The sequence below is a fragment of the uncultured Thermanaerothrix sp. genome, from assembly GCF_938028735.1.
Lineage (GTDB): Bacteria > Chloroflexota > Anaerolineae > Anaerolineales > Anaerolineaceae > Thermanaerothrix.
This window is the reverse complement of record NZ_CALIMF010000006.1, coordinates 57,672-114,223: the sequence shown is the minus strand read 5'-3', so window position 1 is coordinate 114,223 and position 56,552 is coordinate 57,672. Positions and strand designations below refer to the sequence as shown.

The following is a 56,552-nucleotide window of genomic DNA, read 5'->3' as shown; positions in this document are numbered from 1 at the left end:
CATGTGGCGGAAGTCCTGGAGAAAAATCACTATGGTCTGGGCAAAGCCAAGGACCGTATCTTGGAATACATTGCGGTGCGCAGTCTAAAGCCCAAGCGGTTGCGTCAGCCTATTTTGTGCTTTGTGGGGGCACCTGGGACTGGAAAGACCTCGTTAGGGCGTTCAATTGCTGAGGCCTTGGGACGCAAGTTTGTTCGTGTCTCTTTAGGGGGAGTGCGCGATGAAGCGGAGATTCGAGGGCATCGTCGCACTTACATTGGCGCTCTACCTGGACGTATTATCCAGACCATGCGACGCGCTGGTACCATCAACCCACTATTCATGCTGGATGAGATTGATAAGTTGGGTGCTGACTTCCGGGGTGATCCGTCGGCCGCCTTGCTGGAGGTGTTGGATCCGGAGCAAAACTTTGCCTTCTCAGATCACTATCTGGAAGTGCCATATGATCTCTCCAAGGTGATGTTTATCACCACCGCCAATACTCTGGTCACCATTCCACCGGCCCTTCTGGATCGTATGGAGATCATCGAGTTCCCAGGGTACATTGAAGAGGAGAAGGTGGAAATTGCTCGGCGTTTCCTCATTCCCCGTCAACTGGATGAAAGTGGCTTGGAGGCGAATGAAATTATCTTTCAGGAGAAAGCCCTACGCAAGATCATTCGCGAATACACCTATGAGGCGGGGGTGCGCAATTTGGAGCGCGAGATAGGGCAAATTTGTCGCAAAATTGCCCGTCTCAAATCCCAAAAGCGAGCCTATCCTCACCGGATCACTCCCAATCTGGTTGAAACCTATTTGGGCCCGCCCCAGGTTTTGATGACCGAAGCGGAAAAAGAGGATGAGATTGGTGTGGCTACCGCGATAGCCTGGACGGAAAATGGCGGTGAGATCATGCCGGTGGAAGTGTTGATCCTGGAAGGTAAGGGCAATCTTCAGATAACGGGGCAGGTAGGGGAAATCATGCAGGAATCAGCCCAGGCTGCGCTTTCATATGCAAAATCACGCGCGCGAGATTTTAACCTGGACCCTGAGATCTTTGAACGATTAGATGTTCACATTCATATTCCGGAAGGGGCGGTGCCAAAAGATGGTCCAAGCGCTGGTGTCACCATTGCCACGGCGTTGATCTCTGCATTTACCGACCGTGGTGTTGCTAAAGAGATTGGGATGACGGGCGAGATCACCTTGCGCGGGCGCATTTTACCGGTTGGTGGAGTCCGCGAGAAACTCCTTGCGGCTCATCGAGCCGGCTTGAAGAAAGTCCTGTTGCCAGAACGCAACTTAAAGGATCTGGTGGATATTCCTAAAAAGGTGCGCTCGGACTTAGAAATTATCCCGGTTTCGCATATGGATCAGGTGATTGAGATTGCCTTGCGTCCTCCTGAGAAGAGCCATGCGCGGCGTAGGTCAGTAGTCAGGCTGGTCTCCCAGGCACTGGCGCGTGAGAAACGGCGCGAACGGGACGAGGAGCGCTCTGGGGCAGAGGGCGGAGAAGCCTGAAGTTGTTACTGGGTCGGCGGTGCGGTGGGGGGTGTGGGATAACGGTCGCTCTGCAGGGTGCGAATGCCGTTACGCACCTGATTAAGTAATCGTTCGAGTTCGTTTTCAAGGCGAGTGAGTGTTTCTAGCACGTATTCGTCCGCTTCACGCCGGGTCATATCAGCTTCCAGGCGAGCCTGATGAATGATCTGTTCGGCGCGTGCCTGCGCAGCCTGGGTGATGGCATCGCGCTCGACCATTTGCTCTGCCTTTTCCCGTGCCAGTTGGACGATTCGATTGGCTTCTTCCTGGGCCTGGGCAAGGATGCGGTCGCGCTGCGCCAGCAACTGCTGCGCCTTACGGATTTCCTCTGGGATGGTAGCGCGCATCTGATCGATAATATCAATCAGACGATCCTCATCTACCAGAACACTGTGGGTGAACCAGACTTGTCGGCTTTGGTTGAAAAGTTCTTCAAGGCGATCTACTAGATGCAAGATGTCCATGTCCTCCTCCTTACCCTTTGCCCTACCCTGATGCAATTTTCAGACCAGTTTGTTCCATCCCCCGCGATCAATCGCGCAGCGAATCAAGGCTCACCGGGTAATTACCCATCTGAGGTGCATGGGCACTGAACTTGCTGCGCAGGGCTTCTGCTACGTGCAATGGCACCATAGTGGAGACATCCCCGCCTAGTGAAGCGATTTCACGAACGGTTGAGGATGAGAGAAAGGAGTGCTCTTCACTGGTGATAAGTGCGACAACCTCAATCTCGCGATCCAACCGGTGGTTAGCTAACGCCATGCGAAACTCATGCTCGAAATCTGAGAATACGCGCAGTCCACGCACAATGACTTGGGCATTCACCTGTCGACAGAACTTGACCGTTAAGCCGCTATAGCCGGTCACGCGGATTTTGCGTTCGTCTGCAAAGGCTTGACGCACCAGGTTAATACGCTCTTCTGGACTAAACAGCGCATTTTTCAGGGGGCGGTCATATACGGCTACAATCACCTCATCAAAAAGGCGGGCTGCACGGCGGGCAATATCAATGTGCCCGAAGTGAATGGGATCAAAGGTGCCGGGGAACACAGCACGTACCATGATTTTCTCCTTTCAACTGATATCTCCCCGGCCTCCCTGCCAGAAGTGCTCAAGGTTTAGCCGCAATGGCTGATGTTCTGGATGGGATAAATCCGGATCATTCTCAAATAGGTTTTGGGCGAGGCGCCGAGCCTTTTCAATAAGATGAACATTGGCAAGACTGGCCATGCGCAATTCGGAGTAACCCGCCTGACGCGTGCCTAGAAATTCACCCGGCCCGCGTTGTTGTAAGTCGCGCTCGGCCAATACAAAACCGTCATTGGTCTCAACCATGGCTAACAGGCGTTCATTTTCAATGTCGTCGTTAGTTTCGGGGATAAGCAGGCAGTAGGACTGCGCATTGCCTCGTCCAACCCGCCCGCGGAACTGATGGAGTTGGGCTAGCCCAAATCGGTTAGCGCCCTCAATTAGCATGACTGTAGCGTTGGGCACATCTACGCCCACCTCAACCACCGAGGTTGAAACCAAGATGTGGAACTCGCCGTTGCGAAAGGCCCGCATGATACGGTCTTTTTCGGTGGGTGGTAGGCGCCCGTGCAAAAGCCCCAGTTTGAGGTCGGGGAAAACTTCCCGTTGCAATCGCTCGTATTCCTCAACAGCTGAGCGGGTTTCATCATTTGGCCCCTTTTCGATCAGGGGGTAGATAATAAAGGCTTGGTGGCCTTTTTCAATCTGTGAACGAATCAGAGAATACGCCCGTTCGCGTTCGAGAGGGGATAAGAGGTAGGTTTCTACTGGCTGGCGCCCACGTGGCATTTCATCCATGACGGATAGGTCTAGATCCCCATAGATGGTAAGAGCCAGTGAGCGTGGAATGGGGGTGGCGGTCATTACCAGCAGGTGTGGGTTACGGCCCTTAAGACGTAGCGCGGCGCGTTGTTCTACCCCAAAGCGGTGTTGTTCGTCAATGATGACCAGCTGGAGATTAGCAAATGTGACCGGATCCTCAATTAGCGCATGGGTTCCAACCACAAGTTGGATAGAGCCATCTGCTAAACCGGCTCGGATTTCTTCTTTTTCGGCATCGGGCGTATCCCCTACCAACAAGCGAATGGACTCAGGGGGAAGCAAGCGGGTGCCTCGCTCTGAATCCGCAAGTAATTTCATAAGGTTACGATAGTGCTGTTCAGCCAGGATGCTGGTGGGAGCCATAAAAGCAGCCTGTGCGCCTGCATGGGTCACGATGGCTATTGCAAGCGCGGCTACAATAGTTTTCCCAGAGCCCACATCCCCTTGAAGGAGGCGATTCATTGGGCGACCCGCGCGGAGGTCCTGACGAATTTCCTCTAAGACGCGGCGCTGTGCGTTGGTGAGTTCGAACGGAAGGTTTGCAATAATTTCTTCTATCCAGGCATCTGGAACTTCGAAAATATCCGCGGTGTTGGCTTGCCAGGCGCGCTTTTGTTGGAGAACGCCTAATTGCAACAGGAACAATTCATCAAAAGCTAAGCGCTCCTGGGCGGCTTTTAGATCCTCGTGACTTTCAGGAAAGTGTACATTGAGCAGCGCACGAGATAGAGGAACCAGTTCGCCTGCCTGGCGTACCCATTCGGGGAGATAGTCCTGGATGCGAGGTGCCCAGAAGGAAACCGTCCGGTACATGATGCGGCGTAGCATTTTCTGAGAGACTTTGGCCGTTAGGGGGTACACCGGCACAATCCGATTGGTGTGCAAGTGTTCCTGCTCTAGAGGCTCCCACTCGGGGCTGTTCATGACCAGCCGCCCGAGGTACATATCCACTTTTCCCGCAAGTACGATCTGCATACCAGGTGTGATGGTTTTGGCCAGCCATGGCTGGTTAAACCAGTTGACCCGCAGGGCTGCGGTACCATCACTGATGATGACCTCGGTCAGGTTGAGGCGTCCACCGCGAGTATCGCGGTTGTTGACGCTTTGCACTGTTCCAATGACGGTTACTTCTTCCCTATAGCGCAAGCGGTTGATGGGTTTGAGACGGCTATAATCGTCATATCGGCGAGGAAAGTAATAGAGCAGGTCTTCGAGAGTCTCTAACCCAAGTTGGCGTAGAATCTGAGCATAACGCGGACCGATCCCGGGAAGGACGGTGAGGGGGGCCTTAAGGCCGTGGGCCGGCAAAGTATCGGTGAGAACTGTATAAGGGTTAGGTGCAGACCGTCGAGAACCTCGTTTGCGTCCTCCATTAGTGGTTGGAGACGGGGCGTAACCGATCGTTTGGGCTGGATGGACTGATTTTTCTGTGATTTCCGTAGACTCAAGCGCATTAATTTTTTCGAGGAGATGCCTCAGAGAGTCGGCACGCATTTCAGGAGATAGAGCCGCGTAACTTTCTAAGCAGCGAGTGACTTCCTGGATAAGGGACTCTGGAACGCCGTTTTCATGCGCTTCTTGTTGCCACAGAGGGATTATCTTATCCAAGCCACCCAGAACTGCCCGGTTGTCATAGCCGCGTTCGGCTTCCAATTTGATGACCTTTTGGAGTTTCTGCAATGCGGGTAGCATGATTTTATTTTACCCTAAACTCGGGGATCGAAGGCTTCAATGGCAATCAGGCAGACAAAACGAGGACCAAACAGGACACTCATTGGTGGATTGGCTTTGTGTTCGGTGAATGTTGTGCTGGGAAATGACTCACTGATATACTGACGCAGCAGGTACGTTTCACTAAGGGGGGGACTGGCCGTCTGAATCAGGGCCACGTGGGATAACTCTTCGAATTCGCTCAGGAACTCAATAAAAAATTCTGCCGCATGTCGATAGTTGCGCACTTTTTCCACGGGGACCAGATGGTCCTCTTCTAGTGAGAACACTTGCAAAAGATTGAGCATTTCTCCCACAATGGCCTGGGGATGGGTAAGTAACCCATTATGGGATAGATAGGAGAGGCTGGGTGTGCAAATCAGCGTATATATTTTGGGAACATTACGCCGTACAATGGCTTCGATTTGATCGAACAACAATCCACGGACGATGTGCTGGGCGGTTGCCTGAACCAGTAAGCCCAATCCTGCAGAGATAGTCTGGGCGTTGATCACAGCGATTTGCGATGTGCCGTGCAAGATCTCGGCCGCTTGAAGGGCGTTTTCATAGGTAGGACTCAGCCGGGCTGAATGGGTGATGACTAGTAACCTAGAGAAACGCTGGTGGAGGAGGATGTAGCGCTGGTAAAAATCTTCTACCGATGGAGGGATTAACCTAGGGGCCTTGTTGGCTTCCCAGCCAATCAGGGAAGGGGGCAGATCAAGGGTTTTGTTGTTGCGAGACTCTCCGAGGTGATTACCCCGGAAGGCAAGGGTAAAGTCAATCAGGGTGATGTGTTCTTGCCCTGAGAACTTAGGATAGGGAAAATGAGCTGTGGTGTCGGTGAGGATCCCAATGGATGTCATAGAGCCGGGCTTACTCGATGGACAGGATCAGTTGATAATGGGGTTGTCCCCCCTCGTGGATTTCGATTTCGTGGCGTGGATAAAGCTCGCGGATCTTATCCGCTATTTTATTGACCTCGGCTTTGGCGATATTTTGACCATAGAAAATGGTAATACGCTCTCGCTCACGAGCATCGGCTTTTTCCAAGAGGGTTTGGCAGGCTTCCAAAATGCTGGGAGAAGCCCCTACGAGATCGCCATTTAACAGGGCAATGACTTCTCCTTGGGAGACTTTAACACCGTTGATTTCAACCGACCGGGTGGCTGTTGTGATTTCGCCGGTAATCACATCATGAATGGCTTCCTCCATCTCCCTCACTACGGTCTCAAAATCGCCATCGGGGTCATAGCGCAGCAAAGCGCTCAGTCCTTGAGGCACTGACTTAGACGGGACCACAGCTACCTTTTTGACGGTCATACTGGCAGCGTTCCGGGCAGCCAGGATAATGTTTTTGTTATTAGGAAGGATGATGATTTTGTCGGTGGGTAAATTCTCGAAAGCCTTGAGAATCTCTTCGGTGCTAGGATTCATGGTTTGCCCCCCTTCTACAATGGCTGCAACTCCCAGGCTAGCAAAAATGCGGCTCAGTCCCAGTCCGGGAGATACGGCTACTACCGCAATCTGTCCGGGTTCGATCTTAGCCAGGTTGAGGCGGGTAGCGCCAGCCTGTTCCTGCCTGCGCTCCTCGATTTGGGCGATTAGGTTTTCAATTGAGACTTTGGTGATCGTGCCGAGTCCCATGACGTAATCAATGGGACGATAGCGATTCTCGGTAGGAACATGGATGTGCATCCGGTACATCCCATCGCCCTCGCCCACTTGGATAGAAGTTCCCATTTCCGCGAGGTCAGAATAAAACTTTTCCAGATCAATGGGTGCACTAGGTCGAAAATCAACCACCACTTCGTAATCTTGTCCAGGTTCGATTTCTTCCATGGTCTCTTCCATTCTCATTGAGGCGAGGGGTTGAACCACCGTGGTGAGGGGCGTCTCTAGAGATTGGCCTCTGACAAATCGGAGCATCCCCTCCAGAATTAAGTACAGGCCTTTTCCTCCCGCATCGACAACCCCTGCCTGTTTGAGGATCGGTAGCAGTTCAGGGGTCTTTTGCACTGAGCGGTCGGCAGCCTCAACCAGAGCCTCGAGCATTTCCACTTTTAGTTCCTTTCCAGTGAAGCCCTCGGCGGCTTGTGCAATGTCTTTAGCCACCGTCAGGATAGTCCCCTCGACCGGGCGAACTACCCCTTTATAAGCCGTATTGCGTGCTTCGGCTAGGGCTTTGACCAGAAGGGGGGCGTCCATAACCTCCAAGTTATCCAGTGCGCGCGCGAATCCGCGCCACAGTTGCGAGAGAATGACCCCGGAATTGCCGCGGGCGCCGAGGAGAGCGCCTTGGGCAATAGCGTGGGCAATCTTTCCAATATTGCGATCTCCCATCCCCGCAATTTCGTTGTAGGCTGCTTGAAGGGTCAAGACCATGTTCGTCCCAGTGTCCCCATCAGGGACGGGGAAAACATTTAAGGCATTTACCGATTGTTGATTATTGCGCAACCAGGTTAATCCTGCTTCGAGCAGGGCTTTCAGCCCTTGACCATCTAGAACAGGGGAATTCAATAATTGACGTCCATCTGGAACAGTTGAAAACTGAATTTGGTTACCCATGTGTTTACAACCTTACCTCTAGCCTGAGATTGGGATTCAGTCGGTATTGCTAACGCGCAAGCCGCGGATGTGCACATTTACTTCCTTAACGGGTAAACCTGTGCTTTTTTCAATCTGGTAACGCACATTATCGGCTACACTGGAGGCAACCGTTTGGATGCGGGTGCCATATTCCACGATGATGTAGAGGTCTATCACCACCGAATCATCTGAGAAGCGGACATCTACCCCATGCATAGGTTCTTTGACCAGTGCCTGGACAATTCCTTCGGCAATGTTCTTGGGCGCCAGACCGACAACCCCGTAGGATTCCAGTGCAGCGTGGTAGGCTATAGTTGCAATTGCCTTGGGTGAAAGATAGATGTTCCCATATGGATTAGCCGACTGTTTCATCTTTGCCCACCCTTCCTTTTTGTCTTTATCAATTTAACAGGGGAGGTTGAAAATAGATGCGGAATGTGATAGAATTCGCTTTTGCTGATACCATCTGGACGCGGAAAGGACTGTGAACCATGGCGAAGTGTGAGCACTGCGGTAAGACGACCACCTTTGGACACCGGCGCTCTTTTTCCATGCGCGCAACGAATCGGGCGTTTAAGCCCAATCTTCAGCGGGTGACCCTTTTTATTAATGGCCGCAAGGTGCGCAAAACTCTGTGCGCTAAATGCATCAAAACCCTTGCGAAAACTCAGTAAATCGTCCAAATTTTCTTCTCTCTCGAATAAAAATTGCGGCGCGAGCCGCATTTTTATTTTATTATAATCGCCTCACGGAGTGATTTTACTCCCTCTTGGATACCGCGGGGATGCTTAAAAATGGCGGTAGCCGCTACAAAGACACGCGCCCCTGCTGCATAAGCCAAGGGAAGGGTTTGGGAATTAATGCCCCCATCTACCTGTATCAGGGCTTGACTGCGGTGTTGCTCAAGCAATGTTTTTATTTCTGAGATTTTGCCCAGAGTTTCGGGTAAGAAGGTTTGGCCTGAGTAGCCAGGATTAACCGTCATCACCAGGATAAAATCCACTGCCGGGATAAGCGCGCTAATTGCACAGGCAGGAGTACCGGGATTGAGGACAATCCCAGCCTTAGCGCCAAGGGAGCGAATAGTTTGCAGAGTGCGATGAATGTTTGGGTTGCCCTCTACATGGACGCTTACATAGTTCGCGCCGGCATGAATGAAGGCGTCTATATAGCGCTCGGGTTTTTCGATCATCAAATGCACATCCAAAGGCAAAGAGGAGATCCGGCGACAGGTCTCAACGATCAAGGGACCCATGGTGATATTGGGAACAAAATGCCCATCCATGACATCAACGTGGAGCCAATCCACACCGGCAGCTTCTGCCTGGTTAATTTCATCGGCTAAACGCGCAAAATCAGCAGAGAGAATTGAGGCGGAGAGAATGATCTCGTTCATGGCGTTAGCGCGGTGGGTTGAAGGTCAGCCAAATCCATAGCCAGAAGGGGATTAACCCGCCTACGGCAAGAACGGCTAGAAGCCCGAGCAGAATGGTGATCCAATCCACTTCCAGAGCATCTTCGGAGTCTGGGGTAACGGGTAGGGGCTCAATGGGCGGCGGGGGGGATGAGGGGATCGTCCATGGTTGGGGGTAGGAAGGGGTTTGTGTGACCTCATTGTTGAGGGTCTGGGCCTTCTGTAGCCAATCCTCCAAAACCAGCGCCAATTGTTGCGCCGTTCGGTAGCGCCTGGCCGGCTCTTTTTCCAAAAGTTTCAGCACAATGGACTCAAGCGAAACTGGAATGCTAGGGTTGAGCGTGCGTGGAGGACGTGGAGGCTCTTCGCGGTGCAAGTGGGCTAATTCGACCGGATCACTAGCGTAAAAAGGCGGCTGCCCGGTCAGCATCTCGTAAAGAACAACCCCCAGGGAATAGACATCGGAAGCAGGTGAGGGAGGGCGTCCCGCAGCCTGTTCTGGGGAGAAATAGAGAGGTGAGCCCCACACCACATCAGAGTTTTCGTCTGGTTGGATGGAGGCCATGGCGCGGGCAATCCCAAAATCCGTAACTTTCAGGGTTTGATCGGGGGTTACCAGCATGTTGTGGGGTTTGACATCGCAATGGATGAGACCCATGCGATGAGCGTAACCGATTCCTCGCGCAGCCTGGATCAGCAATCTAACGGCTTCCTCAACAGGGAGAGTCCCACGTTCTTTGAGAATGCTCTTTAGGTCAGTGCCTGGTATATATTCCATAACTAAGTAGAGGGAGGCTGTATCTTCGTCATATCCGAAATCGTACACCGTGACGATATTGGGATGGGAAAGATTGGCTGCAGCGCGGGCTTCGTGTTGGAAGCGCTCGCGGAAACCGGGCTCACGCGAGAAGGGTTCGCGCAGCACCTTAATAGCCACACGGCGGTCAAGCGTCAAATCGTGCGCCAAGTACACTAACGCCATTCCACCGCTGCCAATAACCCGTAGAAGGCGGTAGCGCCCCCCCAATGTAGGCAACCTATCAGTGTCGGCACTCATTTCATTCATTCAGCGCCGATTATATCATACCTGTGATAGACGGAATTTTGACCTACGCATTGGGTCATAACGTGGTAAATTATAGAGGATTTTGGGATTCTCTGGTTTGGCCAAACGAAGTCGTGGATGAAAACCACTAGTACCCGTTTACACTTACTTATCTTTGACAGACTCATCGCGCTTGCAGATACTATCTTGATCACAGCCGGGGTGTTTATGGAGGGAGAGTCGGAACTGGTTTGAAGGCGTGGTATTAATCCGGGTCGGAATTTTTCCTGTTGCCGATGGGTGCGTAGGAGATTCGTTATGCAGGCAGGTAAAACACCGTTGGGAATCTTGATCGCCATTGGGATTGGTCTGGGAGCGTTAGGCTTTATTACTCTAGTTGCCGCTTTTATCTTTCTGCGTCCGGGCGTTTCTGCTGCTGAAGAGGTTACCGCGGTTTACACTCTGATCCCAGCACCGACCTTTACCGGATTGCCAGGCGTGCTGCAAGCGTCAACTTCCACCCCTACTACTGATCCCCTTCTCAATCCTACGGGTATTCGGGTGGGGGGGTATGTACAAGTTTTTGGCACCGGGGGTGAGGGACTGCGCTTGCGGGCTAAACCGGGCACAAGTTCGCCGGTTATGTTTTTGGCGATGGAAGAAGAGGTTTTCCAGGTACTGGATGGCCCGATCCCGGCGGATAATTACGTTTGGTGGTTTCTTCAGGCGCCCTACGACAAAAATCGAAATGGGTGGGCAGCCGCAGATTTCTTGAAGATTGTGGAGTTGACTCCACAGCCTTGATCTTAGGTTGGAGGTAGATTCATGACACCATATTATCCGATTTCCATCACTGCCAATAAGAGTGAACGCACACTTACCATTGTTTGGAATGATGGGCATGTGAGCATTTATTCCTTTGGTCTATTGCGAGCCGCTTGTCCTTGTGCTGTTTGTCGAGGTGGGCATGAGCACATGAGCCACATGCCCGATCCTGAGGTTTTTGACCTAGAGCTTCCTGAATCTCCGGCCACGCGCCTCAAAGCGATTGAGGCGGTTGGTAACTACGCCATCACAATTGAGTGGGAAGATGGGCACCACTTCGGTAATTATCATTGGGAGTACTTGCGGGCGCTTTGTCCGTGCCCCCAATGCCGGGCAAGTGTTGTCGGGTGAGGCCTTTAGCTCAAACCGCTTAGATGCAATATAACTAAATTTGATAAAGGTTGGGGCAAAGATGCACCCGGATCCCCTGGGCGAAATTTTTACGAATCCCCTCCTGAATCAAGTCGCTATACTCCTCAAGGAGCAGGGACCGACGGTCGGCTTCTAGGGCATGGAGATCTTCTTCTAGTGAAGTGGGCAGGCTTTTGAAGAAATCTATTTTTTGGTGTACGTTATCCATTCCGGCGATTAGCTTGGCGATTATTGCCAAATAGTCGTTTATATCCAAGTGAGCCTATCAGTAAGCCAACGGCTCCAAAGACTATAGCAGCCTGTATCACCGTTTTGGGTTCCATTCCGGGCATAACTACGTTGCCATCGCCATATTCCTTGAAGAGACGTCCCCACTTGGTTTGTAGGGCGGCCTGTACGCGTCTGCGCCCAACAAAAGGATACCAGTAAACGTTGTGATAGAAGTTGCTGGCAAAATAGCTCCAGGGCACTAGCGGACTTTGTAAAAGGATTTTTTCAAATGGCTTAAGCGGCCCGTGGTAAATCATCTTTTGGCCGCGTGAAGCAAACGTGTCTTCCTGGACAAAATTCCAGGGAGGCTCCCGGTTGATATCGTAGCCAATAATCTCGATTTGGCGTGGGTCACCTATCCCTAAATCGAGTTCATGGGCAATACGGATGAAGGGAATACGTAACGGATCGAACCCTTGTAATCGAGCCGAAACGGCATCAATGGCCACTTGATCAGCAGAGGCAAGCAAAATGTCTTTTTCATGCCAGCGCATTGCACGTGGACCAGGGCCATCGCCGGCAAAGGTACCATCCATGACGGCAAAAATTCCTGGGTGGATTTCTTGCTGAATGATCAGGAGATCTACCAGCGTTTCGTGAATGACACTGTGCGTCCAATGGCGGTTACGGTGGAGGAGCCCCCCAAATGCGTTCTTCATTGCGCCAGTAATGGTAGTAAAAACATGGGTCTTAACGGTTGGAAGATGTACTATGTTCTTCCCAATTAGGTCCTTGGGAATATATACGCCCTCGGGATAGACTTTATCAAGGACTAAAAATGGACGTGTACGTGGTTGGTAGGGAGTCCATTCAAATTGATCTTGATAGAGATAAAAGCAAGGCACCTGGTATTTGTCAGTCACGTAGCGGTGCTTATTGTTGTGCTCGCCTGCGCGGGTATCTACCACAACGGTATCATTGTGAATGCCTACCAGATCGTGGTATCCCATCTTGCGTAACGCCAGGATCACCCCTTCCAGTTGCCAAGGGGTTGTTGAGCAGGCTGGATACCACGTTTGCCAGGAGATGTTGATTTTTAATCCCGTGGGGACTCCGTGAGGAAGAGCTTGTTCTACGCCTGCCATCCGCATCAGGCGTTCAATGTCTTCCAAAACTGTTGTGGGGCTTGTTTTTAGCACAGCCACGCGGCCTTTGCCAGGAAACTGACTCATATGACGATCTCCTCAGGAAGCCATTTATTGTGGTTATTGGTGAATATATAGTACTTTATCCATGGTCAGAGAGTGAGTCCAGTTACTTTCACCACTTTATTCCTGTTTCCATCATCTGGCTTGTGGATATAAATCTCGAGGGCCTTGTCCTTTTAGCCGTTGGCGGATAACATCGGCCATTTGTATAGCGCGGCAGGCCGAGACTCCCACGTAGTGTTCAGCGTTCTGAAAAAGATCGGTGATTTCCTCGGCTCTTAAGTAGCGCAGGATGGCCTCGTCCTGGCTAAGGGATTGAGCCAGGGGATTGGCTTGTCCCTGCTGAAGTGCTTGCCAGGCTTTAAGCGCGTGTTGACGTAATTGTTCGTGCATTGCCTGGCGGTCGGCTCCCCTCTTGACCAACGCCATGAGCACGCGCTCCATAACTGCAAAAGGAAGGTAATTGTGTAGATTGCGTTCAATGGCCACCTTGTCCACTTCAAGTCCCTTTACAATAGTAAGGGCGGTCAGCAAGAGTTCATCGGTGGTCAGGAAAGCTTCGGGGAGGATAATACGACGGTTGGCAGAATCGTCCAGGGTGCGCTCGAGTAGGGAATGGGCGGCATTTTGCCAGGCGATGGAGGCGTAGGTGATCAGAAGACGAGCCAGGGAGTTGATTCGTTCTGCGCGAATCGGATTGCGTTTGAAAGGCATGGCTGAGGAGCCCACCTGGGTTCTCCCAAAGGGTTCGCGCCATTCACCAATCATAGGATTTTGAAGCAAACGAAGATCAAAGGCAAGTTTGTATATTGAAGCCCCTAAACCTGCTAGGGCGCTTAAAATCAAAAAATCCTGTTTCCGGGGATACGTCTGGTTGGCGATGGGGTAGAAAGGTAAGTCGAGTTTTTGGCTGAGGAGTGCCTCAAAACGATCGAGATTCTCGAGGCCGAGTAGCTCGGCGTAAGAGGCAGCACTCCCTACGGCCCCTTTGAATCCTTTGCCCCGAATTTTGCGATGCAGGTCGGCCAGAACTTGGTAATCTTCAAATAGGTCTTGGGCATAGAGAGCGAAACGGTAGCCCAAAGTAAGCGGTTCAGCAGGCTGGAGGTGCGTATAGCCTATAACTGGAAGATGGGCATACTGTTCAATTTTTTCTGTCAGGGCTAGCAAGAGATCAGAAAGGCGCCTTATGAGTAGGTCAAGCCCTTGACGTAGTCGTAAGGCCTCGGCATTATCCTCGATGTCCATGGAAGTGGCGCCAAGGTGAATAATTTTTCCCCCTACAGGGCATTGCTCCGCAAATGTTCTAAGTTCGGCCATAAGGTCGTGCTGGATTTCAGCCTCTATTTCAAGGGCCCGTGGAAGATCAATGCTATCCTGGTGATTGCGCAAATCCTGAACTTGGGACGGGGTCACCAATCCAAACTCGGCTTGTGCTTCGGCCAAAGTCACCCACACTTTGCGCCACAAACGGCGCTTGGTGTGTTCGCTCCATAGAGCCCGCATTTCTGGGCTACCGTAGCGCCACGAGAAGGGGGATTGATAGGAGGAGTGATCCATTGAGAAATGACCTTGAGTTGTGGAATCGCAAGAAACCTTTTTGAAATTATAATTTACTAAAGGTGTGGTGTTACCAACCAGGGGAAAGTTAGTTTGCATAAAGCGTTTCTATGGAAGTTGGCTTGGCATATAATATAGGAAATTATTTTCCAGCGTCCTTGTTTGGGAGGAGGTAGTCCTGGAAACTCAACGTATTACCCAAAGTTTTAGCGGCGGTGGGGCTAATCGGCAGTTACCCCCGGGTCATGTCCTGGTGGATCGCTATCTGATCCAGGAAGTTATTGGGGTTGGGGGGATGGGCTCTGTTTATCGCGCGCGTGACTTGCATTTCCCAAATGTGGTCAAGATTGTAGCGGTCAAAGAGATGATCAACCAGGCGCGTGATCCCATGGTACGCCAGACCATTCTGCAGAATTTTGAGCGAGAAGCCAATTTACTGGTCACGCTCAATCATGTTGCTATCCCCAAAATCTTTGATTACTTCTCGTATGATGAACGCTCTTATCTTGTCCTGGAATATATTAACGGCAAGGATCTGGAAGCCATCTTGAACGAAACAGAGGGTTTCCTGCCCGAAGATCAGGTGGTCAAGTGGGCGATTGAGATTTGCGATGTTTTAGATTATCTGCACAACCACAAACCTGAACCGATCATCTTTCGGGATATGAAGCCCTCCAATGTGATGATCAATCACAATGGGCATGTTATGCTCATCGATTTTGGTATTGCCAAGATCTTTCGCGAAGGCCAGAAAGGCACTATGATAGGCACGGAAGGATACAGTCCTCCGGAGCAATATCGAGGTGAGGCAACGCCGTTGGCAGATATTTATGCCCTGGGGGCCACATTGCACCATTTGTTGACCAAGCGCGATCCACGCCTTGAACCACCCTTCTCGTTCTCGGAGCGCCCGATTCGTAAAATCAATCCTGGGGTTTCACTGGAACTGGAGACCGTTGTCAACACAGCCCTTCAATATAACCCTGAAGATCGCTTTCCCTCGGCAGCGGCCATGAAGGAGGCTCTGTTGGCCGTAGCACGTAAGACCGGCATCCTTTCTCGCATTACCCTGCCCGCTACGATGAAGGAAGAAAAGATTAAGCCGTTATGGGCTTTTAAGTGCGAAGACGAAGTGCGAGGGTCCCCTTTTTACGATAATGGGGTTATCTACATTGGCTCTTATGATAACAATTTGTATGCGCTGGACGCCACAAATGGGGAATTCCGCTGGAAGTTTCCTACCGAGGGTCCGATTGTCGGGCGGCCTATCGTCTCTCAAGACATGGTGCTTATTGGTTCCAAAGACTCTTTCTTATATTGTATTTCGGCAAAAACCGGAAAAATGCTGTGGAATCACAAAACGGAAGGCGCCATTCACAGTTCCCCGCGGGTGAGTGAGGGACATGTCTTCTTTGGTAGCGATGATGGCTACTTGTATGCGGTTAACCTCTCTTCTTCACGTCGAGCCTGGCGACTGGATACGGGCGAAGCCATTCGTTCAACCCCCTTTTTGACCAATGAGTATATTTATTTCGGCACCGAAGGAGGGGAGTTCTACTGTGTAGACTATCGGGGGCAGATTAAGTGGCGTTTTCGAGCCAAACGATCTATTACTTCCTCACCCACGGTGACCCAAGGGATGGTGTATTTTACCTCCCTGGACGCCTCATTCTACGCTCTGGACTCTAAATCTGGGTGGATGATCTGGCGTTTCCGAATGGGCAAGGGGTCGGTTTCTTCTCCCTACCGAGTGGATAATTTTGTCTTTGCTGGGTCGGCGGATGGATTTATTTACTGTTTGGATGCCAATACCTCCAAAGAGATCTGGCGCTTCCAAACGGATCACCAGGTGAGTGGCTCGCCGATAGTGTATAAGGACAGCTTGTACTGCGGTTCAGCAGATGGCAATTTGTACTGTCTGGATTATAAGACAGGTAAGTTGCGCTGGAAGTTTGCAACGGATGGCCCGATTACTGGCACCCCCGCTGCTTTCAACAATATCATCTATTTTGGCTCAGCCGATCATATGGTTTATGCTTTGCTTGCCTGATCCCTAGCCAGGAGGAGGTAGAGGTGGTTAAGTTTCTCGAGCGTATTCTGAATTGGCGCAAATCTACGCCTCCGGAAAACACAAATGAGAACAAGTTTGTTCAAACAGCCCCTCTGACAGATGAGCAGTTACAACCCGTTGCTGCAGCGCCTGTGGTTATAACGCCCGGGCATCTTCTGGTGGGGGTTGGGCAGTCAGTGGGTTTACAACGCGAGCGCAATGAGGATGCCCTTTTCTCGCTCACTTCTGTTTTGGTAGATGGGAATACCGAGTTGCCGTTTGGGGTGTTCATCGTGGCCGATGGCATGGGAGGGCATGAACATGGCGAGGTAGCCAGCGGGGTTGCTGTACGGGCAATGGCGGAATATGTCCTCTCGCGTTCCTACCTACCGTTTCTATCCATGGAAGAGCGCCAACGAGGTAGCCTGCAAGAGATCATGGAAAACGGCGTTGTTCAGGCCCAGCAAGCGGTGGTGAGGTACGCACCAGGCGGTGGTACTACCTTGACCGCAGCCTTGGTCGTTGGTGAACAAGTCACACTGGCTCATGTGGGGGATAGCCGTGCTTATTTTGTTCATCCAGATGGGCGGATGCAAGTGATCACCCAGGATCATTCCCTGGTACATCGTTTGGTAGAACTGGGGCAAATTTCAGAGCAAGAAGCCCAGGTTCACCCACAGCGGAATGTGCTTTATCGGGCACTAGGGCAATCTGAACCATTTCGCCCCGATATTTATTTCCATCCGATGCCTCATCCGGGCTACTTGCTGATCTGCAGTGATGGGTTGTGGGGGGTGCTTTCGGATGATGAGATGTTTCAAATCATTGCCCGGGCACGCAATCCTGCAATTGCGTGTAAGAACTTGGTTGATGCAGCCAATGCAGCTGGTGGGCCGGATAACATTAGCGTGATTCTGGTGCAATATCTCTAAGTCTGGATTATGGGAACGGGCGCAGCGGAGTATTATAACCTTCTTAAGGTTCCTCTGGATGCAACAGCCGAGGAAATTCGGGCGGCTTACTTCGCTGCTACGCGGACCTATCACCCGGACGTTAACCCCTCACCAGAAGTCCGGCAAATGTTTATTCGGGTACAGGAAGCCTATGAGGTGCTTTCTAATCCCCAGCGTCGTGCCACCTATGACGCTAGCATTCCCTCTGACCAACGCCAATTACCACCCATTGCGATAGACTGGCTTCTCAGCCGCCGGGTTTTGCCTCGTCTGACTGAGCCTCAACTGGTTTATGTGTTGCTTGACTTGCGGGTGACAGTACCCAGCGACCCTTCTAAGGCCCCTCCGGCTCATATCTGCCTGGTGGTAGATCGCTCAACTTCGATGCGAGGCGAGCGCATCGAAATGGTCAAACAAAGTATTGCCCATCTGGTGCGCCATCTCAGACCCAACGATTTGATTTCGTTGATTACATTCGGTGACCGAGCGGAGGTGATTCTGCATGCGACCCCTGCCCAACACCAGATTGATATCTTGCACCACGTCAACCAGATTCAGGTGGGTGGGGGCACCGAGATTTTGCATGGGCTGGAAACGGCTATTAATCTTTCGCGGTATGCCAATCATGCTAACAACACTTCTACGCAGATATGGTTGATTACGGATGGTCATACGTATGGCGATGAACAGGCCAGCATTGAATTAGCAGCAACATCGCGCCGTGAGGGCATCGTGATCAATGCATTTGGGATTGGCGAGGACTGGAATGATGACTTCCTAGATGCCCTTACGAGCATCGCTGGGGGTACTACCCATTACGTGCGGAGCCCCGAAGATCTGCATATGTATTTTGAGCGCAAGGGAAGGAGTACCAGGCAAATCTTTGCTCGTGGTCTGGAACTTCATTGTGTAAGTGAGGGGGGAGTTAATCTGCGTTATGCGTTCAAAGTTGCAGGGGATATTGCTCCGCTTTCTCTGGAAATTCCCATTCCACTGGGGGATTTATATTCTGGTGAAAAAATGAGCGTTGTTCTGGAGTTTTTGGTTCCCCCTCTCTCGCGCGAGATCACCGGTCTGAATTTGTTGCGGGGTAAGCTAGTGATGGAGATTCCCTCATTTGAGGTTCGATATTGGCGGTTGCCCTTTGCAGTTAGTTGCGAGGTTGGCGAGGAAGTGGAGCCTATGGTGGTTCCTGATGCACTGCTTCAGGCTCTTTCACGGCTTACACTTTATCGCATGCAAGAGAAAGCACGTCAGGAGATTGCTAGCGGAGAAGTGTCGCGAGCGGCTCGCCGGTTGCAGTACCTGGCCACTCACTTGCTGGCGAAGGGCGAACGCAGTCTGGCCCGCACCGTGCTCTTGGAGGCCGAGCATTTACAACGTACGCACCAACTCAGTGGTGAGCGCGGAAAGCAAATCAAATACGGCACGCGTTCCCTTCTTATGCTACCTGAACCCCGTAAGGATTAGGCTATGATTACTTGTCCTAATTGTCACCATCAAGAATTGCCTGGTGCGTTGTTCTGTAGTGAGTGTGGGGCGCAGCTGGTGGTCGTGGACCGAAGCGCTACCCAAACCCTAGATATGATTCAGTCGGATTACTTTGAGCGCAAGCGGTCCAAGCCACTACCTCTGCTTGCAGAAGAGAACGCAACTCCTGTCGCGGTGTTAAGTGTTGCCCTGCGGGTGATTGATTCTGACGAGGTGATCCATCTGAGTGGACGCTCTGAAGTAACGTTAGGGCGAGTTGTAGAAGGTCAGCCCATTCTTCCCGACATTGACCTCACTCCCTACGAGGCCTATGCCCATGGGGTTTCGCGGCTGCATGCAGCAATCAAAATTACCCCTCAGCGTATTTCCATTATGGACCTGGGATCATCGAATGGTACCCGCGTTAATGGTCAGAAGATTGTTCCACATGTGGACTATCCGCTCAAACATCACGATGTCATTGCCTTGGGGAAACTTAAAATCCAGGTTATCATTCAATAGGTGAGGGAGTTATGCCAAGTGTGATCATTCATCTAAATAATGAAGATCCTGTATTGGGTGAAATTGATGCTTTGCCTGCCCCTACGGATTATTTGATTATAGTTAAGAACCCACGCAAACGCGATGGCAAGGATCTTCATTACATTGAAGCCAATGTAACAACCGTTATCTGGCCAGTAAGCCGTATCAATTTTATTGAAGTGCTGCCGGCGGCTGAGGAAGAGGAAGTTATCTCTTTTGTCAGGGAGTAACCCACTCATGAGTGATGTGACCTTGAGAGACCGCCTGATCCTCGTGGTGGATGATGAGGAAAAAATGGCGCGTTTTATTCGTCTGAACCTTGAACACGATGGTTTCCGCGTGGTAGAAGCCCATCGTGGTGAGGAAGCCATTCGTGTATTGCGGGATGCTTTACCAGACCTGGTGATTTTAGATGTGATGCTGCCAGACATGGATGGCTTCGAGGTCTTGCAACTGATCCGTGAGATCAGCCAGGTTCCCGTTATTATGGTAACTGCAAAAGGGGAGGAAGAAGACCGCATCCGGGGATTGGAATTAGGGGCGGATGATTATGTGACCAAGCCCTTCAGCCCGCGTGAACTAGTCAGTCGGGTACGGGCTGTCTTGCGGCGGACCGAAATGGCCAGCCCGATTTCCAAAGAGGTTGTGGAGGTTGATGACCGCCTGAAAATTGATTTCGGTCGGCGCGAGGTGTGGGTGGAGGGCAAATTGGTCAAATTACGCCCTACAGAGTATCGCTTGTTGTATCATTTGGTGCAAAATGCTGGCTGGGTTCTCACTTATGATCAGATTTTAGCGAAGGTTTGGGGGTATGAATATCGTGATGAACCCCACTATGTGCGGTTATATGTCAATTATCTTCGTCAAAAAATTGAGAAGGATCCTTCTAATCCCAAGTACATTCTCACCGAACGAGGAGTGGGATATCGCTTTGTAGATTTTCGGCGCCAGAAACCTGCCGAGCAGAGCCAAGAATCTACAAAAAATTGATGTTTCTCTACCAAAAATCTAATACATCGGGCTTATAAAAAGGATGTCATTAAAACCTTCTGATAAGGAGGTGAACGATGACCAACCTGATGGTTTTCGACCCGATGCGCGAGATAGCTGCTTTGCGTTCGACGGTAGATCAACTCTTCGATGACCTGTTCACCCGGCAGGTGGACTGGCTGCGGGGGACGGAGTGGATGGCGGTGGATATGTATCAGACCGACAATGAGGTGGTAGTTAAGGCCACCATGCCTGGGGTAAAACCCGAAGATATCCACGTAACAGTGAACAATAATGTGCTTACTATTGCGGGTGAGGTGAAACAAGAGGAGGAAGTCAAGAACGCGGTGTATCACCTGCGCGAACGCCGCTACGGTCACTACTCTCGCAGCATCACCTTGCCGGTGCCGGTCGAGGTTGACAAAGCAAAGGCTGAGTACGAAAATGGGATTCTGACCCTAACTTTGCCCAAAGCAGAAACAGTACGGCCAAAGACCATTGCTGTGAAAGCAAAATAAACCTGAGGAGTAGCCGCCCCACTCTTGGGGCGGCTAAACATCTCTGGCCAACAGGAGGATAAGATGCCAATTTACCAATTTATATGCGAGGAGTGCGGCTTGCCCTTTGAGTACTTTGCTCATTTCTCACATAATGGGCATCTACCGCAATGCCCACGCGGACACACTCGCGTGCGCAAGGTTTTCCAAGTGCCGGCAGTGATTTTCAAAGGGAGTGGTTGGTACAGCACAGATCACCGTCCCAAGGCTTCAAGTAACGAAGGGAAATAATCTGATTGTTGGGGCCGTTTGGGGCTGATCTATGATATACTAAACCCGATTTAGTCTTGGTTGTTAGAAGGGAGATAAGTAGAATGATTGATGCACCCATTCATGTAACGGACGCAACGTTTGAGAAAACGGTGTTGCAATCGGCTTTACCGGTAATTGTGGACTTTTGGGCGCCCTGGTGTGGGCCGTGTCGTCTCATTGCGCCGGCCCTTGAGAAGATTGCCAAGGATTATGCCGGAAAATTGCTAGTAGCCAAAGTCAACACAGATGAGAATCCGGAGTGGGCGACGCGCTTTGGCGTTCAGGGCATCCCCACGCTCCTTTTTGTTGCCAATGGCAAGGTCGTCCATCGTCAAGTGGGGGCACTGCCGGAGGGCATGTTGCGCGATGTGGTAGAACAATTCCTGGAAGTGGTTCAGGCGGCTTCAGCCCAGGCCAATTCCTGAGGGGCATTGCGATGGTGACCAACGAAAGCCCGGCAATGCGCCGGGCTTTCGTGTTGGGGTACTAGCGGTGACTACTCGCGGATGCGTTGAATGTGAGCACCCAGTGCTGCCAGTTTCTCGTCTACCCGCTCGTATCCCCGGTCAATTTGTCCAATGTTTCGAATAACTGAGGTGCCGCGGGCGGAGAGCGCGGCTAACACGAGTGCCATACCTGCGCGAATATCTGGGCTTTCTAGTTTTTCACCGTAGAGTTCGGTGGGGCCCTGAACAATGCAACGATGGGGGTCGCAGAGGACAATTTGGGCCCCCATACTGACCAGTTTATCGGTGAAAAACATGCGGCTGGGGTACATCCAGTCGTGGAACAGCACAGTGCCTTTGGATTGCGTAGCCACGACCAGGGCAATGCTCATCAGGTCGGTGGGAAAGGCTGGCCAGGGCATGACGCTGATTTCGGGGATGGCGCCTCCTAAATCAGGCTCAATGGTCAAACGTTGTTCGCGAGGGACAAAGATATCCTCACCATGCACTTCCCAGTGGACACCCAGCCGACCGAAGACCAGTTGGATCATATCCAGGTATTCAGGCCCGGCTTTGCGAATCGTGATCTCTCCCCGCGTCACTGCAGCCGCCCCAATGAAAGAGACCACCTCCAAGTAATCAGGGCCGATGGTGAATTCTCCCCCATGCAAGCGGTCCACCCCAGTGATGTGCAAGGTATTGGATCCAATGTTCTCAATTTTGGCGCCTAATGAATTCAAAAAATGGCACAATTCCTGGATGTGAGGCTCTGAGGCGGCGTTACGAATCACGCTTTCGCCTTTGGCCATGACGGCAGCCATTATGGCGTTTTCGGTTGCGGTCACGCTGGCCTCATCGAGGAGAATGTTGGCACCGTGCAATCCATTGGCATGGAAGTAGAAGTAGCGATCATAGGAGACATCCACTCCCAATTTTTTAAGTGCCAGAAGGTGGGTATCCACGCGGCGGCGTCCAATGACATCTCCCCCAGGCGGGGGTAGGCGCAATTCGCCGGTGCGTGCGCTCATGGGGCCAGCCAGAAGGATGGACGCGCGTATTTTGCGGCACAGATCAGGGTCTAGATCAGCCGGGCGAACTTCCTTGGCCTGAATCTTCCAAGTGTGCTCGTCCAAATCCGTGAATTCCACGCCTAGGGATTCGAGCAGGGCTCGCATGGTGCGCACATCAAGGATATTGGGAACATTGCGCAGAATAATCGGCTCATCCGTTAGCAGACAGGCTGCCAGCAGGGGTAGGGCAGCGTTTTTGTTCCCGGAGGGAGTGACCTCGCCGCGAAGAGGGAAACCGCCTTCAATTACAAACTTTTCCATTGTCACCTCCATGGTTATTATATCTATACCTTTGGCATAATGGGCGGTTTTTTGCTACAATAGAAACCAAGGGGGAGGCGAAGGGTGAGCAGAAGAACGAGGCGCTGGAATGGATCGGGCGATCAAAGAACATCTTTACGATGCATGGCACGCTTTCATAACTCGCCATATTGTTATGCCCCAAGTGCGACCTATCATTGCGGCCTCGTGGCAACGCTGTTGGGCGCGCGTGGATCCTTATACGTCTCTTAAGCCGCAACGGTTGTCTGACCAGCACTTGTTCTCAATGCAGGTCAACTATTTTGAATTGATGGCCATTGCTCGGCCCGTTATGGAGGACATTTACCAGTACATCGAAAATTCAAATTCGGCAGTGCTGTTTGCAAACAGTGTGGGCTACTTACTGGATCGGGTCGGCGATCCGGGAATGTTGGCGACCCTCGAGAGCATGCAGATTAAGCCGGGCACGTTGTTGGCAGAGAGTGAACTGGGCACCAATGCTATTGGTGTGGCGCTTCTGGAGCGTGAACCTGTCCAAGTGATTGGTTATGAACATTTTTGTCAGCCGTTGCACGATGTCAGCTGCGCTGCGGCGCCAGTGTTTGATATCAGCGGGAAATTGCTAGGAGCGTTGGGGGTTATCACACGCGTGAGCAATTTCCACCCATATGCGCTGGGTATGGTGGTGGCAGGTGCGCGCGCCATTGAAGCACAACGTCAGTCGGATCAATTGCTGGAAGAGCAGAACAGCCAGTTGGCCGGAATTAATGCCATTCTGAGCAGTATCAACGAGGGTATTCTGGCCTGGAACGCGGAAGGAATCGTGATTCACGTTAATCCGGCTGCGGCTGAAATTCTTAAGATCGCCCCGGAATCACTAATGGGAGCCCGCCTGGATGCCTTTGTGAAGTTCCCGCCGTACGTTGTGGATGCCCTACATCGTCAAATCCCGGTTTCAGATCTGGAAGTTCAACTTTCGGTTTTGGGAGAGACGATTTCTTGTCTGCTGAGCCTCCAATATGTACGTGGGCGACGTGGCTTGCGTGCCGTTCTGGCGGTGCTGCGCCCCCTTAAGAGCCTGCGCGAGTACGTCCAGCGCCAGGTGGGATCGCCCACTTTTGACCTTCAGAATCTGGTGGGTGAGTCACCAGCGATTCGTCGAGTACGACGTTTAGCCCGTAGTGCGGCTGCGGCCCGAGGGTGTGTGCTTATCCGGGGGGAAAGTGGGACAGGTAAAAACTTGCTGGCGCGTGCCATCCACTACCACAGCCCGCGCAGTCACGGTCCCTTTGTGGTATTTGCTTGTACGGCGGTGCCAAGCGAATTGGTTTTACCAGAGTTGCTAGGAGTAGAGCGCAGTGTGGGAGAAGGTCTGTCTCATGCCAGCAAGTTTGAATTGGCCGATGGGGGGACGCTTTTCTTTCAAGATGTGGAGGCGCTCCCTCTGGAGGCGCAATCGGTTCTGTTGAATTATCTTGAATTGGGGATCGTACAACGGATTGGCAGTCGTAAGCCTATAGAGGTGGATGTGCGGATTATTGCTTCAAGTTCGGCGGATTTGGAGCATTTGGTGGCTGAGGGTAATTTTCGCGCCGATCTGTTTTACCGTTTGAGCCTGTTTGAGATCATGTTGCCTCCCTTGCGGGAACGCAAACAAGACCTAGAATTGTTAATTGAGCAGATATTGCAACGCTTGGGGCGGCAATTGGGACATCCGCTCAGTCTGAGCCGAGATACCCTGGCTGTCCTCAAAGCCCATTCCTGGCCTGGGAACGTGCGAGAATTGGAATCGGTGTTGACGCGGGCGGCCGTGCAGGCCAGCCCATCCCAGGTTATTATGCCAGCACATTTGCCCCCTTTGCAGACCGGTACGGACTTGAGAAATTCGGTTTGGCTACCTAATCCGCCTCGTTTGGAAGAGATTGAGCGTCAAGCCATTTTGCAGGCAGCTCAACAATGTCATGGTAATCTTTCTCAGATGGCGCGTTTGCTGGGAGTTGGCCGAACGACCTTGTGGCGTTACCTGCGACGCATGAACATCTCATTAGACTCCTATCGTGAGGATGGGCGGCGCGAAAACGGTGTTTCGTAATGAAACAATTCATGAGAAAATTGTTTCAAAGCGATACATTATTTGAGGATTAATTTGACAGGATGGGCAAACGCCTTACAATAAGTTGTGATGTCCTGCGCAATATGGATGCAAGGTAGTGAGGGAGTGCATGGGTACCCTGTAGTGATGCTGTGGGGTACGGGATGGTGTATTAGTGTTCTTTCTTTAGGCAAGAGATACCGCTGTTAGGAAATTCCTAATCGGCGGTATTTTTTGCAAGACCCATTGTTTGTGGATGGTTCAATTCTATATCCAAAGGAGGTGAACGGAGGGATAAGCCAAACCGTAATCTGTTGCCCCATCTATTTCTATTCTTCAAATCCTTTATGAAAGGAGAGGTCCGACATGAAATCCAAGGGTTTAGGCGAGTTTCTGGGAGAAGTCATTGGTACTTTCACCCTGATCTTGCTGGGTGATGGTGTGGTTGCCAATGTGGGGCTTGCCCCGCGGTTGGCTGCGCCAGCGTATAACTGGAACACCATCACCATCGGCTGGGCCTTCGCAGTCATTGTGGCAGTTTATGTAGCGGGCGGCGTATCGGGCGCTCATATTAACCCGGCGGTGACCATTGCTTTGGCGGTCAAGCGCGGCTTCCCTTGGTCCAAAGTGCCTACCTACATCTTAGGTCAATTGGTGGGCGCGTTCCTGGGTGCGCTGGGTGTGTACCTAGTTTACCGTGAGGGTCTGGTGGCGGCAGGTATGCCCAATGTGTGGTGCACCGGTCCCGGTTCGGTCTTTGGTCAGGCCTTCTGGGGTGGTCAGGGTGCCGCCGCGCAGGGTTCTTACTCGCTGCTGAATGCCAGCATCGCGGAAATTTTCGGTACTATGGTGCTGCTCTTTGGCGTGCTGGCTAGCGGCGATCAGCGCAACCTGGGCCTGAAGTTCAACATGGGGCCCTTCTTGGTTGGCGGCACGGTGCTCTCGGTCGGTCTGAGCCTGGGTGGCCCGAGCGGTTACGCCATCAATCCTGCCCGTGATCTTGGCCCGCGCATCTTCGGTGCGCTGGTTGGGACACAGGGCCTCTTCGATGGTTCCTACTGGATTGTTGCCCCTGTGATTATGCCGATCATCGGTGCTATTCTGGGCGTGCTGCTCTATGACTGGTTTGTCAGCGCCTTCTTGCCCGAGAAGAGCGAGTAAGTTAATTTTCTCGATGATAGTGGGCCTGCCCCTTTGGGGTGGGCCCACACTAAGCGGGTATACTGGGGGGCGGTGTGGATGGCCACTGAAGGGAAGCGGTAATTACTTGTAAGAAACAGAAAGGAAGTGAGGTATGAAAAAGCTAATTAATAAGCCCGAAGATGTTGTGCGTGAAGAACTGGAAGGGATGGCACTGGCCCACCCCGATCTAATTCGGGTGCACTTTGATCCCAATTACGTCGTGCGGGTTGATGCACCAGTCAAGGGCAAAGTGGGTGTGCTCTCGGGCGGTGGTTCGGGCCATGAACCGATGCATGGGGGGCTTGTCGGCATTGGCATGTTGGATGCGGCCTGCCCGGGCGCGGTATTCACTTCACCCACGCCGGATCAGATGTTAGAGGCGACTAAGGCGATTAACGGCGGGGCGGGAGTTCTGCACATTGTCAAGAACTACACGGGCGACATTATGAATTTTGAGATGGCCGCCGACCTCGCCCGCGCTGAGGGCATCGAAGTGGAATCAGTGATCATTGATGACGACGTGGCTGTGCAAGATAGCCTCTATACGGCGGGTCGTCGTGGTGTAGGCAGCACCGTCCTGGCTGAGAAATTATGCGGCGCGGCGGCAGAGCAAGGGCGCTCACTCAAAGAGGTGGCTGATGTGTGTCGTAAGGTCAAGGATTGGGGGCGCAGCATGGGTATGGCCCTCACCTCGTGCACAGTGCCGCATGTGGGTCGGCCCACTTTCGATCTGCCTGAAGATGAGATGGAGATCGGGATCGGTATCCATGGTGAGCCGGGGCGAACGCGCATGAAACTCAAACCGGCAGATGAGATTGTTGAAATGCTGATGGAGCCGATCATCAAGGATATCCCCTATAAACCGGGCGATGAAGTATTGCTCTTCGTCAACGGTATGGGGGGAACACCGCTGATTGAGTTGTACATTGTATATCGCAAGGCCCACCAGATTGCGACCCAACACGGCCTTAAAGTTGTGCGCAACCTGATTGGCTCCTACATCACCAGTCTGGAGATGGCTGGTACTTCCATCACGTTGCTCAAGATGGATGAGGATATGATCAAGTTGTGGGATGCGCCGGTCAAGACTCCGGGTTTGCGCTGGGGTATGTGACTCTGACATCAAGACTTGTCGGGGTTTGCCCTTAGGGTAAACCCCGACCATAATGGAGCGTCGTATGGTTATTACGCGGGACAAAGTACTAGAGTGGATTAAGCGTTACGCCGATCTTCTGGCGGAAAACCGCGATTACCTGACTCAGTTGGATGCGGCGATCGGTGATGCCGATCACGGGGCGAATATGGATCGCGGGTTCAAAGCCGTGCTCAGCAAGATGCCAGAGATAGCGGACAAGGACATTGGTACGATCCTTAAAACGGTAGGGATGACCCTGCTGGCTACTGTGGGCGGCGCGGGTGGTCCGCTTTACGGTACGCTCTTCCTTCAGGCGGGAATGAAAACCACCGGCAAGATGGAACTGACGCTTGAGGATTGGATCAACGCTCTAGAAGCCGGGATTACTGGGGTTAAGAACCGGGGCAAGGCCGAGTTGGGAGATAAGACCATGATTGATGCCCTGGTGCCGGCCTGGAATGCGCTCAAACAAGCGGCGGAGAACGGTAGCAATTTAGGCGAGGCTCTGGATCGCTGTGCCCGGGCGGCTGAAGAAGGGATGAAAGCTACCATCCCGCTAGTAGCGCGAAAGGGGCGTGCCAGTTATTTAGGAGAGCGCAGTGCGGGTCATCAGGACCCAGGGGCGACCTCCTCCTACCTAATGTTGCGCGCGGCCGCTGAAGTTTGGCGTGACGCATAAGAAATTGTCTCAATTCCAAATCTAAAATCTCAGGAGGTGTGGTATGGCTAAGTATGCTGCCGCTATCGATCAGGGTACGACCAGTACTCGCTTTATGATCTTCGACCACAGTGGCAACGTGGTAGGGGTGGATCAGAAGGAACACGAGCAAATTTACCCCAAGCCCGGTTGGGTCGAACACGACCCAATGGAGATCTGGACACGGACTCAGGAAGTCATTGAGGGGGCGTTGCGCAAGAGCGGTGTGGACCCCAAGGATATCGCCGCAGTTGGCGTGACCAATCAGCGCGAGACAACGATTGTGTGGGAGAAAGCGACCGGCAAGCCCGTCTATAATGCGATTGTCTGGCAGGACACCCGCACCGATAAGATTTGCAATGAACTGGCGGCCGATGGCGGTCAGGACCGCTTCCGCCCCAAGACGGGGTTGCCGCTGGCGACTTACTTCTCAGGCCCCAAGATCAAGTGGATCCTGGACAATGTGCCGGGCGTTCGCGAGAGGGCCGAAAAGGGCGAGGTCATCTTTGGGAACATTGATACTTGGGTGATCTGGAACCTGACTGGTGGTCCGAAGGGTGGCGTACATGTGACGGATGTCACCAATGCCTCACGCACCCTGCTGATGAACCTGGAGACCCTGGATTGGGATGATGAGATTCTGGGGATTCTGGGCATCCCGCGCGCCATGCTACCGGCAATTCGACCTTCTTCCGATGTGTACGGGTATGCCAAGGGTTTGCTGGAAGGCGTCCCGGTGGCGGGTGATCTAGGCGACCAACAGGGAGCGCTGTTTGGCCAGGCGTGCTACAGCCCCGGCGAAGCCAAGAACACCTATGGCACTGGCTGCTTCATGCTGCTCAACACGGGTACCCGCCCTGTGCCCAGTAAGAGTGGCTTGTTGACCACGTTGGCCTACAAGATCGGTGATCAACCGGCGGTTTATGCGTTGGAGGGCTCCATTGCTATCACCGGCGCCTTGGTGCAGTGGCTGCGTGATAACCTGAAGATGATTGAATCCTCGAAGGACGTCGAAGCGTTGGCCCGCACCGTAGAGGACAATGGTGGTATTTACTTTGTGCCGGCGTTCTCGGGCCTCTTCGCGCCGTATTGGCGTAGTGATGCCCGTGGCGTGATTGTGGGACTGACCCGCTATGTCAACCGTGGTCACATTGCCCGCGCCGCATTGGAGGCCACTGCCTACCAGACCCGCGAGGTGCTAGATGCGATGAATGCCGACTCCGGCGTACCGCTCACCGCCCTCAAAGTGGATGGTGGCATGGTCTACAATGAACTGCTGATGCAATTCCAGGCGGATATCCTGGGTGTGCCAGTTATTCGCCCGAAGGTGGCCGAGACAACCGCGCTTGGCGCGGCCTACGCTGCGGGTATGGCAGTTGGGTTCTGGACCTCGTTCGATGAACTGCGGGCTAACTGGCAGGTGGACAAGGTCTGGAATCCGCAGATGAGCCCTGAGGAGCGCGAGCGACTCTATGCCGGTTGGAAGAAGGCCGTCCAGCGCACCTTTGGGTGGGTTGAATAATTTTTAGACGCTTTTAGGGGCAGGGTCTCCCCTGCCCCTAAAACAAACTGTGTGATAGGGTGTAGGGGCGGTGGGGTCAAGGCGGCCAAGCCCAATTGACCAATAACCGCCCTTTATATGCAAATTTTATGGGTGATTTTTTAAGAGTTCAGGTAAATACTGCTTATTAATGATAAAATTCACATGTTGCTGGACGGTGGTTCATGAGTAAAAAGAAAAAGCGCCAAGTCGAACAGGATCCTTTTGCCGCTGGACAACCCTGGCTGTCCATGAAGAGTGGCATTATTACCATGGTGGTTGTCAGTGTTCTGATGGTAGCATGGGTGACTTGGCAGGGGTCTTATTCTAAGCCTTTGGGAGAAAGTCTGCTGTGGGGGTTGGTTTTCGGCGGAAGCCTGTGGATGGTGTTTTTGTTATTCTTGCTCATTCATCGCTTGCTTCGACGGTAGGCAGTTGGAATTCAGAATGATTTCATAAGGGCAAGTGTCTCAAAAGATTTTAGCCTGATAGAGGAGCGTATCTATGAGCCAATATCATGCGATTGTAGTTGGGGCTGGTTTCACGGGTGTGGCGATTGCTCACGATCTGGCCCTGCGTGGTTTTCGCGTCACGGTGGTAGAGCGCGGGCCAATTGCTAATGGGACGTCCGGACGTACCCATGGTCTGCTCCACTCGGGAGCTCGTTATGCTGTAAACGATCAAGAATCGGCAATTGAGTGCATTCAGGAGAACCAAATCCTGCGGTTGATTGTTCCGGATGCGATTGAACCAAATGGGGGGCTATTTATTGCTGTGGATGAAAGCGATTTGGAATATCGCGAGAAATTCATCCAGGGTTGTGAGGAGTGCAAAATCCCTATCCGTGAATTGACCCCTAAGGAAGCGCTGCGTATTGAACCCAATCTCAACCCCAAACTTCTAACCGCCTTTACCGTGCCGGATGGCACGTTTGATCCCCTGCGTTTGGCATTGGCCTTTGCAGCAACGGCCAAATCCAACGGGGCGGTGTTTCATCTTTACACGGACGTAGTGGATTTACTCACCGATGGTCAGGGAAATATCAAAGGGGTAAAGGTTTGGAATCGGGCCGCCGATAAACGCTTTGAGATCGAGGGAGATATTGTCGTCAACGCCACCGGTGCCTGGGTAGGCCAAATTACATCGATGGCTGGCATCCGCGTACCGATTGCGCCGACGCCGGGTGTGATGGTAGCCTATGATAAGCGTTTGACCCAACGCGCCATTAATCGGCTCAATAAACCGGGAGATGGAGATATTGTTTTACCCCAACGGCGGATGATGGTCGTCGGGACAACTTCATTTTCTATTGAGGATCCTGATTACGTGCCGGTTTTGCCGGATCATGTGGCTCTGATGATTGAGCGCGGCTCCGAATTGATCCCGGCCTTGCGACAGACTAAAGAGCGGGGGGCTTACATGGCTACCCGTCCATTGATCGGCAGTGGTGCGCCTGGGCGAAGCATTTCGCGTACTTTCAAGGCGTATGATCACAAAGAAACCGATAATGTCGAGGGATTGGTTACTATTACTGGTGGGAAAGCGACCACCTTGCGCTTGATGGCAGAGAAGACGGTGGATCTGGTGTGTAAGAAGCTGGGTGTGAACGTCCCTTGCACGACGGCAGAGACGCCGTTGATTTCGTATCGTAAATTCTACGTAGATTAATCCTCTGAACCAGCCCATACTCTTGCATGGAGCACACCTATGAGTGAGGAAAAGTGGACCGTTAATTTTGTGGTGTATCGCAAGAAAGGGGAGGGAGCACCTCATTATCAGACTTTCACCCTTGAGGTCAGCCCCGAAGAGTACGTGATTGATGGGGTCGAACGTATATGGGCCTTTCATGATCGGTCGTTGGTTTTTGCCCATGCCTGCCACCATTCCACCTGTGGTGCATGCGGAATGCGGGTCAATGGGGTGGAAAAGTTAACCTGCATTACGCGTATTCGAGATGTCACCTCGAATGGTGGCACCTTGCGAATTGAACCCTTGCGCAACTTCCCGGTCATTAGCGATTTGGTAGTGGATATGAGCCGCCTTTACGTGGGGATGGATAAGGTCCATGCTCCGGCGGTACACCCCCTTTCAATGGCGCCTTTGGAGGGTGAGGGCATCAAGCCGCCGCGGGAAGTACCGATGGACGATGGCAAGGAATACCTGCGCTTGGCAGACTGCATCGAGTGTGGTTTGTGCATTAGTGCCTGCCCAGTTGCTGGTACTGCCGAGGAATATCTCGGCCCGGCTGTCCTCGCTGCGGCTCAGTTGCAGGGGCTGGGACGTGCTCCTGATTTGACCGCGGTGGTAGATTGTGTGGATGGTGTTTGGCGTTGCCACAGCGCGTATGAATGCACGGCTGTGTGTCCTTCTAGCGTTGATCCCGGATGGCGGATCATGGATTTGCGGCGACAGGTATTGGCCCAGCGTATCAGGCGCTGGTTTGGAGGAGCCTAATCCAGGAAAAGGAGTGTACTACCATGGAAAATCCTACAAAGAAACCCAACACTCGGGGTATTCTGGACTGGTTTGATCCACGTGGACGGCGGGTTGGTGGATGGGGGTTCATTCTCAACCGTCTGACTGCCATTGGGTTGACCGTCTATCTTTATCTTCACCTGATCATGCTAGGCAAATTGGCTCAGGGGCCAGAAGCCTATGATTCCTTCATTGCCTTTGCCAAGCAACCCTTGATTATGTTTGGGGAAATGCTTGTGATCATTGGTGGTTTGTACCATGGTTTGAACGGTGTGCGCATTGCGCTCAACAGTTTCGGGGTTGGCGTTCCAGCCCAGAAGCAATTGTTATATGGGGTGCTAGGTCTCACCCTTGTGGGTTCACTTATTTTTGGACTGCGCATGTTTGCGACGCATTGATAAGGAGGGATCATGCAGAACACAATTTCTCAACCCAAAGCAGGTGAGAGTTATCTTTTGTGGTTTATCAAAATTGTGACCGGGCTGTTGATCATCGTGATCCTATTTATTCACTTTTTGGTCAACCATTATCTGGCCCCGGAGGGTTTGCTTTCACATGCTGAGGTTGTGGCCTACTACCGGAACTACCCTATCGTGCCCATTATGGAGGGGTTTTTCCTCGTGTTTGTGGTATCTCACTCCCTGATTGGCACGCGGAGTATTTTGCTGGATTTAAATCTTAAGAAAAACATCATGCGGGTTGTTGATGCTTTGTTAGTGACTGTCGGTTTGGTGGCTACCGGTTACGGCATTTGGTTGTTGTTCGCTGTTATCAATTGGGGAGCCTGAGTCATTTTCTATGGTGAGCCTTGTTTTGGTTTCTCACAGTAAGCCTTTGGCCGAGTCATTGGTGGGCTTGATTCGGCAAATGGCAGGTGAGGCGCTAAAAATTGCTGTTTCAGCGGGTGCCGGACCCGATCATACTGAGTTCGGGACCGACGCGACAGATATTGCACGAGCCATTACCGAGGTAGATAGTCCAGATGGCGTCTTGGTGCTGATGGACCTGGGCAGTGCAATTCTGAGCGCAGAAATGGCTTTGGAATTGCTTCCTCCCGAGGTGCGTCAACGGGTGCGTTTCTGTCCAGGGCCGTTAGTAGAGGGTGGCATTGCGGCAGGGGTACAGGCTAGCCTGGGAAGTGATATTGAGACGGTGTGTCGCGAAGCCCACCGTGCCCTGCAGCCCAAGGCGGAGCAACTGGAGGGCAGCGCCGAAATAGCGGCACCTGCTGTGGAGAGCACATCACCAGCAGAGGGGCAAGATTTTCACCACGTGGAGGTTGTGCTCAAGAATGCACACGGGTTACACGCGCGTCCAGCGGCGCGTTTTGTGCAACTGGCCTCGAAATTTGACGCCGAGATCCTGGTATCAAATCTGACCAACCAGAAGGGCCCTGTCTCGGCCAAAAGCCTGAATGCATTGGCAACGCTGGGCGCTTTACGCGATCACCGTATCCGTATTTTGGCACGCGGCAAGCAAGCCACTGAGGCGTTGGAAGCCTTACGCCAGCTGGTTGAGGAGCGTTTTGGGGAACCAGTGGGTGTTGCCGAAGCTGGGTCCTCTCCAGTTCAGCCGGCCATTGCAGGGGCTGAGGTCGTGGCACAAGAGGAAGAAGGTGTCTTTGTGGGGCTTCCCGTCTCTGATGGGGTGGCGGTGGCATCGCTTTATCATTATGAGTCCTTGCCCCCAATGGTATCTCACGACTATGTTAGTGATCCAGAAGCAGAGTGGGGGCGTTTGCAGGATGCCATCCAAAAAGTGCGAAAAGATATCCAGACCCGTTACCGTGAAATGGTGGCCCGAGTTGGTCCGGATGAAGCGGCGATTTTTGAGGCTCATGCCCTGCTGTTGGATGATCCTGATTTGCTCCAGCCTGCCCAACGGCTGATCTTTGAGCAGCGTTATAATGCGGCGTGGGCGTGGCAAACCAGTGTGGAGGCCATGGTTGCCCAGTATCAAAGCCTGGAAGATCCCTATCTGCGGCAGCGGGCGTTGGATGTCCAAGATGTGGGTAATCAAGTATTGCGTGCCCTGAGTGGGGAAGCGCGGGAGAAAATCACTTTTGAGCACCCTGTGATTCTGATGGCGGATGAACTGACGCCCTCTGAGACGGCTCAGTTAGATCTTGAACACATCCACGGGATTATCACTCTAAGTGGAGGACCAACATCGCATAGTGCTATTTTGGCGCGCTCGCTAGGCATTCCGGCGGTAACCGGCTTGTCCCCTGCGATCAGGCGATTGCCTGGGGGCGTAATGTTAGGTCTAAATGGGTTCCGCGGGCGTGTTTGGGTCAATCCCGATGAACGGGTGCGTAGCGAATTGGAGGCCGAGCGGAAACGCTGGCTTGAAGAACGTCAAAGACTGCTGGCTAGCAGTCTACAACCGGCGGTAACGCGCGATGGCAAGCGGGTGGAAGTGGTGGCCAACGCTGGTAACTTGGCGGATGCCCAGTTGGCGGTTCAAAATGGGGCAGAAGGCATTGGCTTACTACGCACAGAATTTCTCTTCCTTACGCGGCAAACTCCACCCTCGGAAGAAGAGCAATTTCAAGCAATTCGCGATGTTGGATTGGCGCTAAGAGGCCAGCCCGTCATTGTGCGCACCTTGGATGTGGGTGGAGACAAACCCTTGCCCTATATCCCGATGGAACCAGAAGCCAATCCGTTTTTGGGCGTGCGGGCTCTGCGTCTTTCTCTACAACAACCCGATTTGTTCCGTACACAGCTACGCGCAATCCTGCGTGCAGGAGCGCTGGCTAATCTGAGGATTATGTTCCCCATGGTCGCTACCCTCGAAGAGGTTGAGCAAGCGCGCGAGTTCCTGGTGCAGGTTCATCGCGATCTTGAAAATGAGGGTATTGCCCATGCTTGGCCGATTGAGACCGGGATCATGGTCGAGATTCCGTCGGCGGCGATCAAGGCGGAAAAACTAGCTGCTGTCGTGGATTTCTTCAGCATTGGTACGAATGATCTGACCCAATACACGTTAGCAGCCGAGCGAGGAAATCCCCGCCTGGCCTATTTAGCCGATGCTTTGCATCCGGCAGTATTGCGATTGGTTGAGCAGGTGGTACAGGCTGCCCATCAAGAGGGAAAATGGGTGGGGGTATGTGGTGAATTGGCCGGTGAAGCAGAGGCGGTGCCCATTCTGGCTGGGTTGGGTGTTGATGAATTGAGTGTTAACCCTGCTGGCATTCCGAAGGTTAAGGCAATCCTTCGCACCATGACAATGAGCGATGCGCAAAATCTGGCCCAGAAGGCTGTAAAATGCGCAAAAGCCTCCGAGGTTCGCCAACTGGCCACGGAGTTCTTGCGCATGTTGGGTATGATGGACTAAATTTGTGCAATGAACTCTGCAAATGAGGTGGTGGGGCGGAGGCAGATAAAATTGTTGCAAATGAATGCTGTTACCGGCACCTCAGGAGCGGGGTGATTGAGACGCACTAAGGCGGGTGCGTTGGAAGCAGGGGGTACTGTGCTCCCTGCGAGGATCAAACGTGGGCGGTATTGGCCATGGAGGTGATTTAGATAGAGAGCTGTTGCTCCCGGATCTCTCCATAGGAATACAAGTTGCTGTATTGGTCCAAGGGCCAAATCCATACAACGCAGAAAGGATGCAAATCCCAGCGGATAGCGTTGGCAAGCACTTGCAATCCAAGTCAGAAGGTTGTGTGTCATGGCTTCCCACTCTCCGTGTTCGTCCAGGTAAGCGAGGGTTAGCAAAGCATGGGCTGCTAGAGCATTGCCTGAGGGAGTTGCGCTATCCTGGATCTCTTTAGGGCGAATGGGGAGGGAGTTATCATCTTGGGGCGAATCGAAGAAGCCACCCGCAGAGTCACGAAAGCGATCCAGCATTTCGTGGGCTAGTTGACTAGCCCAAACAAACCAGGCGTTGTCAAAATCGGTCTGGTAGAGTTCAAGTAGAGCGAGGATGAGCGAGGCGTAATCTTCAAGACGGGCGAGAGGACCGAGTACGCCTTCATGCCATGAGCGATAGAGACGGTGATCCCAATAGAGGTTTTCCAGGATGAAGTTAGCCGCATTTTGGGCGGCTTTTAGATAATGCAGGTGCCCCAAATGGCGACCGGCTAGGGCAAGAGCCCGAATAGTTAATGCGTTCCAAGTCACAATGATCTTTTTGTCGGTAGCAGGACGCACACGTCGCTGGCGTTGAAGTAAGAGCGGATGAAGAAGGTCAACCGCATGCCTAAGACACTCGGCTAATTCGCGATCCTGTTTTTGCGCGAGTTCAGGCCAGGTGGACTTGACTTTGAGCACCAATTTTCCCTCATGAGCAACCCTTTCATCCAGGCAGTATGTCTGACTGAAATCCTGCCAGGTTGCAACTTCACCTAGGAGGGTTTTGAGTTCCTCAATTGACCACGTGTAAAACTTCCCTTCTTCTCCTTCTGAATCAGCGTCTAGGCTGGCGTAAAATCCACCCGCAGGGTGGGTTAGTTCGTTCAGAACGAAATCCAGGGTACGTCTGGCAATATAGCGAAAGGTTTCGTCTTTTGAAAGAAGATAAGCCTGGAGATATACGGTTGCAAGTTGGGCGTTATCATACAGCATCTTCTCAAAGTGGGGTATGCACCAATCCGCGTCGGTGCTGTAGCGGTGGAATCCACCTCCAACGAGATCGAAAATCCCGCCGCTGGCCATGGCGTGTAGGGCGTGAAAGGCAAGGTTCTGGGCGTGGGCGTGGCCCCGGCTAGCCTGGGTTAACAGGAACTCGATAGCGAGAGGCTGGGGAAATTTAGGTGCACGGCCCCAACCGCCGTGTTGCCAATCGTAGGTACGTTCAAGTTCGTTCAGGGCCGCCGTAAGCACGGTTTCGTAACTAATAGCCTGGGAGATGGGTTGCCAGGTGTGGGACTGGTGCAGGTGTTTGAACACTTTGCCAGCCAGGTTCTGGAGGCTCTGTCGGTCGCTTACCCAGGTGTAGTGAACAGCCTGCAATACTTGTAAAAACGAAGGTAATCCATGCCGAGGTACCGGTGGGAAATAGGTACCCCCAAAGAAGGGCTCGAGTGATGGTGTGAGGAAAACTGAAAGGGGCCATCCACCCTGGCCGGTCATTGCAATAACGGCGTTCATGTAGAGAGCATCTACATCTGGATGTTCTTCGCGGTCTACTTTGATAGGAACAAAATGGGCATTGAGAAAGGCTGCCACTTGTTCATCCTCAAAAGACTCATGGGCCATCACATGGCACCAATGGCAGGCAGCGTAACCAATGCTAAGGAAAATAGGTTTATCCTCACGGCGCGCTTTGGTAATGGCTTCTTCTCCCCAAGGATACCAATCAACAGGGTTATTGGCATGCTGTAAGAGGTAGGGCGAGGCCGAGTATTGCAAGCGATTCATAGTGTGTCCTATATTTTGCAATTCAGATTAATTTTATCGTGATTATAACCGAAGAAAACTCGTCTTGGTTTACGGGGTTAAGGAATTGTGAAATAAATCCCCTTGCTAATCCCGTAAACCTGGGTATATACTGAAATCTATTCTGATCCTACATACATACTAATCCTACATAATCAAGCGAGGTCTTATGGGAATTCAAATTGAGCAATTAGATACGGCAAATAAATCTCAGGTTGAAGCGTTTGTGCGCTTTCCCTTTAAGATCTATAAGGACTGCCCGCAATGGGTACCGCCGATTTTGAGCGATATTCGATTAATGCTCAATCGCAACAAACATCCTTTTTACGAACACTCGGATGCCGATTTCTTTATCGCTCGCCGTGATGGTGAGATCGTGGGGCGTATCGCGGTTATGGAAAACCGTCCGTATAATCAATATCACGGCACCCAACAGGCCCAGTTCTATCTCTTTGAGAGTGTTGAAGACCTGGAGGTAGCGCAAGCCCTATTCGAACGGGCGTTTGAATGGGCTCGCCAACGAGGACTTAATGAGATCGTTGGCCCAAAAGGCTTCAGTCCCTTTGATGGCTACGGGATTCTTATTGAGGGGTTTGAGCATCGCCAGATGATGACCATGATGAATTACAATCCACCTTATTATCCCCAGTTTATGGAGATGTTGGGTTTTCAGAAGGAAGTGGATTTTGTCTCCTGTTATTTACATCGTAGCAATTTCAATTTGCCCGAAAAAGTGCGCGAGGTTGCCAAGCGGGTTCAGGAACGAGGATATTTTGAAGTCAAGAACTTTGAGACAAAGTCTGAATTGCGCCAGTGGGCTAAAAAGATTGGCAAGGCCTACAATGAAACCTTTATTAATAATTGGGAGTATTACCCACTAACTGAGCGAGAGGTGGATTTTGTTGTTGATACCCTTATTACTATCGCCAATCCTCGTCTGATCAAGATAATCTTGAGCAAAGATAAAGTGGTCGGATTTCTTTTTGGTTTTCCGGATGTTTCTGAAGCCCTCCAGCGGGCCCGTGGCCGTTTGACGCCATGGGCGATTGTGGACCTTTTGCTGGAGATGCGGCGGACCAAATGGATTTCCCTCAATGGGGCTGGGGTACTCCCAGAGTATCATGGGCGAGGAGGAAATGCTTTGCTCTACGCTGAGATGCAGAAGACGGTCCTGGACCATGGTTTTGAGCATGCGGAGCTTACCCAGGTAGCCGAATCGGCTGTTCAAATGCGCAAGGATTTGATCACGATTGGTGGTAAAGCCTATAAAAATCATCGGGTCTATTTTCGCCATATCTGATCAAGCAAGAGGTTAAGAGCTTTTAGGAGGCTATCTATCCCCATGGCTGTCCATAGCACCACGTAAGGCACCAAAAGAATGTAGTAGCGCTGAAAAGAGAGTGGAAGCCAACCCAGGAAGAAGCCACTCTGGAAGATAGTCCCTAAAATCAAGACCTGAGTGGAAAGGCGAGAGGAAGGCAGAGCCTCGCGGCGGTCAAGGGTTAGGGCGAGCATTCCTAAAAGAGTAAGAGCAAGTATGAGCCCTCCCCCGGTTTTACCTCTTAGCAGGCTGTGAAACGGGTTGTGCTCATATGAGTTATATGATGTTGCTAAGGCCTGGTTGTAATTAGCAGCTTCGCTAAGTTGGGGCGGTGCAAAAAAGACCTGAAGTAGCATATTGCGCAGGCGAGTTGATGTTGACTCGGCCACCATCAGAGGATTTGCTACCTTAAAATCGCCTACCTGGGCGGTGATTAAGTGCTGACGAGCCGCTGCAGCCTGCTTGAGCGCTTCTACGGGGTGTTTCCAAAGAAAAGGGTTAAGTGCCAGGGTGAGTAATGTAAAAGCACTTAGAAAGGCCAGGATAGCGCCTAGGCGAGCCTTTGGGGTGTAGGTGGGTTTGGTCTGATCCAACAGACCCAACCGCAGGACTCCTAGACCCACGAGCGGCAATGCTGTGTATTTTGCGTTGAAGGCCAGTGCTGCGCTCAGCCCGAGTAGCCAGGGGTTTGGGGCAGGCAGGCTTAGCAGCCATAAGGTCAAAGTGCTTCCGCTCAGGAGGAGACCTTCTGCCATGGCTCGACGGGTATGCAAGAGGATAAGTGCGTGACCACCTGCAAGAAATAAGGATGTCCATGCAACGCGGCGCCCACGCAGAGCATACCCTAATGCATAGATGCTCAACAGGGATATGGGCAGGAGTAGGGTCATGCCCAAGCGAGCGACAAAAAGACTGGTGGGTGGGGGAAAAGCACCTGCCTGTAGGTTGGCTTCCCAGCCTTGGCTCCAATTCCAATCCTGAAGAGGGGCTGGCTGATTGGTTAGGGTGAGCCAGAAACCGATCCAGTAGCGAGTTAGTGGAGGGTCAAGCAGACGATAGATCATGCGATCACTGAGTGGCACTTCGGGTTGCCAAGCCAGGCGAAACGGATTCTTCAGGTATTCTGTCCAGTCCTGGCTCATATATAATTGAGTACTTTCATCGGGGTGAAAAGGGATGTCTGGAATCCCAAGTATATAAAATAGAGTTATCAAACCCACTGCAGTAATCAAACATACGGGTTCCCAGTATACGGACACCCATAAAAGCAAGCGATTAATCCATTTAGACAGATTGGTGAAGGATGGTAAATGGGATGCGTTCATGGTGGCAAAATAGAAAAATTGGAACAAAATGGATGGGTTTAGCGCTGGTGATCACTGGCCTAAGTGTTCTCCTAAAAATAGCTCTGCTGGGGGCTGAAGTTTTTCCTTTCAACGCCGATGAGGCGGTTGTGGGGCTGATGGCGCGGCATATCTTACAAGGTGCGCGCCCCATCTTTTTCTATGGTCAGGCTTACATGGGGAGTCTGGATGCATGGTTAGTAGCACTTGGTTTTGCATTATTGGGTGAGCATGTCGAGGTCATACGTTTGGTTCAGGTGCTATTGTACGCGTTAACCGTTTTCAGCGCGATCCTTTTGGGCTGGATGCTTTGGGAGGACCGTCGGATTGGGCTGTTAGCAGGAGTGTTTCTGGCGATCCCGAATGTGAATGTTACTCTCTACACTACAGTTAGCCTGGGAGGATATGGCGAGGCTCTACTGATTGGTAATTTGATTTTAATAACCGCTGTTCTACTAGTTAGAGAAGATCGGAGTGAAGACCTAATCAGGAGGGTCCCGTGGGGACTGTGGAGCCTGTTGGGATTCTGGATAGGCTTGGGGTTGTGGGTGCATGGGATGACGCTGGTTTATAGTGTGCCAGCCATCGGGGTGGCGACCTGGCACTTTAGACATGAACGTGGGATAGCAAAGCGCATAGGGATGTTGGGGATAGGATTTTTCGTGGGTTCTTTGCCTTGGTGGTATTTTGCCCTAACCCAGGGGTGGAAACCTTTGCTGACGGAACTGCTAGGTAGCGCAGTAGCGGTAGAAGAGGGAGCATGGTGGCAACGAACTCTTCAGCACGCCTTTAACTTGATTGTGTTGGGGTCAACCGTTACCTTAGGTTTTAGGCCCCCTTGGGCTGTGCAGTGGTTAGGCCTGCCACTGATGCCTTTCGTCTTGAGTCTCTGGATGCTTGTAGCATGGGAAGGAATCAGGGGTTGGTGGTCCACCAGATCCATTACCCTTGCAAGTTCGCTTTTGTTGGGAATAGGATTGACCCTGGGAGCAGGGTTTCTGTTTACATCGTTTGGCGTGGATCCCTCGGGGCGCTATTTCCTGCCACTGGCTCTTCCTCTGGCTTTTGGAGCAGCGCGCTGGATAGCACGCTTAAGTTCTAAAGGGTTGCGTCTTCTCTGCACAATGTTGATCCCGCTTTATCACCTGTGGGGCATTGGGACTTGTGCAGCACAGAATCCCCCTGGCATAACCACACAGTTCTATGCGCCAACTCAGATTGATCAACGTCACCTTCCCGCACTCTCTGCCTTTTTGGAGCAGGCAGGGGAAACAAGAGGGTATTCCAATTACTGGGTGGCGTATCCACTGGCGTTCATTTCACAAGAAGAATTGATTTTTGCTCCACGCTTGCCGTACCATTTGGACCTGCGGTACACAAGCCGCGACGATCGCTATCCACCCTATACGTTAGTGGTGAGTCAAAGTGAACGGGTGGCTTATATTACTACTCACAATCCTGCCCTTGATGATTACCTGAAGCAAGCGTTTGATCGCTTGAATATAAATTACCAGGAGGTGCAAATTGGCGATTACCGGATTTACTATCGCCTTTCTAGGCCAGTCCATCCGCATGAGATCGGTTTAGGAGAAACGCACCCCTAATGGCGTACGGTAAAGTGTACTTCCTGCCGATCTTGTAGCGCGGGGAAGTTGGAACGAACCTCGCTAATGTTGGCAAGATCAATTGTTGCTTGAACGAAATCCTCCTCCCGAATACTGCCACGAGCTAAGACCTCGCCCCAAGGTGAGATAATTAGACTGCTACCACCGTTAGTCACTTTACCGGTGGTACCGACTGCATTGCAAGCAGCTACGAGCGCCAGGTTTTCAATAGCACGGGCGCGCAAGAGGGTTTCCCAATGCTCCAGGCGGGGGGCAGGCCACTGGGCAACCAGCAAGAACGAATCGGCGTTGTGATTGAGATAAGCGCGGAAGAGCTCGGGAAAGCGCAGATCGTAGCAAATAGCCAATCCACTGGTTAAGTCGGCTACTGATGCAAGAACGGGACTATGCCCAGGCGCAAAATACCGGTCTTCGTTAAGGGGTCCAAAGAGGTGAATCTTGTGATACTGACCGGTAATCTGTCCGGAAGGTGCGATCAGGATGAAAGTGTTGTAGTAGTGTCCTGCATCGTACGTGATGAGGGATCCGCCAATGTAAAGCCCGTTTTCCTGGGCCTGGCGGCGTAGTTCAGAGATGAGTTCCAGATTCTGGTGAGCGTGCTGGGCCTGATTTTTCAGATCATACCCGCTGCTCCACAGTTCCGGAAAGAGTACGAGATGAGCGTGGCTTTTGCGGGCTTCTTTGAGAAACTCAAGCGCTTTGAGGTAGTTTTTTTCTAAATTGCCCAGCTGGATGTTCATTTGGGCTAAAGATATATTAAGTTCCATGGTTTCCTCACGTTATAATTGATATATAGTCAATAATTTTCTCGGCTCCACAGGACACCAACCGTTGAGGCGCTCCAACCTTTGGATTTATGGATCCCTTTTCCTGGCCCTGGCAGTTTTAATCAGTCTGCTTGTATTTTTGAATTATCGTCTGGTTCAGTATCAGCGTCAAACAGGATCGGATTTCTTCGTGGGCTGGCAGTCCATGCGCTTACTCTTGCAAGAGGGCGTTAGCCCTTATGCGAACACTACGGCTCAACGGATTGGTCGAATGGGGGTTGAAGTCGGCTTAGATGTTAGTTGGGTTCCTTTCAACGCGCCGCTATATGCCCTCATTTTATACTTGCCCTTTGCCATCGTAAAGGATTTTACCCTGGCTCGTGCACTAGCGTTAAGTGTGGCTGAGATCTCGATTGGCTTGGCACTTTACTTGAGCCTCCAAGCCACCACGTGGCGGCCCAGAGCATGGGTATGGGGAGTGTTAGCCCTTTTCGGAATTGGGTGGTTTCCCGGTGCTATGGCGCTACTGGGCGGAAGCGTTATACCAGCAGTTGTGCTTTTTGTATCCCTAGGTTTATGGGCTGTTCGAACGCGACATGAGGAAATTGCCGGAGTGGCATTAGGTCTTGCCATGGTGCGCCCGCATGTGGTGGGAATCCTAATCGTGGTAATCCTCTTGTGGGCCCTTTTCACTCGGCGTAATCTAATCCTCTTGTGGTTCCTCATCACAGTAGTCCTTTTGAGTCTGTTTTTTGCCCTTTTTCTCCCTTCCTGGCCGCTTGAGTATCTGGCGATGCTTGTCAATCGTCAGCGCCCTTTGGTGGGCCTAACGGTTGGAGAAGCGCTAAGGGTTTTCTTTCCGGGCATTGGAACCCGGCTGGGGTTGGCGATTAGTGCGATGATGGGAGCAGTACTTCTGGTTGAACTAATGCTTCATCGGCGAGGCGGACTGCGAGCATTTGTATGGCTAGCCTCGTTGAGTTTGGTGGTGACCCCTTGGACGGGAATACGCCTGCGACCAGAGGACTTAAGTCTCTTCTTGCCTGCCATTGTTCTTGTGGGAAGTTTGTGGATTGAGCGATGGCAGCGTGTTGGCCTTATTCTATTTGGGGTGATTGGGGTGATGCTGGGGATAGGCGCATGGGGTATGGCGGGTTGGAGAATCATGGAGAGGCTTCCACCCCAGAATCTAGCCTTGCTTATATTGTTGATTCCCCTGATGGGCATAGCCCTGTTGTACTGGGTGCGTTGGTGGGCTATTCGCCCCCCCAGCGTGTGGATGGACCTCATTCGACAAGAAGACATTGAGCCTTCGCTTGAGGAGTAAGGTAAGGCGCGATGCAGCGTTATCATTATGGGATGCTGGCGCTTCTTGGGGTACTTATCGCTGGTGCGATGGTGGGGTTACAGCCTCTGGCTGCTTCTATGGATAGCGATTACTACTACGCACTAGGGCAGCAGATTATGCAGGGGCGGGGAGACGAACAACCTTTCATCTGGAATTATCTGGCTGACCCGTCTGAAGTGCCAATGCCGTCTTTTGATTATTGGATGCCTTTGCCGGCTTTTGTTGCTGCCTTGGGCATGTGGTTGACGGGGACACAGGCTTTATGGGCAGCGCGTTTACCGTATATTGTCCTGCATGGCATTAACACTGCTCTAGTGGCGTACTTGATCCATCGGCGTACGAAACAGCCCCATCTGGCCTGGTTGGGGGGGCTAAGTGCCTCTATCCCGCTTTTCTACGCCAGTTTTATCTCTTTTCCCGAATCATTTACTCCGTTGATGACGTTAGGAGCGTTATATTTCCTGGCCGTTTTTGAGGGCGATCGGTTGTGGGCCGAGCGATTAAGGATAGGGTATTCAATTGGGGTGGGAGCGCTATGTGGTCTCCTACACCTGACACGAGCCGATGGTCTGATCTGGCTGGTTGCGAGCATCCTGCTTGTGGGGGTGGCGCCGTGGCGAGCCCTGGACGGGCAAAAGTTTGGGTTTGTTGTCAAAATTCGTATAGCCGTACTTAACGGGTTGGGATTGGGAATTGGGTATGGTTTAGTTGTTGCTCCCTGGGTGTTACATAATGTACGCGCATTTGGTACAGTGCTACAACCGGGTTCTGGACGGGTTTTGTGGATCCGAGAATATAACGAATTATTTTTTTACCCTGCCTCTGTGCTGACATTTGCCCGTTGGGCTGAACAAGGATGGCTTAATATTCTAAAAGACCGTTTGTGGGCGTTAGGGCAAAACCTGCTGAGCGCAATCGCTGTACAAGGGCAAATTGTGCTCTTTCCGTTGATTGTTCTGGGATGCTGGAAGGAACGTCATCGTCTTGAGGTCCGGTTTGGGATGGGGATGTGGGCCCTATTGGGATTGGTTTTCTCAATTCTTTTTCCCTTTGCGGGGGTAAGAGGGGGATTTTTCCACTCAGGCGCGGCCTTGCAACCTTTTTTGTGGATGTTGGGGTGGTGGGGATTCAAACACTGGATGGAGTGGGGGGTGCACAAACGGGGTTGGAAGCAGGAACTTAGTCAGAGGGTTTTGGGGGTGGGGCTTTTGTTGATCCTTCTTTTTACGTCAGCCAGCATTTATTTCCGTCGAGTGTCTGGAGACAACGGAGCAGCACCAACCTGGAAAGTAACCCAGGAGACGTACTTAGCGGTGCATCATAAGTTACTAGAGTTGGGATATGAACCTGAAAATTCGCTGGGGGCTGTTAATAACCCTCCCACGTTTTTTGTGCTAACCGGACGTTCTAGCATTGTCATCCCAGGAGGAGATCTCTCGCAATTGCTCGCCGTTTTATGCCGGTATGGGGCTAAGTATGTCGTTTTAGAACGAGATCAAATAAATCTTTCCTTGCTTTACGCGCATCCAACTGAGATTGAGGCCTTGGCGTATCTAGGTACGGTACAAGGGGCTCATCTGCTGAGACTGAAGGATGACGCAGTGACTTGCCGCTATTTTTCTCAAACAGGCATAGACAATTATGCTATACTTACACCTGATTTGGACACCTCAGAAGTTGACCCAGGTGTTAGGGTAGCGAAAGGCGGAGATGAGCATGGAGACTCAGGTGACTAATGAATCAGACGCGTGGGAATCCTTTATTGACTTCATCGCCTCAGAATTAGAGCAAGCGCGGCGTGTCCATTATGAAGTCACCGAGATGATCGAACGCAGTCAGGTGGAGCTAACACGCCTAACACAACGCAATGCCAGTATCAATGCCCATCTACAGCAGCTCCACGCTCAATTTGATTCGGTACCACGCAGTGATATCCGTGTAGTATATGATTCAGCGTTAGATGCCCAGCGGCGGCTTTTGGTCATGCGCAGCCAGGTTGAGAAATTACAGAGTGACCAGGCTCATTTAGAGAAATACATCCAATTACTTGAGAAAGTGCAGGACTTTGTGGGGGAAGGCTCGTCTGCTGAGAGCGGTCGAAGGCGGGATGGGGGGATGGCTATGCTGGAAAAACTTATTGATGCTCAAGAAGCCGAGCGCCAAAAACTCTCTCGCCAGATGCACGATGGTCCGGCCCAAGATCTTTCTAATTTTATTGTGCAGGCTGAGATTGTGGCCCGTCTGTTTGATCTGGATCCGCTCAAGGCCAGGGAAGAATTGGAAAACCTCAAAAATGCTGCAATGGCAACATTCCAAAAGGTTCGTCTCTTCATCACGGGTTTGCGCCCGATGATGCTAGACGATCTAGGCTTGTTTATTACCGTGCAACGATATGGAGAAGCATTCAGTAACGAAACCGGTGCTGAAGTTAATGTAATGACTCGGGGGGCTCAGCAGCGCTTTGCTCCCTATGCTGAGGTTATGATTTTCCGGGCTATTCAGGAATTGATGAATAATGCTTACCGTCATAACCAGGATATGTTGCGCAAGTTAATGATTGAGGTCTTTTTGGAAGTAGGAGATCAATTTGTCAAAGTAGTCGTTCGAGATGATGGCAAGGGGTTTGACCTACATCAGTTGCAGGAAAGTGGAGGACTGGGGTTGCGCTTGATCCGGGAGCGGGTGGAAATGCTGGGGGGAAGCGTGGATATTGATACTGCGCCAGGACAGGGGTGTCGAGTGACCTTGCAAATCCCCTTGAATAACATTACACTCTAAAAACTAAGATCAAACACGATCGAAAACTTTCACGGGAGGATCTGCTTATGACACTGACGATTGGCATCTTGACCGGTGGTGGAGATGTGCCGGGGTTAAATCCCTGCATCAAATCGGTTGTAATGGGGGCGCTTGAATTGGGGTACCGAGTGATTGGTATTCGCCGAGGGTGGGCTGGTTTGTTGCACTACAACCCGGACGAACCCTCAACACGGGAGTATTACATCCGGGAACTCCATGCAGAAGATGTGCGCACGATAGATCGGACAGGCGGGACGGTATTGCACACTTCACGCACTAATCCGCAGCGCGTTTCCCCCAAAGATACCCCCGATTTCTTGAAGAATTCTAAGTGGGGCAAGCTCATTCCCGAGGAAGGTAAAACCGACTATACGGATTATGTGCTCAACGTCTTAGGACATTTAGGAATTGATGTCTTGGTTCCCATTGGTGGGGATGATACCCTTTCTTTTGCCGTACGCCTGCATCGTGAGGGTTTTCCTGTTGTTGCTATTCCCAAAACGATGGATAACGATGTCTTTGGCACGGATTACTGCATTGGTTTTTCAACTGCAGTGACGCGGAGCGTAGAGTTCATCACCAACATGCGTACTTCGGTGGGATCGCATGAACGGATCGGCGTGGTGGAATTATTTGGCCGCTACTGTGGTGAGACTTGCTTGATCAGTGGCTATTTGGCTTACGTGGATCGCGCTGTTATCCCTGAAGTCCCGTTTGATATCCAGAAGCTGTGTGACTACCTAATGTTCGATAAGCGTAACAATCCCTCAAATTATGCCATTATGACTATCTCAGAGGGTGCTGTTATGGAAGGAGGGGAGCTCTTCGTGACTGGGGAGGCGGATGCTTACGGGCATCGCAAGCTCGGTGGGATTGGGATGATTGTGAGCGAGGAGATCAAGCGCCGCACAGGACAAAATACAATGTACCAGCAGCTTGGCTACTTGATGCGTTCGGGTGCGCCGGATTCGCTTGATCGGATGGTTGCCATGTCGTTTGGCAATCTGGCCATTCAATTAATTCGGCGCAAAGAAACCGGCAAGATGGTGGCCCTACACGGTGGTAAATACACCACTGTGCCGGTTGAGATAGTGATGGCCGGGCGCAAGCGAGTGGATGTGCCCAGTTACTACGATATTGAAACGTATCGCCCACGGGTTAAAGATTTCATGGGCGTGCCGATGTTTCTAAGTTGATCTGCCGTGGCCCTGACCTCTTGTCAGGGCCCTTATTTTTCTTCTACTCCTTACAGAGCGAGAAATGGGCCCATGGGTCGAGAAGAACAAGGAGTTACCCGCGACCGGTATATGATCATCCCACGTACATTGGTGTTCATTACTCGCGGGAAGGAAGTCTTGCTTCTTAAGGGGGCACCAACCAAACGCCTTTGGGCTGGGCGTTACAACGGGATCGGGGGACACGTTGAACGGGGTGAAGGGGTTCTGGAGGCCGCTAAACGCGAGGTGCGCGAGGAAACCGGACTCTCTATCGGCAACCTGCGGTTATGCGGTGTGGTGATGATTGATACCGGAGAGCCCATTGGAATTGGGTTGTATGTCTTTCGCGGGGAGTATGAAGGTGGTGAGGTGATCTCTTCACCTGAAGGAACGGCAGAGTGGATTCAGCGCGAGGCTTTATCTAGCCAACCTCTAGTACCAGATCTCTCCGTATTGCTACCGCGTGTACTGGCGCATCGCGACGGCGATCCGGTTTTTATTGCCCATTACTATTATGATGATCAGGACACACTCCAAATTCGATTTGAAACTTCCTAACCCTCCCCAGAGGGGGGAGAGTTGCCGATCCCATCAGCGGACTTATAGCGGTAGAAAACCAGCTTGGTAGAGCCATAATGACGTTGTTCCACCTCTTCCAAGTTGGTTAATTGCTCAAGTGGTCTGTATTCCTTGGGATCAATTTGCACAATAACTATGCCATGCGGGGAAAGCCAAGCCGGGTTTAAATCCAGGGCTTGTAAGGCCTTTTCCCACAACCCCTTGTATTGAGGGGGCGCAATAAAGATGAAATCGAAGCGCCGGGTGGGGGGCTGCCGTAGAAAGACAAAGGCATCCATGTGTAAAACCTCTGTCCCCTGCTCCAAATGGGTGAGGCGAAGGTTCTCTTTTATGGTTGAAATGGCTTGTCGGCTGGTGTCAAGAAAGCACACGTAAGCGGCACCCCGGCTGAGGGCCTCAATACCCACGCTCCCGGTCCCGGCGAATAAGTCCAGGAAAGAAGCCCCCTCGATTTCCGGACCGATGATGTTGAACAGCGCTTCCTTGACCCGATCGGTGATCGGGCGAGTTCCGCTACCAGGAACGCTACGAAGGCGGATGCCTCCAGCCTTGCCGCTAATGATACGTGGGGGAGTCATCCTGTCTTACCTATACCATTATCGTGGCATCACAAGCGGCTTTGATGTTGCCGTGAGGGGTAATGATGGGCAGGACGCACCCTGTACCCAAAACAAACCGCTTGCCTTGGGTTTCCTCGATGGCTCTGAATGCTTCGCGCCGAACGTCCTCGGGGGTGCCCAACGCCATGGTGCTCCATTGGGACAGACCGCCGCATACGGCAACCGATACTTGTTCCAAGGCTTCTTTAAGAGATGGAGGTGTTTGTTGATCGTGCCAGTTCAGAATCTGAACCGGGTAGTCGCGCACCTGTTCAAACATAATGTTTTCGCCGTGGACATGCCCCACATTGAGCCAGAAATCGCGCGCGGCTTCTAGTATCCTAAGATCATAAGCCCGTCCGAATTCCGCGAATTCGGAAGCTGCCAGCAGGCTAAAGCGGGCATGCTGGATAGCGTAGAAGATGCCATCAACGCCAATGCTCTTTAGGGCATCAATAAAAGCAAGGGTGGTCTCGGTGATCTGTTTCAAACCGATATGCAAGGCATCGGGTGCGGTACGCAGGTGGAGGATGAGCCGATCCTCCCCAACTAGGTTTTTGGCTTGGGCTAATGGGGAGAAAATAGTCTGTAGGATGGGCACCTTGCCATCGTAATATTTTTTAAGGAGGCGCAAGGCTTTCAGGGCATCACCGAGAGCACCACGCTCAGGATCCAGGAGGGGTAACCCCTCCCAATCTTCAGGATTCTGGATGGGATAATGCGTATAAGTTCGGGTTCCTTCTGGGTTGCCTTCCCAGCGGTCAGTTACACCCCAGTCGCGTAAACAATATGAAGAGGCAGGCGTTACTTTTACAAAGTCGAAGTCATAGGAATCCTGAAAGTTGATGATGGCTGCTACCAGCCCCTCGGGGGTTTGATCGTCCACCGGGAAGTGACGCCACAGGGCTACTGGGATGCGGTCCACCGGTTCACCCGCCAGGCAGCGCTGCAGACGAGTGAAGTGATCAAGAGGTGCCATTCTTGTCCTCCTTTATGGGGGTAATACCTCTAAATTGGATTGAGCGGGGGTGGAGAATAAGCTCAAGATTTCCTCATCTTCATGACTCTGATTTTCAATATATTTTTCCATAAATGCTGAGCGGCGCATTCGCAAGGCCATTGGCGCCACCTGGCGAAGATCCTCGAGGGTGACTTCCGTCCGGCCATCGGCGGCGGCATAAGCGCGGGCAGCTTCGAGCAAGGTAATCTCGGCCCGCAGAGAATCAATCTTGAGGGCTTGGATCAGCGCAATGGCCTGAAGTGCCACCTGATCCGAGACCTGTACCGAGGGGAGCAGACGGCGAGCAGTGGCAATTTCTTCGCGCATCAGGGCCGTCTCTTCGGCGTAGTGGGCTACAGTTGCACGTGGGTTGATGCGGTGATACTGGCTGCGGCGGTAGGCTTCCAGCCGTTGTTGGGGGTCTTTTAGCCCGTGTACCAAGATTCGTAATCCAAAGCGGTCTAAGATTTGGGGACGGAGATTGCCTTCTTCGGGATTCATGGAGCCAATCAACACGAAACGGGCGCGGTAGGTTGCCGAGAGCGGTCCTCGCCGCACGGTATAGGTGCCACTGGAGGCTGCGTCTAAGACGGCATCCACAATCTCATCCGGCAATAGATTGACCTCATCTACATACAAAATATTGCGGTCGGCCTGAGCCAGGATACCCCGCTTGAGACGAAAGCGTTCGTGCGCTACCGCACGTTCATCCAATCCGCCGACCACATCTTCTAGACGGGCATTTAAGGGCAATTCGATCAATTTGACGCGGTCTTTGATGGTGAGGGGGCGCCCTTCAGCGTATTTGCGGGCACAGTCGGGGCATACGGCGTCAATCCCACCCATTTCAATATCTTCAGGGAGGCAGCCGTAAAAGCAGGCGCTGCGCTCAATTTCAGGGAGCAAATCCAGCAAACTGCGTACTGCGGTGGTTTTACCCGTGCCGCGGGGGCCAATCAAGAGCACTCCGCCAATGGCAGGGTTAATGAGATTAAGGCACAGTGCCAGTCGCATCTCAAATTGCCCGACAATAGCCAGGAAGGGGAACGGCAGTGGTTCGGCCAGACCTGCATCCTCTTGCGGATAGATGTCCTTAAGGGCGCGTCCGGACACGATATCAATCAATTCCCGCAGAGAACGTGGTTGAGGAGAGCTGCTTGAGGGTTGGATGTTTTCGGGTACAGCAAATGTTTCGTTCATGGGCAAGGACTACACATCATTATACGTCCAATAACGGTTGGCAAAAAAGTTCCAAATCATCACAATTCCGATCACAATGGCCAAGGTCAGATTATGGGCAACAATAATGGGGGAAAGAATGACCAGTTTCCACCATACTTGGAAGAAACGGATCAGAATTGGTTCAAGAAACGCAAACAGTGGGGTACGAATTAGCAACCCGATCGTGCTAACCACGAAAAACTGGACACCCTGCTGAGCGAGGGGTTTGCTACGCGAATCGGGATAGGTCCAGAAGCGGTTCCAAGTGAAGTTGCTTAGCACGGCGGCAATAAACGAAATCACGCTTGCCCAAACTGCGTTTTGCCGAAAGAAGGCAAAAGCCTGAGTTAGCATATTAAAAATCCCAAAGTCAATGATCGCTCCAATGGCGCCTACCACGGCAAAGCGCAGAAAGCGCCCTTGCTCCTTGGGGTTTGTGAAAAGAGCCATCACAATCCCATTTTTTGGCGGAAATACGGTATGGTCAGCCGTATGCCCTCCTCTAACGACGTCTTGGGTTCCCAGCCTAGGATCTGGCGAGCACGAGTGATGTCAGGCTGCCGGCGCTGGGGATCATCGCCTAACCGACTCCCTGGTTTGAAGACAATGCCGGCCTTGTTACCAGTTAAGCGGTTGATGACCTCAGCAAATTCCAGAATGGTAATTTCTTGTGGATTGCCCAGGTTGACGGGGTAATGTTCATCAGAAAGCAAAAGGCGGTAAATCCCTTCGATTAGGTCATCCACGTAGCAGAAGCTACGGGTCTGGGTTCCATCGCCGTAAACAGTGAGAGGTTCGCCGCGCAGAGCCTGCTGGATGAAATTGGGCACGACACGTCCATCGTCCAGGCGCATGCGAGGTCCGTAGGTATTGAAAATGCGCACAATGCGTGTATCCAAACCATGGTAGCGGTGGTAGGCCATAGTAAGCGCTTCGGCAAAGCGCTTGGCCTCATCATATACCGAACGTACCCCAATGGGGTCTACATGTCCCCAGTAACTCTCTTTCTGTGGGTGCTCAAGAGGATCACCATAAATCTCGCTTGTGGAGGCCAGCAGATAACGGGCATTGTGGGCCCTGGCCACCCCTAGGGTATTATGAGTACCCAGCGCTCCTGCTTTCATCGTTTGAATAGGAAGATTAGTATACCCATATGGGGAATTGGGGTTGGGACTAGCCGGGGAGGCAAAGTGGAGCACGGCATCAACCTTGCCAGGCACAAAGATAAAATTGGACACATCGTGACGAATAAAGAGAAAGCGCGGATTTCCGGCTAAGTGGGCAAGGTTGTCCGGGCTCCCAGTAATGAAATTATCCATGCCAATGACTTCATGGCCTTGTTGGAGTAAATAGTCACACAGGTGGGAACCCAGAAAACCTGCTGCACCAGTAACTAGAATTCGCATGTATCTCTTCTCCTAGCAGTTGTCTATTTCCAATCTATTCGACGGGTTAGGCCATCGCTTGTGACCTGACGAACCTGACCCGAGGGAACCTCAACCAGCCACAGATTACCCTGATAGATGATTGCGATCCAGCGCGATGAAGTGAGTGATGAAAGCGGAGACCAAACCGGATGCTGGGGCTCAAGCCCAATGGACCCTTCGGGAGGGAATAGGGCGCGCTGGTCGGATCCGTCCCGGTCCATCAACATCAGACGGTAGCGGCTGGTGTCACTTTGAGAGGGGAAAAGCGCCTGCAAATAGGCGACCCATTGAGGAAGCCCCTGGTTTTCAGGAAGAGGCACTGGGTTGGCAAACATGCCCGTATCTTTAACAATATCCAGCACCATCAGTGGATCCACCGACAAGGCTTTGAGCGTGAACGACGAACCACCCGTGTCCCCATAGGTTGCATTGGCGGTGGTAAACAGAAAGCGACCATCGGCTGTCCAGCGTAGGGAGGGCACCCATGCCCAGTCGCCCCCAGTTTCCAGCGGCTGAAGCGATAAAAGGGGTTCAAAGGTCTGCTCTTTCAGATTGACCCATCCCACTGAGTCAGGGCGCGCAAAGGCCAGATAGGACCCGTTGGGCGACCAGGCAAATAGGGTTCCCCACCATCCGTAAATTCCCCCTGCGTTGGAGTCGATCAGTTTTTCGTTTTTGATGATGCGTCCATCGGATGAGAAGGTTAAGCGGTAAAGATCATTATTGGCCTGCCATCCTGGGGGGGCGCTGCGAGGTTCGACGGTGGAGTAGGTGATTGTTAGCGAGGTGCCAGGAACCCATTCAGCGTAATGCACAACATTGGCAACTTTGAGGTCAATCGGTTGGGGGCGTTCTGCAGTCAGGTTGACAACCCAGAGGGTATTGATTTGCCCCGTCTCTTTGCTCTGGCGGGTATAGAGTAGCCATTTGCTATCTGGAGAAAGGGAAAACACGCGCCCGTCTAGGTCGCCAGAGGTGACCAATGGGTAACGATTACCCGTGCTCTCGCGAATTAGCCAGGCATTTCCCCCTGCCAAGTACACCAGATGGCCTGGTAGATCAATCGGAGCAAGAGGCGATTGCACCCCTACCATGACAATCTCGGGACGTGGCTCGCTAATGGTTTCCACCTTAAAAACGTTTCGAGCAACTTCTGTGCCGTTTTCCAACAGACGGCGGTAGGTGATCCGTTGCAACCCGTTTTCTCCTGGTTGGACCAAGCGTGTTTCTCCCTCAGCAAGTGATTCGTTCTTCACGACTTGCTGTTCAAAGGGAACCACTACTTCTTCCGTTTCAAAAATCTCTTTAACGCGTATAATAGTAATCCTCGAAGAACTGTTCAAGATGGTGTACGTGGGCGGTTCGGTGCGATCCAGCACTCCCAAGGTAAGCCCTAGCCGTTCAAGAACTGTCTGAACGTTTGTGCCGATGGGTACTTGAGCCCCGTAAACTTGCCCGTTATCCTCAACTGTGATACTGATGTCATGACTTGCGTTTGGAAAAGCAGCGCAAGCATGCAACACCAGCAGTGAAAGGATCAGGATAGACAAAGGTATAAAGCCGATACGGCGGTAGTGTTTCATTGTTGTTAAGTTCATTTAGGATCATTCTAAGGCGGTTTCAATTATAGCATGCAGCAAGACAATCTTGATGCTCTCTCGCTCCCGCTTGAAAGTATTGTGGAAGCCTTGATCTTTGTGGCGTCTTCCCCCTTGACCCCAGCCCAACTGGCAACTGCTATCGGTGTGAGGGAAGAGGAGATCAGGGCTGCTCTTTTGCGCCTTGAGGAATCCTATCAAAAGCGAGGACTACGCTTGCGCATTCATCAGGGGCATTATGAACTCACAACTGCCCCCGAGGTTTCCCTCTATGTGGAGCGCCTGCTGGGACTAGAGGTCGGATCCCGATTGAGCAAAGCGGCGCTGGAAACCCTTGCTATAATCGCTTACCGTCAGCCTATTACTCGTGCGGGGATTGAAGCCATCCGAGGGGTAAACAGCGATTCGGTAGTTCGCAGCCTGCTGGCTAAGGGTTTAATTGAAGAACGCGGGCGCGCCGATTCACCAGGCCGACCGCTTCTTTATGGGACCACGTCAGACTTCCTTGCTTATTTTGGTTTGGAATCCCTGGATCAGTTGCCGCCGCTTGAGGCATCTGATGAGGAATCTTCCGATAACTCCCTGTTGAAGGATTGATCCATGACTGAAGAACGTTTGCAGAAAATCCTTGCCCGTGCTGGTCTGGGCTCACGACGCGAAGCTGAGGCGCTTATTGAACAAGGGCGGGTTAAAGTCAATGGTGTCACGGCTACACTGGGGATGAAAGCGGATCCTGAAAGAGATCAGATCACAGTAGATGGGCACCCAATTCCCAAACCGGCATCTCAATTTACCTATGTGATTCTCAACAAACCCCAAGGTGTGCTTTCAGATCATGCCCTCCATGAGAGGCGACGCACCGTTTATGACCTGGTACCTTTTCCAGGACATCTTTTCGTCGTGGGGCGCCTGGATTATGAGAGCGAGGGTCTAATTTTGCTTACCAATGACGGGGAACTGGCCAATCGCCTTACTCATCCGCGTTATGGTAAGGAAAAAGAGTATCGGGTTTTGGTTGCAAGGCGCCCTGATGAGAAACAATTGGAAGCCTGGCGCCATGGCGTGGTCCTGCCAGACGGGCGAAGGGCCGCTCCTGCTGAGGTAAGCGTGGAAGGAGTGGTGCGCGAGGGGGCCTGGCTGCGGGTGGTGATGTATGAAGGGCGCAAACGAGAAATCCGCGAAATAGCCCGCACCATAGGGTTACCTGTACGGCGGCTAGTGCGTACGCGAATTGGGCCGATTCAACTTGGAAATCTGAAGCCTGGCGAGTGGCGTCACTTAACCCAGGATGAGGTGGAGCGTCTTAGAACCTACGCAATGAGCGAGTCGCCTCGTTCGGATACTAAACGCACGCGTCGGGCACGAGCCCTTTAGACGGTTCTTAACGACCCTCCCATTTTTCATTGGGAAGCGCTTTTTGCAGTTCCTGGATCAGCGCTGCTGGTGCTGGGCTTTCTTTGGCTTGGCGACGCACAAACTCCTTAAGTTTGGCCAATGGTACTGCCGGTATGGGGGATTCCTCAATTTCAAGCGAGGCCTTGGGGTTGGTGAAGACCAGGATGGCTTTAGGAGTAGGGAATGGGTTGGCATCCCCCAGGGTCTTTTTAAGAAACTTGTTCAGATCCTCAACAGCATATGCGGCTTCCAGGTCGGGACGACCAAGGTTTTCTTGACCAAAAATTTTAAGATAGAGATTGCCACCCTTCTGGCGAAAACGGCGCTTATTAGGGTCGTAAGTGATCGTACCGGCCACTGTGACCGGAATCAGAGCCCAAATACCCGCTGGTCCGATCAGCATATGAGGGATTCCCGAAACGTAGTGATAAAGCGCATATTTGTCTTCCAGGCCTTTGAGGGCATTGGTCAGCAGTTCATCAGGACGGGGAGAACGTCCCCAGCGGTTGCCGAAGTAAATTCCGGCCTGCGAGAGAACAAAACCCACAATCAGGGCTGTAAGACTTAAGGTGTACTGCTCGGGGTGGGCGAAAGAGATATAAAGCCCAAACCCGAGAATAACTAGAGCTATAATGGTGGCAATTTGGCCAATACGGCGGTTGCGTTGAATCAGACGCGAGTTACGAATGACTTTCATGGATGGACCTCAATGATCTTCAGGGGTGGGAGTTTCGAGACTGGAGAGCCTTTCTTTTAGGGCATCACGGAGGTTTTCCAGAAGGTTGGCTTGGATAGCCTCATGAGCAACCCGTAAGGCATTCATGATTGCACGGGCATCTGAGCGCCCGTGTCCGATGAACACTAATCCATCGATTCCCAGCAGGGGGGCAGCGCCAACCTCTGAGGGA

General features: G+C 52.1%; 56 protein-coding genes (2 of these 56 cut by a window edge). 33 read left to right on the top strand and 23 right to left on the bottom strand.

The window, feature by feature from the left end; all coding sequences use genetic code 11:
* Positions 1–1,500, top strand: partial view of an endopeptidase La gene (gene lon, locus Q0721_RS04890; RefSeq protein WP_299026212.1) — the 3' portion only. Its footprint begins 1,035 nt before the window's first position; the window shows 1,500 of its 2,535 coding nt (coding positions 1,036–2,535); the start codon falls outside the window, past its left edge; it ends in the stop codon at positions 1,498–1,500.
* A gap of 5 nt (positions 1,501–1,505) precedes the next feature.
* Here lon and Q0721_RS04885 read toward each other — a convergent pair whose 3' ends face one another.
* From Q0721_RS04885 to Q0721_RS04860, 6 genes are all read right to left on the bottom strand, one after another.
* Positions 1,506–1,985, bottom strand: a complete 480-nt coding sequence (locus tag Q0721_RS04885) for an ATP synthase F0 subunit B (protein ID WP_299026209.1) — start codon at positions 1,983–1,985, stop codon at positions 1,506–1,508.
* 67 nt (positions 1,986–2,052) lie between these two features.
* Positions 2,053–2,583: a pantetheine-phosphate adenylyltransferase gene (coaD, locus tag Q0721_RS04880; RefSeq protein ID WP_299026204.1), complete on the bottom strand. Its 531-nt coding sequence runs from the start codon at positions 2,581–2,583 to the stop codon at positions 2,053–2,055.
* Positions 2,584–2,595: 12 nt separating this feature from the next.
* Positions 2,596–5,064, bottom strand: a complete 2,469-nt coding sequence (recG, locus tag Q0721_RS04875) for an ATP-dependent DNA helicase RecG (RefSeq protein ID WP_299026201.1) — start codon at positions 5,062–5,064, stop codon at positions 2,596–2,598.
* Between the two features lie 14 nt (positions 5,065–5,078).
* Positions 5,079–5,948, bottom strand: a complete 870-nt coding sequence (locus tag Q0721_RS04870) for a DegV family protein (RefSeq protein ID WP_299026198.1) — start codon at positions 5,946–5,948, stop codon at positions 5,079–5,081.
* A gap of 10 nt (positions 5,949–5,958) precedes the next feature.
* A complete protein-coding gene (locus Q0721_RS04865; protein ID WP_299026195.1) occupies positions 5,959–7,650 on the bottom strand; it encodes a DAK2 domain-containing protein in 1,692 nt (563 codons plus the stop codon).
* 36 nt (positions 7,651–7,686) lie between these two features.
* On the bottom strand, positions 7,687–8,043 hold the full coding sequence (locus tag Q0721_RS04860; RefSeq protein WP_299026192.1) for an Asp23/Gls24 family envelope stress response protein: 357 nt from the start codon (positions 8,041–8,043) through the stop codon (positions 7,687–7,689).
* A gap of 119 nt (positions 8,044–8,162) precedes the next feature.
* Between Q0721_RS04860 and rpmB the strand changes: the two genes are divergently transcribed.
* The gene (rpmB, locus tag Q0721_RS04855; RefSeq protein WP_366519173.1) at positions 8,163–8,345 is read left to right on the top strand and encodes a 50S ribosomal protein L28; all 183 of its coding nucleotides are present in this window, start codon (positions 8,163–8,165) and stop codon (positions 8,343–8,345) included.
* A 53-nt stretch (positions 8,346–8,398) separates the two neighbouring features.
* Here the strand turns inward: rpmB and rpe are convergent, their stop codons facing one another.
* Together rpe and Q0721_RS04845 are read right to left on the bottom strand one after the other, a co-directional pair.
* Positions 8,399–9,067 carry a ribulose-phosphate 3-epimerase gene (gene rpe, locus Q0721_RS04850; RefSeq protein WP_299026189.1) on the bottom strand — a complete coding sequence of 223 codons (669 nt, stop codon included), beginning with the start codon at positions 9,065–9,067 and terminating at the stop codon, positions 8,399–8,401.
* 4 nt (positions 9,068–9,071) lie between these two features.
* Positions 9,072–10,142: a protein kinase gene (locus Q0721_RS04845; protein ID WP_299026186.1), complete on the bottom strand. Its 1,071-nt coding sequence runs from the start codon at positions 10,140–10,142 to the stop codon at positions 9,072–9,074.
* Positions 10,143–10,448: 306 nt separating this feature from the next.
* Here Q0721_RS04845 and Q0721_RS04840 point away from each other — a divergent pair, with 306 nt between their 5' ends.
* Together Q0721_RS04840 and Q0721_RS04835 are read left to right on the top strand one after the other, a co-directional pair.
* Positions 10,449–10,934 carry an SH3 domain-containing protein gene (locus Q0721_RS04840; protein ID WP_299026183.1) on the top strand — a complete coding sequence of 162 codons (486 nt, stop codon included), beginning with the start codon at positions 10,449–10,451 and terminating at the stop codon, positions 10,932–10,934.
* Positions 10,935–10,955: 21 nt separating this feature from the next.
* Positions 10,956–11,306: a DUF971 domain-containing protein gene (locus tag Q0721_RS04835; RefSeq protein ID WP_299026180.1), complete on the top strand. Its 351-nt coding sequence runs from the start codon at positions 10,956–10,958 to the stop codon at positions 11,304–11,306.
* Positions 11,307–11,340: 34 nt separating this feature from the next.
* Here Q0721_RS04835 and Q0721_RS04830 read toward each other — a convergent pair whose 3' ends face one another.
* From Q0721_RS04830 to purB, 3 genes are all read right to left on the bottom strand, one after another.
* Entirely contained in the window at positions 11,341–11,535 is a 195-nt protein-coding gene (locus Q0721_RS04830; protein WP_299026175.1) for a hypothetical protein, read from the bottom strand.
* Positions 11,528–12,769, bottom strand: a complete 1,242-nt coding sequence (locus Q0721_RS04825; RefSeq protein ID WP_299026172.1) for a DUF362 domain-containing protein — start codon at positions 12,767–12,769, stop codon at positions 11,528–11,530. The genes Q0721_RS04830 and Q0721_RS04825 overlap by 8 nt, the downstream gene beginning before the upstream one ends.
* A gap of 111 nt (positions 12,770–12,880) precedes the next feature.
* Positions 12,881–14,305, bottom strand: a complete 1,425-nt coding sequence (purB, locus tag Q0721_RS04820; RefSeq protein ID WP_299026169.1) for an adenylosuccinate lyase — start codon at positions 14,303–14,305, stop codon at positions 12,881–12,883.
* 253 nt (positions 14,306–14,558) lie between these two features.
* On the opposite strand from purB, the gene Q0721_RS04815 reads away from it, so the two are divergent.
* From Q0721_RS04815 to trxA, 9 genes are all read left to right on the top strand, one after another.
* Positions 14,559–16,355 (top strand): serine/threonine-protein kinase, encoded by a 1,797-nt coding sequence (locus tag Q0721_RS04815; protein WP_299026166.1) that lies wholly within the window; start codon positions 14,559–14,561, stop codon positions 16,353–16,355.
* 23 nt (positions 16,356–16,378) lie between these two features.
* Positions 16,379–17,287, top strand: a complete 909-nt coding sequence (locus tag Q0721_RS04810) for a PP2C family serine/threonine-protein phosphatase (RefSeq protein ID WP_299026163.1) — start codon at positions 16,379–16,381, stop codon at positions 17,285–17,287.
* A 9-nt stretch (positions 17,288–17,296) separates the two neighbouring features.
* Positions 17,297–18,778 (top strand): DnaJ domain-containing protein, encoded by a 1,482-nt coding sequence (locus Q0721_RS04805; RefSeq protein WP_299026160.1) that lies wholly within the window; start codon positions 17,297–17,299, stop codon positions 18,776–18,778.
* 3 nt (positions 18,779–18,781) lie between these two features.
* Positions 18,782–19,300 (top strand): FHA domain-containing protein, encoded by a 519-nt coding sequence (locus tag Q0721_RS04800; RefSeq protein ID WP_299026157.1) that lies wholly within the window; start codon positions 18,782–18,784, stop codon positions 19,298–19,300.
* An 11-nt stretch (positions 19,301–19,311) separates the two neighbouring features.
* The gene (locus tag Q0721_RS04795; protein WP_054521676.1) at positions 19,312–19,551 is read left to right on the top strand and encodes a hypothetical protein; all 240 of its coding nucleotides are present in this window, start codon (positions 19,312–19,314) and stop codon (positions 19,549–19,551) included.
* Between the two features lie 7 nt (positions 19,552–19,558).
* On the top strand, positions 19,559–20,311 hold the full coding sequence (locus Q0721_RS04790) for a response regulator transcription factor (protein WP_299026145.1): 753 nt from the start codon (positions 19,559–19,561) through the stop codon (positions 20,309–20,311).
* Between the two features lie 77 nt (positions 20,312–20,388).
* Positions 20,389–20,829, top strand: coding sequence for an Hsp20/alpha crystallin family protein (locus Q0721_RS04785; RefSeq protein WP_299026142.1), 441 nt, complete (start codon positions 20,389–20,391; stop codon positions 20,827–20,829).
* A gap of 63 nt (positions 20,830–20,892) precedes the next feature.
* The gene (locus tag Q0721_RS12360; RefSeq protein WP_366519172.1) at positions 20,893–21,099 is read left to right on the top strand and encodes an FmdB family zinc ribbon protein; all 207 of its coding nucleotides are present in this window, start codon (positions 20,893–20,895) and stop codon (positions 21,097–21,099) included.
* 86 nt (positions 21,100–21,185) lie between these two features.
* Positions 21,186–21,545, top strand: coding sequence for a thioredoxin (trxA, locus tag Q0721_RS04780; RefSeq protein ID WP_366519178.1), 360 nt, complete (start codon positions 21,186–21,188; stop codon positions 21,543–21,545).
* Positions 21,546–21,616: 71 nt separating this feature from the next.
* Here trxA and murA read toward each other — a convergent pair whose 3' ends face one another.
* Entirely contained in the window at positions 21,617–22,897 is a 1,281-nt protein-coding gene (gene murA, locus Q0721_RS04775; protein WP_299026137.1) for a UDP-N-acetylglucosamine 1-carboxyvinyltransferase, read from the bottom strand.
* Between the two features lie 109 nt (positions 22,898–23,006).
* On the opposite strand from murA, the gene Q0721_RS04770 reads away from it, so the two are divergent.
* The 11 genes from Q0721_RS04770 (at position 23,007) to ptsP (ending at position 35,357) form a co-directional block, all read left to right on the top strand.
* A complete protein-coding gene (locus tag Q0721_RS04770) occupies positions 23,007–24,989 on the top strand; it encodes a sigma 54-interacting transcriptional regulator (protein WP_299026134.1) in 1,983 nt (660 codons plus the stop codon).
* A gap of 366 nt (positions 24,990–25,355) precedes the next feature.
* Positions 25,356–26,150, top strand: coding sequence for an MIP family channel protein (locus Q0721_RS04765; protein ID WP_299026129.1), 795 nt, complete (start codon positions 25,356–25,358; stop codon positions 26,148–26,150).
* A gap of 133 nt (positions 26,151–26,283) precedes the next feature.
* Complete coding sequence (dhaK, locus tag Q0721_RS04760) at positions 26,284–27,285, top strand: dihydroxyacetone kinase subunit DhaK (RefSeq protein WP_299026126.1); 1,002 nt, start codon at positions 26,284–26,286, stop codon at positions 27,283–27,285.
* A 64-nt stretch (positions 27,286–27,349) separates the two neighbouring features.
* Positions 27,350–27,985 carry a dihydroxyacetone kinase subunit DhaL gene (dhaL, locus tag Q0721_RS04755; RefSeq protein ID WP_299026123.1) on the top strand — a complete coding sequence of 212 codons (636 nt, stop codon included), beginning with the start codon at positions 27,350–27,352 and terminating at the stop codon, positions 27,983–27,985.
* Between the two features lie 43 nt (positions 27,986–28,028).
* Positions 28,029–29,525: a glycerol kinase GlpK gene (gene glpK / locus Q0721_RS04750; protein ID WP_299026120.1), complete on the top strand. Its 1,497-nt coding sequence runs from the start codon at positions 28,029–28,031 to the stop codon at positions 29,523–29,525.
* A 203-nt stretch (positions 29,526–29,728) separates the two neighbouring features.
* Positions 29,729–29,974, top strand: a complete 246-nt coding sequence (locus Q0721_RS04745; RefSeq protein ID WP_299026117.1) for a hypothetical protein — start codon at positions 29,729–29,731, stop codon at positions 29,972–29,974.
* A 73-nt stretch (positions 29,975–30,047) separates the two neighbouring features.
* The gene (locus Q0721_RS04740; protein ID WP_299026114.1) at positions 30,048–31,211 is read left to right on the top strand and encodes an FAD-dependent oxidoreductase; all 1,164 of its coding nucleotides are present in this window, start codon (positions 30,048–30,050) and stop codon (positions 31,209–31,211) included.
* A 39-nt stretch (positions 31,212–31,250) separates the two neighbouring features.
* Entirely contained in the window at positions 31,251–31,997 is a 747-nt protein-coding gene (locus Q0721_RS04735) for a 2Fe-2S iron-sulfur cluster-binding protein (protein WP_299026112.1), read from the top strand.
* A gap of 23 nt (positions 31,998–32,020) precedes the next feature.
* The gene (locus Q0721_RS04730; protein WP_299026109.1) at positions 32,021–32,416 is read left to right on the top strand and encodes a succinate dehydrogenase, cytochrome b556 subunit; all 396 of its coding nucleotides are present in this window, start codon (positions 32,021–32,023) and stop codon (positions 32,414–32,416) included.
* Between the two features lie 12 nt (positions 32,417–32,428).
* On the top strand, positions 32,429–32,806 hold the full coding sequence (locus Q0721_RS04725; protein ID WP_299026106.1) for a hypothetical protein: 378 nt from the start codon (positions 32,429–32,431) through the stop codon (positions 32,804–32,806).
* A gap of 10 nt (positions 32,807–32,816) precedes the next feature.
* On the top strand, positions 32,817–35,357 hold the full coding sequence (gene ptsP / locus Q0721_RS04720; protein ID WP_299026103.1) for a phosphoenolpyruvate--protein phosphotransferase: 2,541 nt from the start codon (positions 32,817–32,819) through the stop codon (positions 35,355–35,357).
* On the opposite strand, the gene Q0721_RS04715 is transcribed toward ptsP, so the two are convergent.
* Positions 35,354–37,387 (bottom strand): thioredoxin domain-containing protein, encoded by a 2,034-nt coding sequence (locus Q0721_RS04715; protein ID WP_299026100.1) that lies wholly within the window; start codon positions 37,385–37,387, stop codon positions 35,354–35,356. The genes ptsP and Q0721_RS04715 overlap by 4 nt on opposite strands.
* A gap of 187 nt (positions 37,388–37,574) precedes the next feature.
* Here Q0721_RS04715 and Q0721_RS04710 point away from each other — a divergent pair, with 187 nt between their 5' ends.
* Positions 37,575–38,705 carry a GNAT family N-acetyltransferase gene (locus tag Q0721_RS04710; RefSeq protein ID WP_299026096.1) on the top strand — a complete coding sequence of 377 codons (1,131 nt, stop codon included), beginning with the start codon at positions 37,575–37,577 and terminating at the stop codon, positions 38,703–38,705.
* Here Q0721_RS04710 and Q0721_RS04705 read toward each other — a convergent pair.
* Entirely contained in the window at positions 38,687–39,868 is a 1,182-nt protein-coding gene (locus tag Q0721_RS04705; RefSeq protein WP_299026094.1) for a hypothetical protein, read from the bottom strand. The two genes, Q0721_RS04710 and Q0721_RS04705, sit on opposite strands and share 19 nt — an antisense overlap.
* Positions 39,869–40,041: 173 nt before the next feature.
* Between Q0721_RS04705 and Q0721_RS04700 the strand changes: the two genes are divergently transcribed.
* Positions 40,042–41,673, top strand: coding sequence for a glycosyltransferase family 39 protein (locus Q0721_RS04700; RefSeq protein WP_299026091.1), 1,632 nt, complete (start codon positions 40,042–40,044; stop codon positions 41,671–41,673).
* Here the strand turns inward: Q0721_RS04700 and Q0721_RS04695 are convergent.
* A complete protein-coding gene (locus Q0721_RS04695; protein WP_299026090.1) occupies positions 41,670–42,461 on the bottom strand; it encodes a carbon-nitrogen family hydrolase in 792 nt (263 codons plus the stop codon). The two genes, Q0721_RS04700 and Q0721_RS04695, sit on opposite strands and share 4 nt — an antisense overlap.
* Positions 42,462–42,525: 64 nt before the next feature.
* Here Q0721_RS04695 and Q0721_RS04690 point away from each other — a divergent pair, with 64 nt between their 5' ends.
* The 5 genes from Q0721_RS04690 to Q0721_RS04670 all read left to right on the top strand — a co-directional run bounded on the left by Q0721_RS04690 (position 42,526) and on the right by Q0721_RS04670 (position 48,383).
* Positions 42,526–43,788, top strand: a complete 1,263-nt coding sequence (locus Q0721_RS04690) for a hypothetical protein (protein ID WP_299026087.1) — start codon at positions 42,526–42,528, stop codon at positions 43,786–43,788.
* Positions 43,789–43,799: 11 nt separating this feature from the next.
* On the top strand, positions 43,800–45,545 hold the full coding sequence (locus Q0721_RS04685) for a hypothetical protein (RefSeq protein WP_299026085.1): 1,746 nt from the start codon (positions 43,800–43,802) through the stop codon (positions 45,543–45,545).
* Complete coding sequence (locus Q0721_RS04680) at positions 45,520–46,587, top strand: sensor histidine kinase (protein WP_299026082.1); 1,068 nt, start codon at positions 45,520–45,522, stop codon at positions 46,585–46,587. Before Q0721_RS04685 ends, Q0721_RS04680 begins: the two co-directional genes overlap by 26 nt.
* Before the next feature lie 47 nt (positions 46,588–46,634).
* Entirely contained in the window at positions 46,635–47,804 is a 1,170-nt protein-coding gene (locus tag Q0721_RS04675) for an ATP-dependent 6-phosphofructokinase (protein ID WP_299026080.1), read from the top strand.
* A gap of 72 nt (positions 47,805–47,876) precedes the next feature.
* Positions 47,877–48,383: an NUDIX domain-containing protein gene (locus Q0721_RS04670; protein WP_299026078.1), complete on the top strand. Its 507-nt coding sequence runs from the start codon at positions 47,877–47,879 to the stop codon at positions 48,381–48,383.
* Here the strand turns inward: Q0721_RS04670 and rsmD are convergent.
* From rsmD to Q0721_RS04640, 6 genes are read right to left on the bottom strand one after another with little or no spacing between them, the layout of a single operon-like run.
* Positions 48,380–48,982, bottom strand: coding sequence for a 16S rRNA (guanine(966)-N(2))-methyltransferase RsmD (gene rsmD, locus Q0721_RS04665; RefSeq protein ID WP_299026076.1), 603 nt, complete (start codon positions 48,980–48,982; stop codon positions 48,380–48,382). The two genes, Q0721_RS04670 and rsmD, sit on opposite strands and share 4 nt — an antisense overlap.
* A gap of 10 nt (positions 48,983–48,992) precedes the next feature.
* Positions 48,993–49,982 (bottom strand): uroporphyrinogen decarboxylase family protein, encoded by a 990-nt coding sequence (locus Q0721_RS04660; RefSeq protein ID WP_299026073.1) that lies wholly within the window; start codon positions 49,980–49,982, stop codon positions 48,993–48,995.
* 12 nt (positions 49,983–49,994) lie between these two features.
* The gene (locus tag Q0721_RS04655; RefSeq protein ID WP_299026070.1) at positions 49,995–51,203 is read right to left on the bottom strand and encodes an ATP-binding protein; all 1,209 of its coding nucleotides are present in this window, start codon (positions 51,201–51,203) and stop codon (positions 49,995–49,997) included.
* 9 nt (positions 51,204–51,212) lie between these two features.
* Positions 51,213–51,674 carry a GtrA family protein gene (locus tag Q0721_RS04650; protein ID WP_299026067.1) on the bottom strand — a complete coding sequence of 154 codons (462 nt, stop codon included), beginning with the start codon at positions 51,672–51,674 and terminating at the stop codon, positions 51,213–51,215.
* Complete coding sequence (locus Q0721_RS04645; RefSeq protein WP_299026064.1) at positions 51,674–52,630, bottom strand: UDP-glucuronic acid decarboxylase family protein; 957 nt, start codon at positions 52,628–52,630, stop codon at positions 51,674–51,676. The genes Q0721_RS04650 and Q0721_RS04645 overlap by 1 nt, the downstream gene beginning before the upstream one ends.
* A gap of 23 nt (positions 52,631–52,653) precedes the next feature.
* Complete coding sequence (locus Q0721_RS04640; RefSeq protein ID WP_299026061.1) at positions 52,654–54,249, bottom strand: G5 domain-containing protein; 1,596 nt, start codon at positions 54,247–54,249, stop codon at positions 52,654–52,656.
* A gap of 33 nt (positions 54,250–54,282) precedes the next feature.
* On the opposite strand from Q0721_RS04640, the gene scpB reads away from it, so the two are divergent.
* A complete protein-coding gene (gene scpB / locus Q0721_RS04635; RefSeq protein WP_299026058.1) occupies positions 54,283–54,846 on the top strand; it encodes an SMC-Scp complex subunit ScpB in 564 nt (187 codons plus the stop codon).
* A 3-nt stretch (positions 54,847–54,849) separates the two neighbouring features.
* A complete protein-coding gene (locus Q0721_RS04630; protein ID WP_299026055.1) occupies positions 54,850–55,623 on the top strand; it encodes a pseudouridine synthase in 774 nt (257 codons plus the stop codon).
* Positions 55,624–55,630: 7 nt separating this feature from the next.
* Here Q0721_RS04630 and Q0721_RS04625 read toward each other — a convergent pair whose 3' ends face one another.
* Both Q0721_RS04625 and plsX read right to left on the bottom strand, forming a co-directional pair.
* Positions 55,631–56,341, bottom strand: coding sequence for a hypothetical protein (locus Q0721_RS04625; RefSeq protein WP_299026052.1), 711 nt, complete (start codon positions 56,339–56,341; stop codon positions 55,631–55,633).
* Between the two features lie 9 nt (positions 56,342–56,350).
* Positions 56,351–56,552 carry the final stretch of a phosphate acyltransferase PlsX gene (gene plsX, locus Q0721_RS04620; RefSeq protein WP_299026046.1) on the bottom strand. 824 nt of this gene lie beyond the right edge of the window, so only the last 202 of its 1,026 coding nucleotides appear in the window; its start codon lies beyond the right edge, outside the window; the stop codon is at positions 56,351–56,353.

Bases quoted from the DNA above. Each gene is read 5' to 3' on its own strand.
- Q0721_RS04885 (WP_299026209.1), bottom strand. From the start codon at position 1,985: ATGGACATCTTGCATCTAGTAGATCGCCTTGAAGAACTTTTCAACCAA.
- coaD (WP_299026204.1), bottom strand. From the start codon at position 2,583: ATGGTACGTGCTGTGTTCCCCGGCACCTTTGATCCCATTCACTTCGGG.
- recG (WP_299026201.1), bottom strand. From the start codon at position 5,064: ATGCTACCCGCATTGCAGAAACTCCAAAAGGTCATCAAATTGGAAGCC.
- Q0721_RS04870 (WP_299026198.1), bottom strand. From the start codon at position 5,948: ATGACATCCATTGGGATCCTCACCGACACCACAGCTCATTTTCCCTAT.
- Q0721_RS04865 (WP_299026195.1), bottom strand. From the start codon at position 7,650: ATGGGTAACCAAATTCAGTTTTCAACTGTTCCAGATGGACGTCAATTA.
- Q0721_RS04860 (WP_299026192.1), bottom strand. From the start codon at position 8,043: ATGAAACAGTCGGCTAATCCATATGGGAACATCTATCTTTCACCCAAG.
- rpmB (WP_366519173.1), top strand. From the start codon at position 8,163: ATGGCGAAGTGTGAGCACTGCGGTAAGACGACCACCTTTGGACACCGG.
- rpe (WP_299026189.1), bottom strand. From the start codon at position 9,067: ATGAACGAGATCATTCTCTCCGCCTCAATTCTCTCTGCTGATTTTGCG.
- Q0721_RS04845 (WP_299026186.1), bottom strand. From the start codon at position 10,142: ATGAGTGCCGACACTGATAGGTTGCCTACATTGGGGGGGCGCTACCGC.
- Q0721_RS04840 (WP_299026183.1), top strand. From the start codon at position 10,449: ATGCAGGCAGGTAAAACACCGTTGGGAATCTTGATCGCCATTGGGATT.
- Q0721_RS04835 (WP_299026180.1), top strand. From the start codon at position 10,956: ATGACACCATATTATCCGATTTCCATCACTGCCAATAAGAGTGAACGC.
- Q0721_RS04830 (WP_299026175.1), bottom strand. From the start codon at position 11,535: ATGGATAACGTACACCAAAAAATAGATTTCTTCAAAAGCCTGCCCACT.
- Q0721_RS04825 (WP_299026172.1), bottom strand. From the start codon at position 12,769: ATGAGTCAGTTTCCTGGCAAAGGCCGCGTGGCTGTGCTAAAAACAAGC.
- purB (WP_299026169.1), bottom strand. From the start codon at position 14,305: ATGGATCACTCCTCCTATCAATCCCCCTTCTCGTGGCGCTACGGTAGC.
- Q0721_RS04805 (WP_299026160.1), top strand. From the start codon at position 17,297: ATGGGAACGGGCGCAGCGGAGTATTATAACCTTCTTAAGGTTCCTCTG.
- Q0721_RS04800 (WP_299026157.1), top strand. From the start codon at position 18,782: ATGATTACTTGTCCTAATTGTCACCATCAAGAATTGCCTGGTGCGTTG.
- Q0721_RS04795 (WP_054521676.1), top strand. From the start codon at position 19,312: ATGCCAAGTGTGATCATTCATCTAAATAATGAAGATCCTGTATTGGGT.
- Q0721_RS04790 (WP_299026145.1), top strand. From the start codon at position 19,559: ATGAGTGATGTGACCTTGAGAGACCGCCTGATCCTCGTGGTGGATGAT.
- Q0721_RS04785 (WP_299026142.1), top strand. From the start codon at position 20,389: ATGACCAACCTGATGGTTTTCGACCCGATGCGCGAGATAGCTGCTTTG.
- Q0721_RS12360 (WP_366519172.1), top strand. From the start codon at position 20,893: ATGCCAATTTACCAATTTATATGCGAGGAGTGCGGCTTGCCCTTTGAG.
- murA (WP_299026137.1), bottom strand. From the start codon at position 22,897: ATGGAAAAGTTTGTAATTGAAGGCGGTTTCCCTCTTCGCGGCGAGGTC.
- Q0721_RS04770 (WP_299026134.1), top strand. From the start codon at position 23,007: ATGGATCGGGCGATCAAAGAACATCTTTACGATGCATGGCACGCTTTC.
- Q0721_RS04765 (WP_299026129.1), top strand. From the start codon at position 25,356: ATGAAATCCAAGGGTTTAGGCGAGTTTCTGGGAGAAGTCATTGGTACT.
- dhaK (WP_299026126.1), top strand. From the start codon at position 26,284: ATGAAAAAGCTAATTAATAAGCCCGAAGATGTTGTGCGTGAAGAACTG.
- dhaL (WP_299026123.1), top strand. From the start codon at position 27,350: ATGGTTATTACGCGGGACAAAGTACTAGAGTGGATTAAGCGTTACGCC.
- glpK (WP_299026120.1), top strand. From the start codon at position 28,029: ATGGCTAAGTATGCTGCCGCTATCGATCAGGGTACGACCAGTACTCGC.
- Q0721_RS04745 (WP_299026117.1), top strand. From the start codon at position 29,729: ATGAGTAAAAAGAAAAAGCGCCAAGTCGAACAGGATCCTTTTGCCGCT.
- Q0721_RS04740 (WP_299026114.1), top strand. From the start codon at position 30,048: ATGAGCCAATATCATGCGATTGTAGTTGGGGCTGGTTTCACGGGTGTG.
- Q0721_RS04735 (WP_299026112.1), top strand. From the start codon at position 31,251: ATGAGTGAGGAAAAGTGGACCGTTAATTTTGTGGTGTATCGCAAGAAA.
- Q0721_RS04730 (WP_299026109.1), top strand. From the start codon at position 32,021: ATGGAAAATCCTACAAAGAAACCCAACACTCGGGGTATTCTGGACTGG.
- Q0721_RS04725 (WP_299026106.1), top strand. From the start codon at position 32,429: ATGCAGAACACAATTTCTCAACCCAAAGCAGGTGAGAGTTATCTTTTG.
- ptsP (WP_299026103.1), top strand. From the start codon at position 32,817: ATGGTGAGCCTTGTTTTGGTTTCTCACAGTAAGCCTTTGGCCGAGTCA.
- Q0721_RS04715 (WP_299026100.1), bottom strand. From the start codon at position 37,387: ATGAATCGCTTGCAATACTCGGCCTCGCCCTACCTCTTACAGCATGCC.
- Q0721_RS04710 (WP_299026096.1), top strand. From the start codon at position 37,575: ATGGGAATTCAAATTGAGCAATTAGATACGGCAAATAAATCTCAGGTT.
- Q0721_RS04705 (WP_299026094.1), bottom strand. From the start codon at position 39,868: ATGAGCCAGGACTGGACAGAATACCTGAAGAATCCGTTTCGCCTGGCT.
- Q0721_RS04700 (WP_299026091.1), top strand. From the start codon at position 40,042: ATGCGTTCATGGTGGCAAAATAGAAAAATTGGAACAAAATGGATGGGT.
- Q0721_RS04695 (WP_299026090.1), bottom strand. From the start codon at position 42,461: ATGGAACTTAATATATCTTTAGCCCAAATGAACATCCAGCTGGGCAAT.
- Q0721_RS04685 (WP_299026085.1), top strand. From the start codon at position 43,800: ATGCAGCGTTATCATTATGGGATGCTGGCGCTTCTTGGGGTACTTATC.
- Q0721_RS04680 (WP_299026082.1), top strand. From the start codon at position 45,520: ATGAGCATGGAGACTCAGGTGACTAATGAATCAGACGCGTGGGAATCC.
- Q0721_RS04675 (WP_299026080.1), top strand. From the start codon at position 46,635: ATGACACTGACGATTGGCATCTTGACCGGTGGTGGAGATGTGCCGGGG.
- Q0721_RS04670 (WP_299026078.1), top strand. From the start codon at position 47,877: ATGGGTCGAGAAGAACAAGGAGTTACCCGCGACCGGTATATGATCATC.
- rsmD (WP_299026076.1), bottom strand. From the start codon at position 48,982: ATGACTCCCCCACGTATCATTAGCGGCAAGGCTGGAGGCATCCGCCTT.
- Q0721_RS04660 (WP_299026073.1), bottom strand. From the start codon at position 49,982: ATGGCACCTCTTGATCACTTCACTCGTCTGCAGCGCTGCCTGGCGGGT.
- Q0721_RS04655 (WP_299026070.1), bottom strand. From the start codon at position 51,203: ATGAACGAAACATTTGCTGTACCCGAAAACATCCAACCCTCAAGCAGC.
- Q0721_RS04650 (WP_299026067.1), bottom strand. From the start codon at position 51,674: ATGGCTCTTTTCACAAACCCCAAGGAGCAAGGGCGCTTTCTGCGCTTT.
- Q0721_RS04645 (WP_299026064.1), bottom strand. From the start codon at position 52,630: ATGCGAATTCTAGTTACTGGTGCAGCAGGTTTTCTGGGTTCCCACCTG.
- Q0721_RS04640 (WP_299026061.1), bottom strand. From the start codon at position 54,249: ATGAACTTAACAACAATGAAACACTACCGCCGTATCGGCTTTATACCT.
- scpB (WP_299026058.1), top strand. From the start codon at position 54,283: ATGCAGCAAGACAATCTTGATGCTCTCTCGCTCCCGCTTGAAAGTATT.
- Q0721_RS04630 (WP_299026055.1), top strand. From the start codon at position 54,850: ATGACTGAAGAACGTTTGCAGAAAATCCTTGCCCGTGCTGGTCTGGGC.
- Q0721_RS04625 (WP_299026052.1), bottom strand. From the start codon at position 56,341: ATGAAAGTCATTCGTAACTCGCGTCTGATTCAACGCAACCGCCGTATT.